Origin of the sequence: Campylobacter concisus (genome assembly GCF_003048445.1) — a bacterium.
Lineage (GTDB): Bacteria > Campylobacterota > Campylobacteria > Campylobacterales > Campylobacteraceae > Campylobacter_A > Campylobacter_A concisus_BF.
Genome location: NZ_PIQW01000002.1, coordinates 115,343 through 173,013, shown reverse-complemented (window position 1 = coordinate 173,013; position 57,671 = coordinate 115,343). Strand labels below are relative to the sequence as shown.

The window sequence follows — 57,671 nt, the reverse complement described above, 5'->3', positions numbered from 1 at the left end:
CCAGATGATAAACTCGCTTAGCACAACGCCTGTGATCGTGGCTGCAAGTAGGGCACAAAGTAGCAAGTAAAAGCTCTTTTTTGTCCAAACTATGGCGTTTGCTTCGTCTTTTTGCTTTAAAAGTCTAGTGATCTTTGGAAAGAGTGCCTGAGAGAGCGCGATCGCAAAGATGGCAAGTGGGAGCTGGAAAATTCTATTTGCATAAAAAAGATAGCTTATCGAACCACTTACCAAAAAGCTAGCCAGCCAAGTGTCCATAAATGCGCTTATTTGCATCGCACTTGAGCCAAGTAAGCCGTGATAAAAATTTATAAAAAAGCCTTTGCTTTGCGCTCTTTTGCCCTTAAAATATCCACTTAGACCGCCCCAGAAAATTTTATTTAAGGCGTTAAATTTCATAGCAACTAGATGTACCAAAACCTGCAAGATGCCGCCTGCAACGACGCCAAAGCTAAGATAAAGTGCGACCACACTCTCGCTCTTGCCACGAGCCAAAAGTAGCGAAGCGATCATGGCTAAATTTAGTAGTGCAGTAGAAAACGCAGTCGTTGCAAAGTGCCCTTTGTACTGAAGCAGCGCACCCATGAAGGTGACGATATAAACAAGGGCTAGATAGTAGAAATTTATACGCACAAGTGGCACTGCGTCTGTGATATTTTGCTCGCTCAAGCCGCTTGCGATGATCTTGATAAAGTATGGCGTAAATAAATTTACAAGAAGCGTCAAAACGCCTATAAAAAGTAGAAATTTGATGAAAATTTCAGCTTGAAAGATCGCTTTTTTCTTGTTATTTGCAAAATTTGGCAAAAATGCCTGTGTAAAAGCCCCCTCGCCAAAGATGCGGCGAAATAAATTTGGTATCTTAAATGCTATAAAAAAGAGGTCGCTAAATATGCCAGCACCAAGGATAGAAGCCGTTAAAAGATCTCTTATAAGCCCTAAAATCCTTGAAGTCATGATGCCAACTGAGTTTGAAAAAAAGCCTTTTATAAACATCGCCCACCTAGTAAATTTAAAAACGCAATAGTAACAAAAGATGCTTTAAAGCTTACATAACCCAAATTTAATAAAGTTTTAGAGATAATAAGAGCCAAAATTTTATGTGAAATGGATCAAATTTGAGCGAAAACGTGCAAGAAAACGAGAGATTTTTACCGCCAACGCAAATTCAAACTTCAACACCTTATCTATCGCTTAAAGAGCTAAGCAAACAATACAGCGTGCCGGTAGAATTTATAGACTTCAAGCTCTCAAATATCTTAACTTACTACAAAAATAAAGATAACGTCGAGCCAGTTTTTGTCCCTGAAGAAAATTTAAGCTTTTTTGATGACAACACATTTTATCTTGACGAGACGCTAGAGATCGAGCAGGTCTATGACGTGGAGTTTTTTGACGTGAGGCTAAATGCCACGCCAAAGCTACCAAAGATCGATATAGGCGTAAATTCAACCATCACAAAGGTCATCGCAAAGGTTAGAGCGAGCAAAGAGTGCGAATACGAGCAGCACTACGAAGACAAGCTTTATGAATACATCGCAAAGCAGCTGATGAAAGCTCAAATTTTAATAGGCATAAGGATCGGCAAGCTAAAAGAGGAGCTAAAGCAAATCGCCTCGATCATCCACGTAAAAGGCGAGCTTGACAAGGACTACACGCTAAATTTAACCCAAGGCATCAACCCTAAAAAAGCGATTGACGCAAAGATCATCTACTACTACAAAGATAAGCTTGATGGGTTAAAAGACGAAGATAAGGTTGATTACGCTGATAGGGGTTTTGTCTTTGGCGTAGCAAAAGATGAAGTGATAATGGAGGAGAAAAAGTCACACGAAGGCGCAAATGGACGCGACGTAAGAGGCAAGCTTATAGAGGTTGCAAAGCCAAAAGAAGAGAGCGAAAAAGAGATAAGCATAAGCGAAAATATCGAGCGCGTAGAAAATGACGAGAGCATAAAATATATCGCTAAAAAAGCAGGCTACGTGGTCGAGAAAAACGGCTCTTTTGATATAGAAGAGCGCATAGAGATAAATGAAGCAAATTTTAAAACGACTGGCTCGATCCAAGCAGGCACCGACACAAACGTCACATTAGTAGTTCGTGAGACTGACACGATAAAAGACGCTATCGGCACTGGTATTATCGTGGAGGCTGATGAGATCGAGGTAAAAGGAAATGTCGGCGCAAATGCGATGGTCAAGGCAAACGATGTAAATATCGGCGGTCAAACTCACCAAAAGGCTAAAATTTACGCCAAACACGCCAAAATTTCTATCCACATCGGCAAGGTTGAGGCTGAAAGTGTCGAGATAGATAGACTTGAAGGCGGCACTGTCATAGCAAAAAGAGTAAAAATTAATAGCGTAGTTGGCGGCTCGATAACGGCTCAAAATATCCAGATAGATACGCTTGGCTCAAACTGCACTATCACAGCCTCGCACCTAATCGACGTTAGATATCTAAGAGGCACTGATAATAAATTTATCATCGACGCTAGCAAGATGCCTGAAAGTGCGGAAGCTACGCAAGATCAGTTAAGCAAGATAGAAAGCACCAAGTCAGAGCTAGCTACGCTTCTAAAAAACATAGAGAGCAAGAAAAACGTCATAAATGAGAACAAAGACTCGATCTACACGATAAAAGCTAAGATCGAGGAGCTCTCAAAGGCCAAGGTGATACCGCCAGTTACATTTATGAAAAAGCTAAAAGAGTATCAAGGACTTGTTAATGAGTACAACACCTTGCTTAGGATATTTAAAGAGAAAAAAGAGCTTTTGGCTGATCTAAAAGATGAGCTTGAGATCATGCAAAATGGCATATTTTCAGCCAAAGTGATAAACAGAGGCAACTGGATCGAACTAAATGAGATAAGGTTTGTCATCGTCGATCCTCCGCAAAATGTTACCTACATCTCGAAGCAAAACGAGACCGCTCACGTCATCACACTAGATAAATTTGATAACGGCGGCGAGGTCGAATACAAGATCAAAAAGTCAAACAAACTTGAAGACTACGCGGATATAAATTTCATGGAACAAAAGGTTAAATGATGATAAAAGCAATCGAAGGCGTCGTTACTAAAAAAGAGCCTGCATTTGCCGTGCTTAAGACAAATAGCGGCGTAAGTTATGGGATTTTCATCTCACTTTTTTGCTCAGCAAAACTTAGCAAAGGCGAAAAAGTCGAGCTTGCCATAACGCAGATCATAAGAGAGGACGCAAATTTACTTTATGGCTTTTTAGACGCAAACGAGCAAAAGATGTTTGAGATGCTCATCAAGCTAAATGGCATAGGAGCTAGCACAGCGATGGCGGTTTGCTCTAGCCTTAGCTCGCAGGCATTTACAAATGCCATAATAAGCGGCGACGCAGACACCTTTAAAAGCGTGCCAGGCATCGGACCAAAGACGGCTAGGCGAATAATAGCCGAGCTAAGCGATACAAAACTAATAAGCGACGAGAGCGTGCCAAGCTACCAAAATGAGGCGCTTTTGGCACTTGAGGCACTTGGCTTTAAACGTGAGAAGATAGTGAAAATTTTGCCTGATTGCAAGAGTGAAAACACGAGCGATCTTATAAAAGAGGCACTTAAAAAACTAGGATAAGGATAAAAAAGATGAATTTAGGCGTGATATTTGGGGCAAAGAGTTTTGAGCATGAGATAAGCATAGTAAGTGCGATAGTTTTAAAAAACGTCCTAAAACAGGGGTTAAAATTTATATTTTGCGATGCAAACAGGGACTTTTACTTGATCGAGCAAAAAGATATGAGAGCAAATTTCTTTAGCTCTGGCAAATACAAAAACTCAAAGAAGCTATCTTTGGCAAAGGGTGGCTTTTACGCGCATTCGCTTTTTGGCGCAAACAAAGTTGAATGCGACGTCATTATAAATTTGATCCACGGCATGGACGGCGAAGATGGCAAGATAGCGGCACTTTTTGACTTTTACGGGGTCAAATATATAGGTCCAAGGCTTGAAGCAAGCGCGCTTAGCTACAACAAAGAGCTTACTAAATTTCTAGCGCAAAAGGCTGGTGTAAAGGCGCTTGACTATGAGATGCTAACTCGTCAAAGCGAGCCAAAATTTCACTATCCTATTATATTAAAGCCAGCAAGGCTAGGCAGCAGCATCGGCGTGAGCGTCGTGCATGATGATAGTGAGCTTGCCTACGCAAAAGACGTGGCGTTTGAATTTGACAAAGATGTTTTGGTAGAGCTCTTTATAAAAGGTGTCAAAGAGTATAACCTTGCAGGCTGCAAGATCGATGGAAAGATCAAATTTTCTATCGTCGAAGAGCCAAAAAAGAAAGAATTTTTAGACTACGAGCAAAAATATCTAAGTTTTTCAAATGAAAATAAGGTAAAAGAGGCGGAAATTTCTGAAGAGCTAAAGCAAAAGCTTAAATTTAACTTTTCTAAAATTTATGATTGTGGATTTGACGGAGCGATCATTAGATGCGACTTTTTCGTGATAGATGACGAGGTCTATCTAAACGAGATCAACCCAAACCCAGGCAGCCTTGCGAACTATCTATTTGAGGACTTTGAGAGCACGCTAAACGCCCTTGCAAACTCACTTCCAAAAGAGCGTGAGATAAAGATTGATTATAAATTTATAAACTCTATCACTTCGGTAAAAGGCAGCGGCAAGCTCTAGGCTATTTAGCGACATATAAAGTAGTTTGTGATATTTTACGTAAAATTTTACATAAAGAGCGACAATGGTAACTTTTACAAAAGATGAAATTTATACGGCAACCGAGGTGGTTAGAAACTTTAGCTCAGTGCTTTCACGCGTGGGAGCTAGCGAGCTAAAGCGCGCTGTCATCGTTAAAAACAATAAATTTGAAGCAGTCCTTTTAAATATGGAGGAGTACGAGCGCCTTTGCGAGGCTGTAAGCGTGCTTGAGAGCATTTACGCTACTAAAAAGAGAGAAAACGATGGCGAGTAGGGCAGTCAAATACGGCTCAGACGAGTACGAGATCAGCTACGAAGTTGTAAATCCAAAATGCAAAAAAGTAGTGCTTTTCTTGCACGGCTGGGGCGCAAACAAAGAGATAATGAAAAAGGCTTTTGGTGCATATCTAAATGACTTTTGCCACGTCTATATTGACATGCCAGGCTTTGGCAAAAGCTCCATTTTTAAGCCTTTAAGAACGAGCGACTACGCAAAAATCGTTGCAAATTTCTGTGACGAGCTACAAATAAAACCAGACATCATTGCAGGGCATAGCTTTGGCGGCAAGGTCGCAACGCTTCTAAAACCGCCATATCTAGTGCTTTTAAGCTCTGCTGGTATAGTCGTCAAAAAGCCATTTATCGTGCGAGCAAAGATAGCGATATTTAAAATTTTAAAGATATTTGGCTTTGGTAAATTTTACAAACTCTTTGCCACAAAAGATGTGAGCGGCATGAGCAGAGTGATGTATGAAACCCTAAAAAACGTCGTTGATGAGGATTTTACAAAGCATTTTGCCGATTTTGGGGGCAGGGCTTTTATATTTTGGGGAGAAAATGACAAGGCAACGCCTGTAACAAGCGGCGAGAGCATAGATAGACTTATCAAAAATAGCTCATTTTTCCCGCTTAGCGGCGATCACTTTTTCTTTTTGCTTCACGCTAAATTTATAAGCGACGAGATAGAAAAAGGGATAAATTTTGAGCCAAATGAAGCAAAAAATGTCGTGCTAGATGACGATGAGAGCGGGATCGAGGAGATAAGATGAGTATATTTTTAAACATAAGCACAGTTTTATTTATCTTTGCGCTTGCTTTTTATGTGATCACTTGCTTTCAGTGGTTTTCATATAGGCCTGAGCGCGTGCTATTTCACTTCACAAAGCCCGCTTGGCACGTATTTTTCTTTATAGTGCCTTTGGTGCTGTTTTACACGACTGGCAAGTGGTTTTTTATCTATTTTTACTTTGCGCTTTTGCCAGCTCTTTATCTTTGGCATAAAAAACTTGATAAAAAGCTAGTCTTTACTGGTAGGATCAAGCACTTTTTTGTGATCCTTACTTGTGCCATCATCTTAAACTACGCTTTAAATTTCATCATCCACAAAGCATTTTTGGCTCCGATGCCACTTTTTGTCTTGGTCGTGAGCCTATTTTTTAGTGAAATTTTAGAAAAGATCAAATTTCAAGGCTTTAAAAACAAGGCGCTTAAAAAACTGAGTGCAAACAAAGAGTTAAAGATCATCTTAATCACCGCAAGCTACGGCAAAACGAGTATCAAAAATTTTCTCTTTGAAATTTTAAAAGATAGCTTTGTCTGCTATAAAACGCCTCGTAGCGTAAATACAATGGCTGGTATCATCAAAGATATCAATGAAAACTTAAGCGAGCAAACGCAAATTTACATCGCAGAAGCAGGCGCTAGACTAAAGGGTGACATCCTAGAGATCACTAAATTTCTAAATCCGCAAATCGTCATCGTTGGCGAGATCGGCGCGCAACACATTGAGTACTTTAAAACGCTTGATAACATCCGCGCAACAAAGCTAGAGGCACTGCAAAGCGAGCGTTTGCAAAGGGCATTTTTGCATAGCTCGACAAAAAAAGAGGCAAGCGAAAATATAGAAATTTATGATGAGAGCCTAAAAGATATAAATGCAAATTTAGATGGAATTTCATTTACGCTTGATGGCAAAAACTACGCCTCGCCGCTACTTGGTAAATTTAACGCTACAAATTTAGCCGTTTGCATCAAGGTCGCAAGCTACCTAAAAATGAGCGATGAGGCGATAAAAGAGGCGCTATCTAAGATGAAAAACGTCGAGCACCGCCTAAGCAAGATCGAGGCTGGCGGCAAGCTGATAATCGATGATAGCTTCAATGGAAATTTCTCAGGCATGAGCGCAAGCTACGAGCTAGTAAGCACCTACTCTGGTAGAAAAGTGCTGCTAACGCCTGGTATCGTCGAGAGCGATGCGGAGCAAAATGCAAATTTGGCCAAGGTAATAAATGAAATTTTCGACCTCGTCATCATCACAAGCTCGCTAAACGCCCAAACTCTGCTAAAACACATCGTAAAGCCAAAGATCATCATCCTAAAGGACAAGAACAAAATGCAAGAAATTTTAGCCCAAAACACGCATGCTGGCGATCTTATACTATTTTCAAACGACGCACCGAGTTTTATATGAAAAAGATAGTTTTTTTAGCTCTAATCTTAAGCTTAGCCTCAGGCTTTGACATCGATGACTACGATAGGGGTAATGAGGCTAGAAATGCCGGAGACTACGCAACTGCGTATGAAATTTTTTACGATGGTTGCGAGCAAAAAGATGTGCTTTCGTGCGAGGCTTTGGGCGATATGTTTGTAAATGAAGAGATAAACGAGCAGATGGATAGTGATCTAAAAAAGCACTCAAATATCGAGCTTGGCGTGAGTTATTTTATGAAAAGCTGCGACCTTGGCTATCAAAATGCCTGCGATGACGTACTAAGCCTAAGGGACGATCTAAACATCACTCTGCCTTCTGGTGTCTACGAAAACGCCAAGGCTAGATATGATGAGCTTTTTGAAGAGTTTAAAGAGCAAGAAGCGAATAAAACTATCGAAGCCGAAGAGCCAGCTAAAAAGTAAATTTGAGCTTGTGAGATTAAATTTAAACTAATTTTTTCGTGGCATAGAAATTGATCTATTTGCAATAAATTTAATCGATAAATTTACTTAAATGCTAGAGCAAAGCTATTTTGCGTTGCGAACATCTACCGCAAATTTGGCTTTGCTCTAACGATTAGTCAAACAAGCATAAACACGAAAATTTTACTGCTTTCTTCATGATAAATTTCACTCGTCTATCGCCTTTGATATCTTTTCTAAATTTTGCTTTCTTACGCTCTTATCAGTGATAAAAAGATCGATGACCCACCAGATGATTATAATAATTTCAAAAATGTTGATAATCTTAGAATATGTTTTAGCCAAATCCATTAAATATAGCATTTCTTCAGGGGTTATCCATTCGTCCACAGAAATTATTACCTTAGAAAATAAGAAAATAAAAACTATATATAAAATAAAAAGAGCAAGCTTTGCTAGACCAAGGACAGTTTGTCCTATTATAAAGCGATTTACGCCAAGCACTCCAAAGACGAAGCTACCCATCCAAAAACAATCGTAGGTGATTTTAAGTTAAGCTGTGGGATTTTTGAAACCAGATCATTTATTTTTGTTTCATCAAAAGAGTTGAGCTTGTCTTCTAATGTTTTTAGCTGAGCATGATTTTTTGGCAGCTTATCTTGCAACATTGCTATAACAGAACTTGCGTTCATTTTCTCTCTTTTTTTGTAAATTTTACTCGCCAGCCAAGTCTTCAGCCACTTTTGCAGCAAGTTTTAGCTTATCACTATCAAAGTGCGTGTAAATTCGCGAGGTATTTAGGCTTGCATGCCCAAGAGCTTCTTGCACGAGCACTAGGTCTTTTTGCTTTTTATAAAGCATCGTTGCAAAGGTGTGGCGCAGCATATGAGCGCCGTTTTTCTCTTTTCTGATGCCTGCTTTAAATAAAATTTGCTCCACTATGCGGCTAACATAAGCCTGCGTGAGCCTCGTACCTTTTTTGTTTATAAAAAGATAGCCCTCTTTATTGATGTAGTTTATGGCGATTGCGTTTAGATGAGCTTCGATTAGGTGGCGCTTTATCATTACGATGCGGTATTTGTTGCCTTTACCACGAATTCTAATGATAAAAAGATTGCCATCTTCGGTGATATCTTTTCTCTTTAAATTTAGTGCCTCGCTCACACGAATGCCAGTAAATATAATGACCTTGATGATGAGCTTGTTGCGGTTTGAGTTTTGCTTAAAGTCGCTCTCATCGATCGCCTCAAGAAATTTTTTGACCTCCTCTTCGCCCATAAACTCAGGAAGCTTTTGCCCTTTGTTGCCACTAACGCCGCCCCAGTTTTTTAAATTTATATCAAAAACATGAGCCTTGCCGTCTTCTTCGTTTTGCTTGTCTAAAAAGGCAAAGAAATTTATCACTGAAATTCTGTAGTTTTTCTTGCTCGCATCACTTAGTCCGCCAGTGGTGCTGGCTAGAATTTCACTTAGTAGCTCTTCATCGATCTGTTTTAGACTGCTAAGCTCATAAAATTTCATCGTCTCATATATCTTTTTAAGTGGGTTAAAGTAGGTATTTATGCCAGTTAGCCCCGCATTTCTAGCGCTTTTTACCAGCCCATCAAGCTGCTCTATGTTTTTTATCTCGCGGCTTAGGGCAAAATTTACACTAGCAAGCGCTTTTGGGTCTCTTAGCTCCTTGTTTGAAAGCGAACTAAGTTTAAATTTGACATAGCGAGTTAGCCAAAATATAAATGAGTTTTCAAAACTATCTTTACAGTCAAGTGGAAATTTCATGCTTAAAGCGTTCTCTCTTTTATTACTCTGGCTGTCTCTATGGCGATCTCAAGCTCTTCGTTGGTTGGGATGATGAGCGTTTTTATCTTAGCGCCTTCTTCATCTATGCACCTCTCGCCTCTCACGTCAGAGAAATTTAGCTCGTGGTTTATGTGGATGCCAAGATGTTTTAGATCGTCGCAAATTTTTTGCCTTGTGTTTGGCGCATTTTCGCCGATACCGCCAGTAAATATGAGCGCATCAACGCGCCCCAAAATGGCGTAGTATGAGCCGATGTACTTTTTCACTCGGTAACAAAACATATCAAATGCAAGCTTTGCGCGCTCGTCGTTTTGCATCTTGGCTACGACCTCTCTCATGTCGCTTGAGCCACAAATTCCAAAAAGTCCGCTCTTTTTATTTAAGAAGTTATCGATCTCGTTCCACTTTAAAACGCCGATATTTAGTAGGTAGATGACTACGGCTGGGTCCATATCGCCGCTTCTTGTGCCCATTATGAGCCCTTCAAGCGGACTAAGACCCATCGAAGTGTCAATGCTTTTGCCATTTTGCACAGCACAAGCTGAGGCGCCGTTGCCTAGATGAAGCGAGATAGCGTTAAATTTATCAAACTCTATGCCAAGCATTTTTGCCGCTTGTTTGCAGACATATCTGTGCGATGTGCCGTGAAAGCCGTATTTTCTTATGTGATGAGCCTTGCAAACATCGTAGGGTAGGGCGTAGCGGTAGGTGTACTCTGGCATGCTTTGATGAAAAACCGTATCAAAAACGACCACGTGAGGCACGTTTTTACTCTCTTTCATCGCATTTTTGATGCCAGCAAGGTGCCCTGGGTTGTGAAGTGGGGCAAGTGGGCTTATCTCCTCGATCTTTTTGATGACACTCTCATCAACGATCATCGAGCTAAAAAAGCTCTCGCCACCATGAACTATCCTGTGTCCTATGCCGTCAAGCTCGCTTAGATCGTGCAGTGTATGTGAGGTGGTAAAGAGCTCGTTCATCGCCTCAAGTCCGTCGTGGTGGTCTTTTATGAAGCGTTTTATCTCATAAACTTCGCCATTTGCCTTTAGCACGGCTCTTGAGCTAGAGCTGCCGATTTGCTCGACTAGACCGCTAGCTAGGCTCGTTTTTGTCTGCATTTCAAAAAGTTGAAATTTTATCGAGCTGCTACCTGAGTTTAAAACTAAAATTCTCATATCACTCTCCTGCTTGTATCGCGCTTATTAAGATGGTATTTACCACGTCTTCAACGAGGCAGCCGCGGCTTAGGTCATTTACTGGTTTTTTTAGCCCTTGAAGTATCGGGCCTACTGCTAGGGCGTTTGCGCTTCGCTGAACTGCCTTGTAGCAGATGTTTCCGCAATTTAAATTTGGAAATATAAATACATTTGCCTGTCCTGCGACATCGGAATTTGGCATCTTTTTGCTAGCCACGCTTAGATCAACTGCCGCGTCAAACTGGATTGGCGCAGCTATTTTTAAATTCGCATCAAGCTCATGCGCCTTTTTGGCAGCCTCTTTTACAAACTCCACGTCAGCCCCGCTGCCACTATCGGCAGTTGAGTAGCTTAGCATGGCGATCTTTGGGCTAAGTCCAAAGGCACTTGCTGTTTGAGCGCTACTTAGCGTGATGCTAGCTAGCTCGTCCGCGCTTGGATTTGGCGTGACGGCGCAGTCTGCAAAGAGTAAAATTTCTTCTTCAAGTGCCATGAAAAATGCCCCGCTTACCACACTTACATTTGGCTTTGTTTTTATGATCTGAAGGGCTGGGCGGATAGTATCAGCCGTGCTCATCGTAGCGCCACTTACCAAAGCATCAGCTATGCCTTCATGTATTAGCATCGTGGCAAAGTAAATTTTATCTTTTGCAAGCGCGTTTGCCTTGGCTTCGTCCACACCTTTATGCTTTCTTAGCTCATAAATTTTCTTTGCAAATTCATCTGTTAGCTCATTTTGCGCTGGGTTTAGCACTTTGGCTTTGCTTAAATTTAGCCCCAAAGTGGCTGCTTTTTTTGAAATTTCGCTCTCAAGTCCAAGCAAGATGATATTTGCCGCACCTTTTTCTAGCACGATGTGAGCTGCTTTTAAAATTCTCTCATCATCACTTTCAGGCAAAACGACTGTTTTGTTTGCCACTTTGGCTCTTTTTAGAAGCAGGCTTTGAAATTTAAATGGCGTGATGATCTCGTGCTCGTAGTTTAAAATTTCATCAAATTTATTAGTTACTAGAAGCTTTGAGTTTAAATTTAGCGCCCTTAGCTCGTTTGCGTTTTCATCAAAAATTGGAGTGTTTAAATTTCTAGCTAGCTTTAAATTTAGCTCGTTCTTGCCAAAAACGATAAAACCCTCACAGCCAACGACTATGACGAAGTCGCTTTTAGCCTTTAGCTCTTCAAATTTATCTATAAATTTTAAAAAAAACTCCTTTTCATTTAAATTTATTAGATTTTTTTTGTCATTTTCGTCTGGAGTTATCTTAAAGATCTCAACTTTTTTGAATTTTGTAGCTATAATTTCCTGCAAATATGCTAGATTTTTGTCTGAAAAAATGTAACAACTTTTCATTTGTGACCTTTTTGGGAACTTAAATTGCTTAATCTTAGCACAAAGATACTTATTTTAAGGCATTTTATGAACTATAAAAAGATTTGGCTCGTCACATTTGCGGGCATTTTTTACACAGGTTGCACCCCAAGTGCAGATCCTCATATCAATATGAAACCTCCAGTTTATGTCGAGCAACTCCCTTCAAAAGATAGTGGCAGCGGTCAAAGCAACGCCGGTAGCCTCTTTGGCAAGGGCGAAAATCCGCTATTTTCAGATAGAAAGGCGATGAATGTAAATGACATCGTGACCATCGTCATCTCAGAAAATGCAAGTCAAATTTCAAGCGGTAGCAAAAGCACCAATAAAGATAGCACCATTTCGCTTGGCGGTGGCGTTTTCACAGCTGGAGCTGCGCCGCTTTCAACCGTGGCTGATAATCTAAACAAATACGGTGACATCGGCTTTAAAGCAGGTGGCGGCAATAAATTTACAGGAAGTGGCACTAGCAACAGAAGCGAGAAATTTACCGCAACCATCTCAGCTAGGATCATCAAGATTCTAAATAACGGCAACTACTTCATCGAAGGCAGCCGCGAGCTACTTATAAACGGTGAAAAACAGATCATGCAAGTAAGTGGCGTCATCAGACCTTACGACATCTCGCAAAACAACGAAATCGACTCAAAATACATAGCTGACGCCAAAATTTTGTATAAAACCGAGGGCGAGCTAGACAAATCAACCAAAAAACCTTGGGGCACAAGACTTATGGAGGCTATCTGGCCATTTTAATGCAAATTTAAAAGCCTAAATTTAACCCGTTTAGGCTTTTAAAAATTTATATTTCAAAGCCCTTTATTCTTAAATATACTAAATTATATTTTTTAAAAATTATTAAAAATTTAATTGATATTTACTTTCAGAAAAATAGATTTTTTGCCATATTATTTCTCAAAATGGGATAAATTTTCACTAAATATTATTTTTTAGCATATTTTAAGATTATTGATAAGAAGGCGTTTAAAATTTTAATCTTTAAAATTTATTTAAATATAATTATTAATAGAATAAAATAATATTTGTCTTTTTTAAAAAAGATAAGATACAAAATAAACAAATTTCAAATGAAGGAGCTTATATGAATAATGACTTGCGTCAAAAGATAAATAGACGCTTAAGCGAACTTAGTGCATTGCCTAAGATGAAAAATGACACTAGTATTGCGCAGCTTTTAAAAGATAAGGGCTTTACTAGGCGTGATTTTATGAAGTGGGCTGGTGCGATGACAGCTTTTATGGCATTGCCAAGTGCGATGACACCGATGGTTGCTCGTGCTGCTGAGCTAAGTGATAGGCTCCCTGTGATATGGCTTCACATGGCTGAGTGTACTGGCTGTAGCGAGGGCTTGCTAAGAACTGACGCTCCAAGCATAGATAGCCTTATATTTGACTACATAAGCCTTGAATACCACGAAACTATCATGGCAGCTGCTGGCTGGCAGGCTGAAGAAAATTTAGAGCATGCGATAGAAAAATATAAAGGCAGATACATCTTGCTAGTTGAAGGTGGCGTCCCAACGGGAGCTACTGAGCACTTTTTAACAGTCGGACCTCACGGCACAAGCGGCAAAACTCACGCTGTAAATGCCTCTGCTAACGCGGCTGCTATCTTTGCTATTGGCACCTGTTCTAGCTTTGGCGGTATCCAAGCAGCTAAGCCAAATCCAACAAATTCAGTCGGTCTTTCAAAGGTGACTGATAAGCCCGTCATAAATGTGCCAGGCTGCCCTCCAAGCGAGAAAAATATCGTTGGCAACGTGCTTCACTACTTGCTATTTGGCACCTTGCCTGCACTTGATGTTTATAACAGACCAAAATGGGCTTATGGCTTAAGAATTCACGATCTTTGCGAGAGACGCGGACACTTTGACGCAGGCGAATTTGTCCAAAGCTTTGGTGACGAGGGCGCAAAAAATGGCTACTGCTTATATAAAGTAGGCTGTAAAGGTCCATATACATTTAATAACTGCTCACGCGAGAGATTTAATCAGCACACATCATGGCCAGTTCAAGCAGGTCACGGCTGTATAGGCTGCTCAGAGCCAGACTTCTGGGATACGATGGGGCCATTTGAAGAGCCGATGGCTGATAGGCTATTTGACACTGTTTTGGGGCTTGGCGCTGATAATGTAAGTGATAAAATAGGTATTGGAATTTTAGCACTTGCTGGTATTGGCATAGCGGCTCACGCTGCACTAGCTTGTATGAGTAAAGATAAAGAATAAGGCAAAAAAATGAGTGAAAAAAGAATAGTAATAGACCCTATAACACGTATCGAAGGGCATTTAAGAATAGAAGTCGTAGTCGATGAAAACAACGTTGTCAAAGAGGCTTACTCTGGCTCAACTCTTTGGAGGGGCTTAGAGCAGATAGTAAAAAATAGAGACCCAAGAGATGCTGGCTTTTTCATGCAAAGAATTTGCGGTGTTTGCACATACTCGCACTACCGAGCAGGCATAGTCGCAGTTGAGGACGCCCTTGGTATTAAACCCCCATTAAATGCTGAGCTAACTAGAACGCTTATGAATGCAGCTTTATATCTTCACGATCACATCGTGCACTTTTATCAGCTTCACGGCATGGACTGGGCAGATGTCGTCTCTGCACTAAGCGCAGACGTGCATAAGGCTAGTGAGGAGGCGTTTAAATACACTGATTTGCCATTTGCCACGGGAGCTGACAAGCTAAAAGAGGTAAAAGAGAGGGTTGAAGCCTTTGTTAAAAAGGGCAACCTTGGACCATTTGCCAACGCATACTGGGGACATAGCACATATAAATTTACTCCAGAGCAAAATTTAATCGTCCTCTCTCACTATCTTGAGTGCCTTAGAATCCAAAGAACAGCAGCTCAGATGATGGCTATCTTTGGCGCGAAAAACCCACACCCACAAAGCCTAACAGTTGGCGGCGTGACCTGCGTGATGGACCTTATGGATCCAGCTAGAATGGGCGAATATATGAGTAAATTTGCTGAGATAAAAGAATTTGTAGATAGAGCTTACTATCCAGATATTTTGATGGCGGCTAAGGCTTATGCAAACGAGCCAAGCGTTCTAAACGACGTTGGCGTATCAAATTTATTCTGCTACGATGAGTTTTTGATCGGCAAAAATGACCATCTATTTAAAGGTGGCATCATCTTAAATGGTGATATTAGCAAGGTTTATGATATCGACGAAAACAAAATTACAGAAGAGGCGACAAGATCTTGGTATAAAAATGACAAAGCGCTTCATCCATATGACGGTGAAACTGAGGCAAACTACACTGGCCTTGTTGATGGCGAGAGCATAGACGGCGAGGGCAAGCTAGCTCACAGCAAGCTTTTTGACACAAAGGGCAAATATAGCTGGATCAAAGCACCAAGATATGATGGCATGCCTATGCAAGTAGGACCGATCGCAAGCATCGTCATAAACTACGCTAAAGGCAATGAGAGAGTTAAAAAGGTAGTCGATGAGTTTTTGGCAAAGAGTGGCTTGCCACTAAGTGCAGTCTTTTCAACTCTAGGTAGAACCGCTGCTCGTATGCTTGAAGCAAAAGTGGTCGCAGAGCACACTATGGACGCATTTAACGCCTTGATCGAAAATTTAAAGACAGATCAAGAGACCTGCGCAAAATATGTCATAGATAATAGCAAAGAGTATAAAGGCCACTTCAAAGGCAACGCTCCAAGAGGTGCGCTAAGCCACTGGTGCCGCATAAAAGATGGCGTCATCTCAAACTGGCAAGCGGTCGTGCCAAGCACTTGGAACGCCTCTCCAAAAGACGCCAAAGGTCAAATGGGCAGCTACGAGGCGTGCTTAGTTGGTATGAAGATCGCTGATCTTTCAAAACCACTTGAGATAATACGAAAAATTCACTCTTACGACCCTTGCATCGCGTGTGCCGTGCATGTTATGGACACGAAGGGAAATGATTTGAGTACTTATAAGATAAATCCAAATTTGTAAGGAAAAAAGATGTCACATAAAAATCCTGACAGGATCAGCGAATATGAATTCTCCATCGGCGTTAGGCTGACACACTGGATTAGATTTATAGCTATCACGCTTTTGGTTGTGAGCGGCTACTACATCTCTTATGTCTTTATGAGCCCAGAGATCACGAGCGAGCCTACAAATTTCATGCAAGCAAAGTGGCGTTTGGCGCACCAGGTCGCTGGCTTTGTGCTAATAGCGGTATTTATCTTTAAATTCTATCTATTCGTCTTTGATAAACACAGCAAAAAAGAGTGGATGAGCGTGCTTGACTTTTTAAGTCCAAAAGTTTGGATAGCGCAGATCAAGTATTATATCTTTATGGGGCCACACCCGCATTTAAGGGGCGTTTATAACCCATTGCAGTTTGCCTCATACTTTTTCTTTTACGTCATCTTGGCACTGATTTGCCTAACTGGCCTAGTGCTTTACGCTCACGTTTATCACAATGGGCTTGGCGGAGCGATCTACGAGCCAGCAAGATACTTTGAAGAGCTTATGGGCGGGCTAGCAAATGTTAGAACGATACATAGAATTTGCATGTGGATCATCATGATATTTGTGCCTATTCACGTTTATATGGCGATATTTAACGCCGTTAAAGGTAAAAATGGAGCGATGGACGCCATCGTTAGTGGCTATAAATTTGTAAAAGAACACTGATGAGAGTGCTGGTTCTTGGCATTGGCAACGTGATGTTTGCTGATGAGGGCATAGGTGTTCATTTTGTAAATTTGATGGCTAAAAACTATAAATTTACAAGTTCTAAAAACGAGCTTACTCTAATGGACGGGGGCACTTTAGCCCTCGCTCTAACTCACATAATAAGCGAATTTGACTATCTTATCGTCGTTGATTGCATTAGCGCAAATGGCGCAAGCGTGGGCGATGTCTATTTTTTCGACTTTCTAAACGTACCAAATTTTATCAGCTGGGACGGCTCGGCTCACGAGATCGAGATGCTTCAAACACTTCATCTAATGGAACTTGCAGGCGACAGGCCGACAACCAAAATCTTAGGCATCGTGCCTAGCCGCATAGAATCATCAAATTTTAGCCTCTCAGATGAAGTGATAAAAGCTTCTAATATCCTAGAAAAAACGCTGCTTGATTACTTAAAAGAGCTTGATTTTAAGTGCGAAAAGGTGGCAAATTTCACCCTAAACGACACCCTCGATGACTACGCCAAAAAGGGTTTAAAATGATACTTGCTTTTAAATTTTACTGCTTTAAAGACCCAGCCTTTTTGGCACCATTTTTACGCTCATTGGCTAAAGATCTTTTGCACTCTATAAGCTGCAAAGATGATCAAATTTGCCTAAAAGTAAGTGGCTTTGCCAAGGAGCTTAGCGCCCTAGCGGACAGAGCTAGCGTCATCTTGCCTTATAGCCTTTTTATAAAACATAGCGAGGTCGATGTGGCAGATGAGCTTGACGTGACAGGTGAAATTAAAAAGATAAAATTTGGCACGCTTAGCCCATCTCAAGCAGCGGCATTTTTGGCTAATGGCAAGGCTATTTTAAATGAAAGTGGCACGCTTGCTTTGAGTAAATTTGATGGTGAGATAACGCTTAATAATTTTAATGAAAAGCTAAAAACCTGCCTAAATTTATTAAAAAATGGTAAGAGCGTTTGTGTAGAGCAAGATGAAAATTTATATGAAATTTCTCTTGGGGTAAATTTTGATGCAAATTTCTTGATGCCTGTAAATTTAAAGCAGCTACCTAAAATTTTTATAGCTGGTGATAGGGCGCAGATCGCGCTTGCTAGCTTTGAAAAGCCACTTTTGGCACTAAAAACGACAGCTATTTATAGGCAAAACCACGAGGGCGCACCGCTATTTTTTGACGTGATGGCACCAAATGACCTTTTTCTTTACGCCCTTTGCGAGCAGCTAAATAAAGATGGCTTTAGCTTTTTAAGCGTTTCTGTAAAGGAGCAAAAAAGCGCCCTTTCAAGGCTTGCTTTGCTTGAAAATAGCGCACTTTTAAGCCCATTTTTTTATACAAAAGATGAGAAATTTGAGCTTAACTATTTTGGCGAGGTGGCTTTGGGGCTTAAATTTAGCAAATTTAGCGATGATGAAATTTTCCTGCTTTTAAAATCAAGCAAAACGCAGCTTCTCTTTTTGCCTAAATTTAGTAGCTTTGAAGAAATTTATGAGCTTATAAGGGCTGAGGAGGGTGGCGAAAGGCTACTTGAAAACTTCAGTAAAGAGCGCGCCCTGCCGAGTGGTAAATTTAGCTCAAACGCTAGCTTTTTCTCACTATTTTGTATAGCTGGACGCTTGCTTGGCACAAGCAGTGACTTTAAAAAAGCAGGGGAGAATTTGCTTCTTATGGCAGCTGATTTTAGCGGTCAAAAAGGCGTTAGGATCGATTATAAAATGAAAGATGACTTTGGTTTAGACGGGGTTAAGTTTGTAAAAAGTATTATTTCATTTATCCTTGCTGGCGCTGGAGAGAAGAATATTAGCTTTGGCTGCACCGAGTCTTTGGCGCATTTTTTGAGCGATTTTAGCTATGAAAAACGAGATAAATTTAACATTAAAAATGTTACTTTAAGCGGGGATTTATTTTACAATAAGGCAGTTAGCAACTTGATAAAAAAGCACCTAAACCCAAATATAAAAACAAATTTTGACCCCGGATTTGGCATTGAGATCAAGCTTTAGATATGAGATCAAGGGCTTAGTTCAAGGCGTTGGTTTTAGACCTTTTGTCTATACTTTGGCGCATAAATTTGCCCTCGTTGGCGAAATTTACAATGATGATGAGGGGGTGAAACTAAATTTTAGTGGCGATGAGGCTAGTTTTTTGGCTTTTGAAAAAGAGCTTTATGAGAAGCTACCAGCCCTTGCTAGGATCGATGAGTTACATAAATTTAAGATAGATAAAATTTATGAAAAACTTGAGATCATCGCCTCAAAATCAGCCACCAAACAAGCTCCTATCTTGCCTGATTTTGCCCTTTGTGATGACTGCTTGCGCGAGTTTTATGACCCCGCAAACCCACGCTACAAATATCCATTTATAAACTGCACCAACTGCGGACCGAGATTTTCGATCATCAAAGCATTACCCTACGACAGGGTAAATACGACGATGAATGAGTTTAAAATGTGCGAGTTTTGTGGGGGCGAATATAAAGATCCGCTTAATCGCCGCTACCACGCAGAGCCGATCTCTTGCCCAAACTGCGGGCCAAAGCTATATCTAAAAGATAAATTTGGTAAAGTCTTGGCTAGCAAAAACGAAGCGGCAAAAGAGGCGGCTAAGCTCATAAACGAGGGCAAAATTTTAGCCATTAAAGGGCTTGGTGGCTTTCATCTAGCCTGCGACGCGACAAATGAAGCAGCAGTTTGTGAGCTAAGAGCTAGAAAACATCGCCCAAGCAAGCCATTTGCGCTTATGAGTAAAAATTTACAAAACGCTAGAGAGATAGCGCAAATTTCAGAGGCTGAGGCAAAGCTTCTTACTTCAAATTTAAAGCCAATCGTCTTGCTTGAGGCAAAAAATGGCTCAAATATCGCAAAAAGTGTCGCTCCAAATTTAAACAAGCTTGGTGTCATGCTTGCATTTAGCGGCATACATCTTTTGCTATTTGACCACTTAGAACACGACATTATCGCAACTAGCGCAAACATCTCAGGCGAGGTTGTGATAAAGGACGAGAGCGAGCTAAGAGAAAAACTAGGCGACGTCATAGACTTTTATCTTGATCACGACCGAGAAATTTACTCGCCAAGTGACGATAGTATCGCATTTTGCGTTGGTGATGAGATAATTTTTACAAGGACAAGTCGCGGGCTAAATCCAAATTTCATCCATACAAATTTTAAGCAAAAAGGGACATTTTTAGCCCTTGGAGCGGAGCTAAAAAGCTCATTTTGTATCTACAAAGACGGACTTTTGATGATCAGCCCATATATCGGCGATCTAAAAAACGTGGCGACTTTTGATAGATTTAAGGATATTTTTACGCTTTTTGAAACGACTTATGATCTAAAAATAGACAAGGTCATAGCCGATCTTCATCCAAATTTTTTAAATACAAAATGGGCAAAAGAGCAGGGCTTTGAGCTAGTTCATCTGCAGCATCACTACGCGCATTTGCTAAGTGTGATCTTTGAAAATGATCTGCCAGACAAAGAGTATCTTGGCTTTTGTTTTGACGGCACTGGATACGGAGAAGACGGCAAAATTTGGGGTGGCGAGGTTTTTAGGCTAGATAAAAATAGCTACAAAAGAGTTTATCACTTTGATGAATTTAGCTTATTTGGCGGCGAAAATAGCATAAAAAATATCTACCTCATCGCTTATTCTATTATTTTGAAGTATGAGCTTGAGGACGAGGGGCATAAATTTTTAGTAAATTTTGATGAAAAGGTGCTTAGAAATTTCAAGATGATGGAGCAAAAGGGGCCAAATTTAGTAAAAACTAGCTCTGTTGGTAGGATATTTGACGCATTTGGTGCGATAATATGTGGCATTTTTCACTCAAGCTACGAGGGCGAAAGTGGCATGAGACTTGAGGCGCTTTATGATAAAAATTTAGATGCGTGTTACAAATTTAGTCTAAATGACGGAGTTATCGGCTTTGAAGATGCCTTTAAAAGTGCGCTAAAAGATGAGCCAAGAGTGGCTGCAACGGCATTTATAAATGGCATGGCTGATATTATTTTTAAAATTTCTAAAAGTGAGAAAAAAGAGATTTTGCTAAGTGGTGGAGTTTTTCAAAATAAGACTTTGCTTGAGCTTATTTACAAAAAATTTACTAAATCAAATTTGAAATTTTATATCAATAAGAAATTCTGCAGTAACGATTCTAACGTAAATTTAGGGCAAATTTATTATTATTTATCCACATTTTCTAATAAGTGATGTATAATTATTTTAAACGGTAATCAAACGAGAAAGGAGCAAAAAATGGATAGTGTTATACGTTTTAGTGTTTCTTTGCCTAGTCAATTACTAGACGAACTAGATAGAAAAGTTAGCGAACAAGGCTACGCTTCTAGGAGTGAATTTACAAGGGATTTGATCCGTGAAAAGATCGTAAGCGACAGCTGGAAGGACGCTAACGAGGAGTTGATTGGGGTTTTGACGCTCATTTATGTGCATCATCACAACGATTTGGTGAATAAAAAAATGGATATCGAGCATGACTCTGATGTGAAGATCATCTGCACAAATCACGTCCATGTCGATCACCACAACTGCTTAGAAACAATCTCTATAAGGGGCGAAGCGGAGAAGATAGAGCGCTTTGCTGATAGGATTGCTGGCTTAAAGGGTGTTAAGTTTTCTAAACTTACAAAGGCCGCTGTGCCTAAATTTTAAGCTAAAAGCTTTTTTGGCTCTTAAATTTAGATTTTTTTAAAAAAGCTAGCAGCGCTTTCTTGGCTGCAGAGCTTGTCTTATTTTGTCTTTTTGGTAGTTTTTAGCAGTTTTTGTGATCCATTTTTGCAAATTGTTATTGGGTTTTGCTATTTCTTGCGTGCCTGATATCTTTTTTGTGGCGAAAGTTTGATGACCGTTTGTTTTTTACTTGGGCTTTGGCTAAAGCTAAATTTGCAAAAGCCCGCCCAAGTTTTTTGGCTTTTTAAATTTCTCCCTTTTTGCTTTATTTTTGTTCTAGCATTTTTGGCGCTTGTATGCTATCATTAGCCACAAAAAAATGTCATTTAAAGAGAATGAAAGATGAATTTTTACAATAGAAATTTTCTAGCCAAAGAGCTAGATCGCTGGCAAAAAGAGGATGTGGTCGATAAGGCCACCGCTTTAAAGATAGCAAATTTATATGATATAGATATAAACGCTCATAGCGAAAAGACTAGCTTTATCTTAAAGTTGGTTGCCTATCTCTTTTTCGCGCTGGCATTTTTTACCCTTGTTGGAGCTTACTGGGAGGAGATACCAAGGATGGGGCGCCTTGTCATCATCTTTGGCGTGCTTGCTCTTTTAAATTTTGGCGGAGTTTATTATCTTAAAAAAGGCAAAGATAAGCTTGGCACAGCCACACTCTTTTTGGGAAATTTCTGCTACGGAGCAGCCATAGCGCTTATCGCTCAAATTTATAACATCAGTGACGAGCCAAGCGGCGGAGTTTTGCTCTGGAGCGTTGGAGCTATGGCTCTCTCTTTTGCTAGCAAAAAGGGTCTGCTAGTGGCTCAAAGCCTTGTTTTTGCGACGATCTGGTTTGTTTTAAAGGGCATGGGCGGCGAGTTTGCTTATGAATTTATTGTATTTATAGCCCTTGGCGCCTACATGCTTTATAAAAGTGACTCGGCATTTCTTGCGATTGTGCTTTTAGCGGATATATTTTTCTACATCGTTTCGCTTTGCGCTAGGATCAGTGGGTTTAACGAATTTTATGGCTATGATCTTATGTTTAAAGCGCCGATGACTGCTACTTTGTCGCTCTCATACGCGCTTTTACTTGTCGCGCTCTTTAGCCCGTTAGCTGGCTTTAGAGATAGGCTAGCGCACCTTGTAAAAGGCTTTGGCAAGTATCTTGGCATCATTATCTTGATCGTTTGCCTGATAGCTTATGCAAATGGCGACATCTACGAGCTAGAAGAAGATAAATTTTGGTTTGCAAAAGCATTTTTTTATAGCAGTTTTGGCAAGGTTTTTGCCGTATTTAGCATCGCTAGCATTGCGCTATTTTTAAAAGAGAAAAACAAAAGCGGCTTGCTTCTTGGCCTGATACTCTTTGCGTTGCCATTTGTCTTTAGCTTAGGCGTGGGATATGCAAATATCTTCTTCTCGCTAGCAAACATCATCGTTGCAGCCGTGCTTATCAAAAATGGCGAGCTAACGCTTGGACTATGCATGATATTCTTAGTTGCGGTGGTTAGATACTTTGAGCTAATAGGCGATTATTTGGGGGCTACGGCGCTATTTATTGTCTTTGCCTTCGTCGTGCTCGTAGTTGCAGCTAAAAAAGGAGGCAAAAAATGAAGATAAGATCACTAATACTAGCCATAATCTTTCAAATTTTACTAATAATTGCGATGCTTGCATACGCGCTCATGCCACTTTATCTTGGAAAAGAGGTAAAAGTGAGGGTTAATCTCTACGATCCAAGGGATCTCTTTCGCGGAAACTACGTGAGCTTGAGCTATGATTTTTCAAATTTACAGCAGTCTAAATTTGATGAAAAAACTGGCGTTGAGATATATATATATGATAGAAATATCTCAAAAAATGATGAAATTTACGCCATTTTAAAGCAAGATGCTAATGCTACTTACGCTTTTGATAAATTTAGCTTTACTAAGCCAAAAGACGCTCTTTTCTTAGCTGGCAAATTTGATGGATATTTATTTGTAAAATATGGCATCGAAGAGTTTTACATGCCAACTAAAAAGGCAAAGCAGACTGAGCGAGAGATGATGGATCAAGACGTGGATGCTGTTGCTGTTTTGATGGTGATGGATGATGGCAGAGCAAGGCTAAAAGATATCATCATCACACCAAATGGTAAAAAAAGAAGTAATGATGAAAATTTTGATAAAAATGGCTACACAGATGATAACGAGAGCTTTGAAGAGCCAGTTCGCTTGCAAGATCAAAGGTAAATTTAAAGGATGATTAAAAAACGGGTTAATTTATCTCATTTGCATAAAATGCCCTTAAATTTTAATTTTATTTTTAAAATTAAGCGTTAAAATCTCTGAAAATTAATAAAAAAGGATAATAAAATGTGTAAAGATTGCGGTTGTTCAATGGGAAATCACGCCCACACTCACACTCACGCTGATGGCACTACTCACTCACACCCACACACTCACGATGGGCATACAGACCACGCTCATGACACACACGAGCATAGCCACGAGGCTCACGCACACCCTGTGCTAAACGAGAGCAAAACCATAGACGTGATAGAGAAAATTCTATCTGAAAACGACAAAGAGGCCGCTCATAATAGAGCGCATCTTGATGAGAAAAAGATACTTTGTGTAAATTTGATGAGTAGTCCAGGTGCTGGCAAGACCACGCTTTTAGAGGCTACGATAAAGGCTGGCAAATTTAAAATAGGCGTAGTTGAGGGCGATCTTGAAACCAATCAAGATGCCGACCGCATAGTAAAAGCTGGCGCAAAAGCTCATCAGATAAGCACAGGTCAGACTTGTCACTTGGACGCATTTATGGTGCATGAGGGGCTTCACCACCTGCCACTAAATGAGCTTGATCTAGTCTTTATAGAAAATGTTGGAAATTTAGTTTGCCCTGCTAGCTACGACGTTGGCTCGCACTTTAACGCTGTGCTTCTTTCAGTGCCAGAGGGTGATGATAAGGTTAGCAAATATCCAGTGATGTTTAGGGCTGCTGACGTGCTTTTAATCACAAAAGCTTCGCTTGCGCCGCACTTTGACTTTGACATCGAGCGAGTGAAAAACGACGCTAGAAAGCTAAATCCAAAGGTTGATATCTTTGTAGTAGATAGCAAAACAGGCGAGGGCATCGATAAATGGATAAGTTATTTGGAATTTAAAAAAGAGCTAAGATAATGTGCCTTTCGATCCCTTCAAAAGTAATAGAAATAGATGAAAACAACGTTGCTACCGTCGAGACTCTGGGCGTTACTAGAAAGGTAAGCCTAGATCTCATCTCTGAAGAGGTAAAAGTTGGCGAATACGTGCTAATCCACGTTGGATACGCCATGCAAAAGATCGATACGCAGTTTGCGCTTGAGAGCTTAGAGGTCTATCAAAAGATCGCTGAGGATATGGACGCGGGGAAAATTTGATGGATCTTATCAATGATTTTCGCGATAAAAATTTAATCCTAGCCCTTTCAAAACTGATACAAAAAGAGAGCGTAAAACCGCTAAATATCATGGAAATTTGCGGCGGCCACACGCATAGCATTATGAAATTTGCATTGCCAAGCTTAGTTGGAGAGCATATAAATTTCGTCCACGGCCCAGGCTGTCCAGTATGCGTGATGCCAAAGAGCCGCATAGACGAGGCCTGTAAGCTAGCTAGCATGGATAATGTGATCTTTTGCACGCTAGCTGACATGCTAAGGGTGCCTGGCTCAAAGACAAGCTTGCAAAAGCTTCGCGGCGAGGGACACGACATAAGGGCGCTTTACACGCCACTTGATGCGCTAAATATCGCTAAACTAAATCCAGACAAAAAGGTCATATTTTTTGCGATCGGCTTTGAGACGACGACGCCGATGAGCGCAAATTTGGTTGAAAAAGTGGTGCAAGAGGGCATTAAAAATTTATACTTTCATATAAATCACGTGACCGTCCCAGCCCCAGTTAGGGCTATAATGAGCGATGAAAACGTGAGGATAGACGCATTTTTGGGACCAAGTCACGTAAGCGTCATCACGGGTAGCAAAATTTACAAAGAGCTAGCGAGCGAATTTAAAAGGCCGATCGCCATTAGCGGTTTTGAGCCGCTTGATATCATGGCAAGTGTGCTAAATTTAGTCCGTCAGCAAAACGCAGGCACTTATGAAGTCTATAACGAGTACGCAAGGGCTGTCAAAGAAGAGGGCAACCTCAAGGCAAAAGAGCTCATAGCTAAGTATTTTGAGCCGTGCGACTTTGTCTGGAGAGGGCTTGGCGAGATAGCACAAAGTGGCATGAAGCTAAAAGATGAGTTTGCCTACCTTGACGCTAGAGTGCAGTTTGACTGCAGTGTAGAGAGTGCTGGCGAGAGCAAGGCTTGCATTTGCGGGCAAATTTTAAGAGGGCTAGCAAAGCCGACTGATTGTAAAGTCTTTGGCAAGGTTTGCAACCCGCAAAACCCGCTAGGATCGTGCATGGTCTCAAGTGAGGGTGCTTGTGCAGCATATTTTAAATACGCAAGAGTTGGTTAAGGAATTTAATGAAAAAGATAATGCTAAGCCACGGCGGCGGCGGCGAGGAGATGAACTCGCTTATAAACGAGACGATATTTAAAATTTTTGATAATGAAATTTTAAGGCAGAGCAACGACTCAGCGATATTAAATTTAAACGGCAAGATCGCGTTTAGCTCTGATAGCTTTGTGGTAACCCCCATTTTTTTTAATGGCGGAGATATCGGCAAGATCGCAGCTTGCGGCACGATAAACGACCTTGCGATGGTTGGAGCAAGCGCAAAATACCTAAGTTGCTCGCTCATCATCGAAGAGGGGCTTAGTATAGAGGAGCTCGAGCGTGTGCTTGGCTCGCTTGCAAAAACTTGCAAAGATAGCGGCGTAAGCGTGGTTTGTGGCGATACAAAGGTTGTACCAAAGGGCAAATGCGATAAAATTTTCATAAACACAGCAGGCATCGGCGAGATAGTTTGCGAGGGTGTGGAGCTTAAAAATTTAAAAGCAGGGGCAAAAATTCTCATCTCTGGAGATGTTGGCAGACACGGAGGCGTGGTGCTTGCTGCAAGAGAGGAATTTGAGCTTGGACTTGATCTAAAAAGCGATTGCAAGAGCCTAAAAGAGGTTGTCTTAAAGCTATTTAGCGCTGGCATAAAGCCACAAACTATGCGTGATGCGACTAGAGGCGGACTAAGTGCGGTGCTAAATGAGTGGGCTAAATTTAGCAAATTTGACATCTTAGTCTTTGAAGAAAATATCAAGGTCGCAGATGAAGTGATGGGCGTTTGTGAGCTGTTTGGATTTGAGCCTTATGAGCTTGCAAATGAGGGCACTTTTGTGATGGCTGTCGATGAGAGCCAGGCTGAAGAGGCACTTAAAATTTTAAGAGAATTTGATAAAAACGCGATGATAATAGGCGAAGTTTTAGAAGCCAAAAACGAGCGTGTCATCATCGAAAACGCCTATAAATCAAGAAGATTTCTCGAGCCGCCAAAGGGCGAGCTACTACCAAGGATCTGCTAATGCATGAGCTTAGTATCGTTCAAAATTTAGTTAGCCTTTGCGAGAAAAATGCCGCCAAAGAAAACGCAAAAGAGATAAGCAAGATCGAGATAAAAGTTGGCCGCTTAAGCGGAGTGGAGCCACACTATCTGGAGAGTGCATTTGATGTTTATAAGGCTGGCACGATCTGCGAAAACGCCGAGCTTGTGATAAATTTACAAGGCATTGTGATCGAGTGTTTGGACTGCGGATTTGGCGGGGAGCTTAGTGAAAATGACTTTACCTGTCCAAAGTGCAAAAGCCAAAATTTAAAGGTGACTGACGGCGAAGATATGTATCTGATGCGCCTTGAGATGAAGTAAATTTTTACATATTTTTATATGTAAAATTTTATGTTTTTTATTAAAATATTTTAATAGTGGTAGTAGTAAAAAATAGCTACCAAAACCTTGATCTCTAGCTTTTGATATCTTTACGCACTTTACGAGCCTGGGATAATATAAATAATCAAAAATGAGCGCCACTCTTGGCTTTAGAAGCAGCCAATAATTTTTTTCTATAATTTTCGTGCGTTACAGATTTAAACTACTCAAATATCAAAAACGGAGCTTGTAGAACGTTTCTTATTATCTTCAGCGGCGAGAGTAGGGTATCTCGCAATATTTGCGTCGAGTACTCGGGCTTTTCAGTCGTGCCGCGTATGGCGATGACGGTTGAGAGCGAGCGGTCTTTGCCAAGGATGATTTGGTTGATAAGTGGGATCTTGTCGATGATGCCGCTTGCGTCTTTTAGTATCTTTAGCTCAAGATCGATGTTTATCTTTTTGCTCTTTAGATCGATAGTGCCGCGTCCGCCGATATCTGCGCTCGTGCCTATCATCTCAATCGCTAAAAACTCGATCACGTCGCCCTTTCTAGTAAGTAAAATTTTGCCGTTTTTAACGGTAAAACCCTTGTCGTTGAAATCAGGCGTTTTAAAGCTAAGAAGCGATGGCACCGAGTTTAGAAAGCTTAGTAGCCTTTGATAAAAGATGTAGTCTTTTAGATACGTGCCAAAAAATCTCACCTCAGCCTTGAAATTTTTAGAGTTTTCTCCAAGCATTTTTAGGCGAAATTTACCGCCCTCAAAGCTCTTTATGCCAAAAAGGTCGTTGATAAATTCGCCGCTTATATCAGTTGCGTCTAAATTTATGCTTTTCTCATCGCTAAAATATCCAACTCTGCCTTGCTTTGCTAGTCCGTTTAGAGAGGTGCTTTTGCCTTTTTTCTCGGCGCTAAAGCTGGTAAATGGCAAGGTTTTGTTTAGATCTTGCAAGATGATGTCGCCATTTTTTGCAAAGAGCTCAAGTGGCGTGCTTTGCGTTTGGTTGCTGCTCTCATTGTCGTCAAGAACGACTAAATTTAAATCCTGCGTATTTACACCAATGCCTTTTTCTTTTATCTCAAGAGCTAGCTTTTTACTAGCGCTATTTACCTTTACTACGCCGTTTTGAACTAAGATATTAACGTCGTCACTATCATATTTTGAGCCATTTTTATCCAAAAATGGCATGTCAAATTTAAGCCCCTTTGCCAAAATTTCAAGATTAACAAAGTCCTTGCTTTTTATGCTCACATCATCAAAACCAAGCACGCCATTTTGCTTTAAAACTGGGGAGTTTTGCATGATAAATTCGCTATTTTTTGTAGCTATCACGCTCTCATCGCCAAAGCTTAAATTTAGTCCAAAAGGCTCAATGCTAAGCGTGGTCTTATCTGGCTTGCTAAAGTCAAGAAGCGCGGTAAATGGCTCATTTTTAAAGGCTAAAATTTCATCATTTTTTTCTTTTAGATCAAAGCTCTCTATGACGCCTTTTATCTCGCCAGTACTTTTTTGTAAATTTATATCTGCTTTCGCATTTGCTCTGAAAAAATCAAGCCCAAAGCCGCTTGCATCGATGTTTAGCACAGAAGTATTTACGAGCTTTACAAGGGCACTTTTAGCATTAAATTTACTCCCAGCGATATCTAAAACAGCGTCACTTATCTTAAAATCGCCATTTGCGATGACGCTTTTTTCATCAAAATTTTCTAAGCTCTTCTCATCAAGCTTTATCAAAATTTTTAGGCTAGCGTCCATTTTTCCGCTTAGCTGCTTAACTGGTACGTTGATCTTATAAGCTCTTAATATCTCATTTATCGCCTCATCGTAAATGGAATTTGTCTTTATAAAAAGCTCTAAATTTGCACTTTTTTCATCAAAGATGTTGTTTATCGCGACGTTTGAGCCATCAAGCTTTTTGCCTTTATAAACTGGAGCTGTAAGGTCAAATTTAAGCTTTGAGTTATTAAGCGTGATGTTTGCCTCAGCGACATTTACGGCTGGCAAGCCTTTATCAAATTTAACAAGTAAATTTTTGGCATTTGCAGTCGCGTTTAGCTCGTTTAAGAAAAGATCATTCTTTTTAAGATCGGCCTTGCCATTTATCTCATTTAGGTGATAGTCATCAGCCACGATGTAGCCATATATCCAGTTTTTAACCTCGCTGTTTAGATGTATGCGGCTATCAAGCTCAGCGATGAAGTCCTTGATGCTACCAGCATTTACGTCATAGGCTTTGTAGGTTAAAAGCGTATCTTTTAAGGCAAAGCTAAGCTTGCCATTTAGCTCGTGCGAGGTGAAATTTCCATCAAATTTATAATCATCCTTGTCAAAATTTGCACTGCCTTCGCCGCTAATGCTTACGTTAAAATCTTTAAGGCTTAAATTTCTTACTATGAAGCGATCGACACCATTTTGTTGCTCGTTTTGAAATTTGATATCGATGTTTAGATAAGGGCTATCGACGAAAAATATATCATCTAAAAATAAAATTTTGATCTTAAAATCATCGCCGATTTGCACGCTCTCAAGCGAAATTTCTTGAAAAAATGTGTCAAGATAATCCACACCCTGGCTAAGGTTTAAAAGCTGCTTGTCGCTGGCTTTTTGCTCTGCGTTTTGTTTAAATTTAGGTAGCTTGATCTGCTTTGCTCTTACAATTATTTTTTTATCTAACTTTATATATAATTGCTCCAATTTTACGCCGTAAAACTCGAAATCGTTAATTTTTATGCCGTATTTTAAAAGCAAAAGAATCGAAAGAATCAAAATGATAAAAAATTTTATAAAAAAGCCGTATCTGGATATTTTCTTTGATATCGTACTCATCGTTGTCCTAAGCGTATTTGTTTATTTGGCACGCCCCATAAACACGAGCAAGGTCGTCTTTGTGCCAAAGGGAAGTGTGGGCGAGATTATATCTTATTTAGCTAATCGCAACTTTAACCTAAGTGCGATCGACAAGTACGCCATGCGCTTTATCGGCTCGCCTCAGTCAGGCTGGATCGAGATAGGCAAAGATAAAATTTCAAGGGTTGATTTTTTAAAAAAACTTGCCAAAGCAAAGGCTGCGATGACCGAGATCACGCTAATACCTGGCGAGACTACGATCGTTTTTTTAAACCAGATCGCTGCTCAGCTAGGACTTGACGCAGCTAAACTAAATAGCGAGTATAACGCCCTTGCGCCAGTGAGCGATGGCTTTTTAATGCCAAATACCTATAAAATTCCAATAGGCATCAGCGAAAGACATCTAGCCTATTACCTTGTAAATTCATCTAAAAAGGCGCAAAGCGAGATCAGCAGGAAAATTTTTGGCGAGTACAACGAGAAAAAGTGGTTTAAAATTCTAACCATCGCCTCTATCATCCAAAAAGAGGCCGCTAACGACGCTGAGATGCCTCTTGTCGCTTCAGTCATCTACAACCGCCTAGATAAGGGCATGAGACTACAGATGGATGGCACGCTAAACTATGGAATTTATTCGCACGATGTGATCACAGCTGAGCGCATAAGAAGCGATATGAGCGAGTTTAACACCTATCTAAACGACGGCATCCCGCCAAGCCCAGTCTGCTCGGTCTCGATAAGTGCGATAAAAGCTGCTATAAACCCTGCAAAGAGCGATTATTTATACTTTGTGCTTGATAAAAAGGCGAAAAAGCACATTTTTTCAAAAACCTTAAGCGAGCACAATCAAAATATCGCAAAATAGGGCTAAAATACAACTAGCTTTAATAAAAAACGTGATAAATTTCAAAAAATCAAAAGGGCTAAAATGAGTGACATTATCTGGACTAAAACCGACGAAGCACCGCTTTTTGCAAGCTACTCTCTCTTTCCTATCGTTAAGAGCTTTTTATCCCGCGCTGGCATTAGCATAACAAGGGCTGATATCAGCTTGGCAGGGCGAATTTTATCTCTTTTTAGTAAAGAGCTTGGGCTAAACAAGGCCGATGAGCTAGGGCTTTTGGGTGAGCTAACCGCGCACAAAGAGGCAAATATCATAAAACTGCCAAACATCTCAGCCACGCTCGTTCAGCTAAAAGCAGCCACCCATGAGCTTAGAAGCAAGGGCTTAAACGTGCCATTTTATCCAGACGAGATCATCACAGACTACGACGAAGAGGTCGCTAAAAAATACCAAAAAGTGCTAGGAAGCGCGGTAAATCCAGTGCTTAGACAAGGAAACTCAGATAGAAGAGTCTTGCCACCGGTTAAAGAATTTGCCAAAAAGCACCCACATAGCAACGGCAGCTGGGACAAGGCAAATAAAACTAAAATTTGCTACATGCAAAAGGGCGATTTTTATGAAAATGAGCGCTCAATCATCGCTAGCAAAGATGAGAAATTTTATATAAATTTTATTAGCAGCGACGGCAAGAAAGAGCTTTTAAAAGAGCTTGCCATACAAAGTGGCGAGGTTGTAGACGCGGCATATCTAAGCGTAGATGAGCTAGATAAATTTTATGAAAGCTGCTTTGAGACGGCGCTAAAAGAGAATTTGACTCTTAGCCTTCATCTAAAATGCACGATGATGAAGGTTAGTGACCCAGTCATCTTTGCACACGCGATAAAGAGCTACTTTAAAGAGGTTTTCGAGCTGTTTGATGAAGAGTTTAAAACTCACGGCGTTGAGGCAAAAAACGGCTTAAAAGATATGTTTTCTAAAATTTCAACTCTTAAAAATAAAGATGAAATTTTGGCTAAATTTGATGAAATTTTAAGCAAAAAAGCAAAAATTTGGGCATTAAATGAAAATGCCAGCAACTTTGACGTGCCAAATGACGTTATCATCGACGCCTCAGTGCCAGCGCTCATTAGAAACTCTGGCAAGGTAAAAGATAGAAATGGCGAGCTAAATTTCTCACTTTGCATGATCCCAGATAGGACTTACGCTAGGGTTTATGAGGCCTGCGTGGCGGACTTTAAGGAGCATGGCACGCTTGATGTGAGCAAGATCGGCAGCGTGGCAAACGTGGGCCTAATGGCTAAAAAGGCCGAGGAGTATGGCAGCCACGATAAGACCTTCATCGCAAAAGAGGACGGAGAATTTGTAGTTTTTGATGAGGCGGGCAAGAGCGTCTTTAAATTTAGCGTCAAAAGTGGCGACATTTTTAGGATGACGCAGGCTAAAGAAGATGCGATAAATGCGTGGTTTGAGCTTGCTTTAAAAAGAGGCGAAATTTCAAAAGATGAGCTTATATTTTGGCTAGATAGTAGCCGGGCGCATGATAGAAATTTGATAGCTAAATTTGAAAAATTTAGAGATAAATTTACTAGTGCTGGCGTGAAATTTGAAATTTTAAACTACGAGCAAGCAACTAAAAAATCGCTTGAAGCAATAAGAGCTGGCAAAGACGTCATAGGCGTAACCGGCAACGTTTTAAGAGACTATCTAACCGACCTTTTCCCGATATTTGAGCTAGGTGGAAGCTCAAAAATGCTCTCAGTCGTGCCATTGCTTGCTGGTGGGGCGATGTTTGAGACAGGAGCTGGCGGAACGGCTCCGACACTTGTAAAAGAGCTAAAAGAGAGAAATCATCTGCTTTGGGATAGTTTGGGCGAGTTTTTAGCACTTAGTGCTTCGCTTGAACATCTAGCGTTTTTTAGGCAAAAAAAAGAGGCAAAAGATCTAAGCGAGGCGCTAAATAGAGCAGTTGCTAGCTACCTAGACGAAAACAAAACGCCAAATGCCACTCTTGATACTAGAGAGTCGCACTTTTATCTGGCACTATTTTGGGCGAGAGAGATGGCAAAAAGTGGCGGAATTTTAAGCGCGATATTCGCAAATTTAGCAGACGAGCTAGAAAAAAATGAAGGTGAAATTTTAAAGCAGATCAGAGAAAATGATGGTGCAAGCGCGGAATTTGGCGGATACTACCTGCCAGACGAAGCAAAGGCAAATGAGGTCATGAGACCAAGTGAAATTTTAAATAAAATAATAGGATAAAAGATGAAAATAAGTGTAGTTGGGGCTGGAAATGTCGGTGCTAGCATAGCTTATGCGCTTTGCATGAGAGAGCTTTGCGATGAGATCGCGCTTGTGGATATATTTGGCGATGTGGCGCGCGCAAAGGCGATCGACCTAGCTCAGTCAAGCTGCGTCTTTAACGCAAAAACTAGCGTTTGTGGTGGTGATGATTTTGTGCTTATTGAGGGCAGTGACATCGTCATAGTCACTGCTGGAAGCCCTAGAAAAGAGGGTCAAACTAGAGAAGATCTGCTACTTAAAAATGCCGTAGTCGTAAAACAAACTGCGCAAAAGATAGCTGAATTTGCCAAAAACGCAGTGATAATAGTAGTCACAAATCCACTTGACGTGATGGTCTGGACGGCACATAAATTTAGCGGTTTTAGCAAAAACAAAGTGATCGGCATGGCTGGCGAGCTAGACAGCGCAAGGTGCAGATATGAGCTAGCGCTTTTAAAAGATAAGGACGCTAGTAAGCTAAGAGCAAAGATCGTCGGTGCTCACAATGACGATATGATCGTATCAGCCAGCAATATCAGCGAAAATTTAAATGAAAATGAGCTAAAAGTGCTCAAAAAAGAGACGAGCACTGGCGGAGCAAAGATCGTTAAACTGCTTGGCACTTCGGCTTACTACGCACCAGCGGCTGCAGCTGTGAAGATGTGCGAGATGATCGTTGGTAAGAGCGATGAGATAATAAGCGCTAGCGTGCTAATCGATGATGAACTAAGCTGCGGCAGGATAGTAAGACTCGGACGTGATGGCTTAAAAGAAATTTTAGAGCTAAATTTAGACGAAGACGAGCAAGAGCAACTAAACAAAAGTGAAGCTGAAATTAGAAAAAATATCAAATTTTTAAAAGAAAACTTAGAGTAGGAAGATATATGATCGTAAAAGAAAATGTCCCAGTTTGGGTCGATGAGAGCAGGTGTAAGGCCTGTGATGTCTGCGTGAGCTACTGTCCAGCAGGCGTGCTAGGTATGAGGCTCGAGCCAAAGGCGGTGCTTGGCAAGATGATAGAAGTGGTCTATGCCGACTCATGCATAGGATGCCGTGACTGTGAGCTTCATTGTCCTGATTTTGCCATTTATGTGGCTGATAAAGGCTTTAAATTTGCAAAGCTAACACCTGAGAGCAAAGAGCGAGCTGCAGCCGTAAAGGCAAATAAATTTGCAAAACTTGGAGAGAGCGCATGAGAGAGGTAGTATCAACTGGTAATGCCCTAGTAGCAAGGGCTGCAGTCGAGTGCGGCTGTAACTTCTTTGGCGGATATCCTATCACTCCAAGCAGCGAGATCGCCCACGAGCTAAGCGTGCTTTTGCCAAAACATGGCGGCACATTTATACAAATGGAGGATGAGATAGCTGGGATTTCAGTAGCTCTTGGTGCAAGTGCGAGCGGTGCTAAGGCGATGACTGCAAGCTCTGGTCCTGGAATTTCACTAAAGGCTGAGCAAATAGGCCTTGGCTTTATCGCTGAGATACCGCTCGTCATCGTAAATGTCATGCGCGGTGGCCCATCAACTGGTCTGCCTACCCGCGTCGCACAAGGCGATATCTTGCAGGCTAAAAACCCAACTCACGGCGATGTAAATATGATAGTGCTAGCGCCTAGTAGCCTAGAGGAGTGCTATACGCAGACGGTTCGCGCATTTAATCTCGCAGCTAGGTTTATGACGCCAGTTATGCTGCTACTTGATGAGACGATAGGACACATGCAAGCAAGGGTTAGTTTGCCAGAAATCAGCGAGCTAGAAATTTATAAAAGAAGAGAATTTAGTGGCGAGCCAAAAGAGTATAAACCCTACGAGGCGGCACCAGACGCGCCAGCCACGCTAAATCCTTTCTTTAAAGGCTATCACTACCATATAACTGGGCTCCATCACGGCGCTACTGGCTTTCCAACAGAAGATGGCAAGATCGTTGAATACTCTATGAATAGGCTGTTTAACAAGATAAATTTACACACTGATGAGTGCGAGAAATTTGAAGAATTTATGCTAAATGATGCTGAAATTTGTATCATCGCCTTTGGCAGCGTGGCTCTCTCAGCCAAGCAAGCGATATTAAATTTACGTGAAAAAGGGCTAAAAGTAGGGCTATTTAAGCCACTCACACTTTTCCCAGCTCCGGCCAAAAAGCTAAAAGAGATATCAGATAAATTTAAGAAAATTTTAGTCTGCGAGCTAAATTTAGGTCAATATAGCGGCGAAATTTCAAAGATCATCTTAAGAGATGACTTTGCAAAACTGCTAAAAGCAAACGGCAGACCGATAAGCCCAAGCGAGATCGAGGCGAAGATAGGAGAAATTTATGGCTTTTAATTATGATAAATATTTACGAACAGATAAAATGCCTACTCTTTGGTGCTGGGGCTGTGGCGACGGCGTCATACTAAAGGCGCTCATCCGCGCTATCGACACCATGGGCTGGGATATGAACGACGTTTGCGTGGTCTCAGGCATAGGCTGCTCTGGCCGCTTTAGCGGATATCTTGACTGCAACACCATCCACACGACTCACGGCAGAGCCGTAGCTTATGCCACTGGCGTAAAGATGGCAAACCCAGACAAGCACGTAATCGTAGTAACTGGCGATGGCGACGGACTAGCAATCGGAGGCAATCACACGATACATGGATGCCGCCGAAATATCGGGCTAAATCACATCTTAATCAACAACTTCATCTACGCATTAACCAACTCGCAAACCAGCCCAACCACGCCAAAGGGCATGTGGACGGTCACAGCGCAGTATGGCAACATCGATCCTAGCTTTGACGCCTGTAAGCTCGCAACTGCCGCAGGTGCTAGCTTTGTCGCGCGCGGAAGCGTCATCGAGCCAGAGAAGCTTACAAAGCTCTTTGTGGAGGGCTTTAGCCACGATGGATACAACTTTTTTGATGTATTTTCAAACTGCCACATAAATTTAGGTCGCAAAAACAAAATGGGCGAGGCGGTGAAAAATTTAGAGTGGATAAAGGGCCGCACAACTAGCAAGGTCAAATTTGACATGCTAAGTGACGAAGAGAAAAAGGGCGTTTTCCCACTTGGCGTGCTGCATAAAGATGAAGAAAAGATAGAATACACCAAGGCTTACGACAAGGTAAGAAGTGCTGCTATGAGCAATGAAGCGATAAATTTTGAGGAGCTAGCATGAAGTCACAACTAAGATTTGTCGGCGTTGGCGGACAAGGCGTCATACTAGCTGGCGAGATCCTCTCAGCTGCCAAGATAAAAGCAGGCGGATACGGTGTCAAGGCCTCTACCTACACATCTCAGGTGCGTGGCGGTCCAACGAAGGTCGATATCATACTTGATGAGAAAGAAATTTTATACCCTTATGCAAACGAGGGCGAGATAGACTTTATGCTTGCCACTGCACAGATAAGCTACAACGCCTTTAAAAGCGGCGTGAAAGAGGGCGGTGCGATCGTTGTCGAGCCAAATTTGGTAAAAGTGAGCGATGAGGATAAAAAGCGCTGGAAAATTTATGAAATCCCTATCATCTCTATCGCAAAAGACGAGGTTGGTAACGTCATCACACAAAGCGTCGTAGCCCTTGGCGTGGCTGTGGCGATGAGTAGGTGCATGGATGAAAATTTAGTGCGCGAAGAGATGCTAGCAAGCGTGCCAGCTAAGGTCAAAGAGGCAAACGCCAAAGCTTACGAGCTAGGCCTAAAATACGCAAAAGAGCTTTTAAAATAGAAAATTTGGCTAAATTTAAATTTAGCCAAAACCTCCCAAAATGGATCAGATAAAACTAGAAAATTTCCGCAAAGAATATGGCTTTGAGATGCCGATCGTTAGGAGCTTGCCGGCTGGTGAGTGCATAAAGATAAGAGAAAATTTACTTCATAAATTTAGCCTAGATGATATAGATGAGTTTTTTAAGATGGATAAATTTAGCAGGCTTGATGGCTTTAATGCAGACGAAGCAAATTTTGATATAAAAGCCGTTTTTAGCAAGCTTAACATCGCCACGCCAAATGAAATTTGCATAAATTTTAATAAATTTGAGAACATTGATATTTTGCATTTTGATGACCTTTCTAAATTTTTTAGCGATGTCTGGTATCCGTCACTTGATGACATTGAGATATTTGATATAAATTTAAGCTTCATTTTCTCAGTCAGACACTATGGGGCTATCTATTATTTTACTCTCTAGCTATCAAAAATTTACAAATTTATATGATTTTTGATAATCATACGATTTTTATCCCATTTAAATTTATTAGTTTTAATTATTTATTTAATTTTAAGTAATATCCTCAAAGATGCGTAAAATTGGCTATTTTATAACATCTTATCTATTTTTATTAATATATTGCGAGATAATATTATTTTTATCTTTATCAAAATAATAAATTTATAAGTAGTTGCCACAAATACGATAAAATGGTTATTTTATAAATGATTTTAGCTATCAAATCTCACTATATAACCTAAAATAAATCTTTATGTTTCTTTTAAGTAAATTTTATGTAAAGTTTCATTATTAATTTTTTTATTAATATAGTTGTTTTAAAAAATATTAAGAAATGAACTGGCGGTGCGTCTTAACGCTAATAAACTTATTAAAATAGGAAGTTATCAATGAGTGAAAAATTTACCAGAAGAGAATTTCTACAAAGCGCCTGTATCAGCGTAGGTGCGCTAGCTACAACAGCTGGTGCGACCAATGTTTTTGCTGGCGAGTTGCCAAAGGGCAATGAAAATGGCTTGCCATCTGTTGATGTGCTAATAATCGGCTCTGGCGGTGCTGGACTTCGTGCAGCAACAGCCGTTCGCAAGCAATATCCAAACTCAACCGTCGTTGTCGCTACAAAGATGATGCCATCACGTAACGCGACCTGTATGGCAGAGGGTGGCATAAACGGTGTTACTGACTTTAGCAACGGCGACAGCTTCAAGCTTCACGCGTATGACACCGTAAAAGGTGCAGCCTATCTTGCTGATCAAGATGCAGTTGTGAAATTTTGCGAGGCAGCAGGCGCAGTCATCCACGAGCTAGACTACAACGGCATGCTCTTTTCTCGTAAAGATAATGGCGATGTAGCATTTCGTTTCATGGGTGGCGCTAGCAAAAAACGCTGTAACTATGCAGCTGATAAAACCGGCCATGTTTTGATGCACGCCTGTCTTGACGACGCTATCACAGCTGGCGTTAAATTTCTAATGGATCATGAGCTACTTGAGATCGGTCTTGAGGACGGCAAAGTTGAAGGCGTCGTTCTTCGCAACATCCAAGATGGTCAAATTTACCCAGTTCTTTGCAAATCTCTAGTCATCGCAACTGGCGGATACACTAGAATTTTCTATAACCGCACATCAGTTCCATTTATAGCAACAGGCGATGGCATAGCTGCTGCGCTTAAAGTAGGTCTTGGTTTTGAAGACCCTGAGATGCTTCAGTTTCACCCAACTGGCGTTCAAAATGGCGGCACGCTAATCACAGAAGCAGCTCGCGGCGAGGGTGGTTACTTGCTAAACAACAAGGGCGAGCGCTTTATGAAAAACTATCACGAAAAGATGGAGCTAGCTCCTCGTGACGTCGTCGCTCGTGCTATTGAGACAGAAATTCGCGAGGGTAGAGGCTTTGGCGAGGGTATGAGCGCTTATGTACTTTGCGATGTTCGTCACCTTGGCAAAGATACTATCATGAAAAAGCTTCCAAAAATTCGCCACACTGCTATGCTTTTCCAAGACATCGACCTTATCGAGCAACCAGTGCCTATCCGCCCAACAGCTCACTACTCAATGGGTGGTATAGAGGTAGCTAAATTTGATGATATGAGTACAAAAATCCCTGGAATTTACGTAGGTGGTGAGGCTTCATGCGCATCTATCCACGGTGCAAACCGCCTTGGTGGTAACAGCCTAACTGACGCAGTTGTAACTGGCGATCTAGCTGGCAAAGGTGCTGGCGCTTACGCTCAAAATGCAAAATTTGCAAGCGGCAAAAAGACTTCTGAGCTAGCAAAAATGTGGCAAGATAAATTTAAAGCCATAGCAACAGGCGAGGGCGGCGTAAATGATATGTATGCACTTCGCGAAGAGCTTGGTAAAAACAACTGGGATCTAATGGGTATCTTTAGAACTGGTGCAAAACTAGATGAGCTTTCTAAAAACCTAGAAGCTATCCAAGCAAAATATGACACCCTTAAAGTGCCAAATCAAAACCCAGTCATGAACACAGCATTTACTGACTATGTCGAGCTTGGCAACCTTATACTTCTTTCTCGTGCAGCATGCCTTGCAGCGCAAAATCGTCTTGAGAGCCGTGGCGCTCACACAAGAGAGGACTATCCAAAAAGAGATGATGTAAATTTCTTAAAACACAGCATAGTCACACTAAAAGACGGCAAGCTTGAACTTAGCTACAAAGACGTTGTGACAGGCATATTTTCACTTGACGGCAAGAAGCCAGAGTAAGGAGCTAGGATGAAAATTATTATCGACCGCTTTGACGGAACTAAAAAATATGAATCAACTTATGAGCTAACAAATGAAGAGATCAAAGGCAAAACTCTTTTAACAGTGCTTTTTGACATCAAACAAAAAAAGGATGCGACGTTAAATTTCACAGCATCTTGCCGTTCAGCGATATGCGGTGCGTGCGCTGTTAGAGTAAATGGTCACTCATATCTAGCTTGCGATACAAAGATGAACGAGCTTTTGGCTGAGTATGACAACCCAGATACTGTTAGAATTTCACCACTTGGAAATTTCAAGGTTATCTCTGATCTTATGGTGGATTGGGAGCCAAGTATCGAAAATTTACGTAAGATCAAACCAAGCATCACTGCTAAGCCAGAATTTAGCGCTGCAAAAGGCTGTAAGCAAAGCCAAAAAGAGTACGACAAAGTCGCACTTGAATGGGACTGCATACTTTGCGGTGCATGCGCTAGCGAGTGTAATAAACTTGAAGCAGACGCGAGTGATTATATGCAGCCATTTGTATTTGTTCATGCTTATAGAGCTGCCTTTGACTCACGTAGCAAAGATCCTATGCCACACCTAAAACCAGCTATCGATAATGGCCTTTGGATGTGTGTAAAATGCCAAGAGTGTGCTGATCGCTGTCCAAAAGGCATAAGCGCATGCGCTGACATAACTGATCTTCGCATCATGGCTATACAAAAAGGCTTTAATGAGGGCATGGGACCAGATCACGCTGAGGCGTTCTTAACTGATCTAGTTGATGGCTCAGGCAGGCTAAATGAGGTTAGACTTGCACTTCGTTCAGAAGGCGTTATCAAAAATATGGGCAAACTAGACATCGCTGCAAATTTAATGCTTGCTGGCAAGATGAATCCGCTTCATGTATTTGGCGAAGAAGACATAGAAGGTCATGACGATCTAGTAAAAATGATAAATGCGGCTCGCAAAGCTGCTAGTAAGGAGTAATTATGCAAAATGAATTCGCTTTTTTCCCAGGATGCGTACTCACTCAAGCAGCTAAAGAGGCTAAGATGTCGCTTGAGGCCATCGCTCCAGTGCTTGGCTGGAAGCTTCACGAGATAAAGGGCTGGAGCTGCTGTGGTGCTCAACAAGCACAAGACGTAGATCCTATGGCTGCACTTGTAGCAAATGCTAGAAATATAGCGCTTGCAGAGCAGATGAATATGCCGATGCTTACGACATGCTCAACTTGTATGCTAACTCTAACAAGAGCTAAAAGCACACTTGATAAGGGCGCAAAAGATCGTATCAATACATTTTTAGCTGAAGGTAATATGAAATATAACGGCTCAACAGAGATCACAAGCCTTCTTTGGGAGCTTTACCAAAATGTTGATACGCTAAGAGCAAAGGTCGTTAAGCCACTTAGCGGACTAAAAGTAGCGCTATTTTACGGCTGCCACAGCCTAAGACCTGAAAAAGATCTACACAACAGAGAAAGCTCAGTCAATCCAAAGAGCTTTGAAACTGTTGTAAGCGCACTTGGTGCTACTATCGTGCCATTTGAGAAAAGACTTGACTGCTGCGGCTTCCACGCTAGCTATCCAGCTGGAAAATCAGTAAGAAAAATGTCAAGCCAGATCGTAAATAACGCTGATCAAAATGGCGCAGACGTAGTTGTAACTCCGTGCCCACTTTGTCAAATGCAACTTGACATCTATCAAGAGAGATACCAAGATGAGAACCACTCAGATGTTAGAAAACCTATCATCCACCTTTCTCAGCTTGTAGGTCTTGCACTTGGCCTATCTGTGGAAGAGCTAGGACTTGATCTAAACATCATCGACGCTAGCAAGATAGCGTAAATTTTATCCCACGTCTTTTGGCGTGGGAAATTTCAAACATAAATTTTTCAAAATAAATAAAAATTTGATAACAAAATAGTTTTAAAATTTACTTTGTGATATAGAAATTTTCTTACTGCTAAAATTTATTTAAATTTGCTCTTTTATATCATTGCAAAAATAGCGTAACATCAGGTGATCGCATTAAAATTTTATATAGGATAAAGAGCGGTAAAATGACAATTTTTTATATAAAATCACTTTATTTATTTTGTAATACTTTTGGCTATAATCGCGTGAAAATTTAAATGGATGTTTTAGTTTTAAATTTAAAGGATGAAAGATGCAAAGCGTTGGTGTCGTCGCAAAGATAAGTGGAAAAGTTTTTGTAAAACGAAACGGAAAGTTGATCTTGCTAAAGCAGGGCGACGAGATATTTTTGGGCGATGAGATCATCACGCAAAGCAGCAACGACACTATCGTTGTAAATTTCGACCACGCTGCACCTATCACGCTACTTGAACCACAAACTATCATCATCACAAAAGAGCTATCAAATGCAAAATTTGACGCCCAAGGCAATGAAGCACAAGTAGAAGAAGACAAGAGAAGGATTTTTGGCGAGAGCGAAGAGTCTAGTAGCAAAAGCAGCGACGAAAGCGCTCAAGGCTCTAGCCACCACTCTCATGGCTCAAGTCATGGTAGCGACGCAGCAAGCATAAATGGATCAAATTTTGACACGCAAGGGCACATCTCAAACGTAGTTTGGTTTGATGGCGGTACGCTAGAGCTACCAGCTATTATCTCAAGCGAGCCAGCAATGCCAGTTAGTTTCTATTAGCGGAGCAGCGCCAGTGGTGGCTGAACAAAAAGAGAGCGCTCCAGCTATACCAGCGCCAAGTATCGCACTTTTAAAAGATCTTGATGGCGATGGTTATATCAATATCGCAGAAGCAGGCGGCGATCCTAATCACACAAGCATGGCTGTTGCTTTTAACAACGACTTCAAACCAGGCGACAAAGTAACGCTAGAAGTTGTAAATAACGGCGTAAAAACCACGCTTTCTTACAAGGTAGATCCTGCAGGTACAAGCGTGATAAATGAAAACAATCCAAGCGAAATTTTGCCTATCACGCCAAATGCAACAAATCCAGAACAAAAAGAATTTATCATCCCAAGCGTTGCTATCACGCCAAATGCCCCGTTTAATGTAAGCTCTAGCATCACACTAGCAAATGGTGCTAGCTCAGCTCCAGCAAAGGCAGCCGCAAGTGTTGATACCGTTACGCCAGCTCTTAGCTTTACAAAGGTGGTTTTAGGCAAAGACCTAAACGGCGACGGCGTGATAGACGCTAGCGAAAATGGCTTTAATCCAGCCAGTAGTACGCCAAGCGACGATGCGAAGATCATTTTATCACCAAACATGAAAATAGGCGACAAGATAAAGCTCACCACCACCGATCCTGACGGCACTTTGCATGAAAAGACGCTTATTAAAACATCTAGTGGCACGCTTGTAGATAAAGATAGTGGCGAGAGCTATCCACTCACAAGTGAAAGCGGCGGAAATGTCGGCTTTAATGTGGCAAGTGCTGTTAAAATTTCATCATCAACGCCAACAAATGTAAATATCCAAATGATAAGTAAATCAGGCAACCCAGGTGCGACAGATACAGTAACTATCGCAAATAATAACGATCCGATCGCCGTTTTTACCCTTGATGAGAACAAAGACGGCATTATAAATGCAGCCGAACTAGCTAAAAGTGGTGGCACGGCGTCGCTTATAGATATCTACGTGCCAAACAACGCCGCAGTTGGCGACAAGATCCGCATAAAGGTCGATGACCCAGCTAGCACACCAACAAGTGTCACAAAGACCTATACTATCGCACCTGACGGACTTACTGCCACGCTTGATGGAGGTAGTGAGACTATCTCTATCCAAAATGGTAAGATCACAGTTACTGACCCTACAAGCTCAACTGATCCAAGCAGGAAAAAGCTAAGTACGACGATAATTGACGGCACAACTGGAGCTTTAAAAGCTTCAAGTGTGAGTGAAATTTCAAGCGATACAGTCGCACCTGTTAGGTCTCCGCACGTGCAGTTTGCAAAAGATAGCGATAAAGACGGCGTGCTAACTAGTAAAGAGAGTGGCTTTAGCCCTGATGGTGCGAAAACCTCTATAAAGATGAAAATTCCAAACGACGCAAGAGATGGCGATAAATTTGAGATAGATATCGCAGAAAGCGACGGCAAAACAGATAAGATAACCATTAAAATTTCTCAAAACGCATCCGGCGCATATAGTGCCACAAGAGATGATGGCGTAGCTATTAGTGTAAATAATGGCACCATAGAGACCACGACAAAACTTTATGGCGTTACGACAAATTTCACGACTACATTTACCGATAAAGCAGGCAACAAAGCAGACCCAGTCACAGACGAGATCACCGTAGACAACAGTATAAAGGTGCAGTTTGCAAGGGATAATGACGGAGACGGGCTAATAGATAGCATCACCACACCTTCTGGCTCACCATCAACCCAAAGCGACCTTGATATCTACGTGCCTAGCAACGCAAAACCAGGAAGCAATGTAAGCGTCACTATCTCAACTCCGACCATACCAGCTGTAACTACAACTGTCAAATACACAATAAGCGACGACGGACTAACCGCCTTGCCAAGTGACGGCTCAGTGCCACTTCCTATCGTGGATGGTAAATTTAGCATACCAAATGTCCCTATCTCGGTCGATCACTCTACGCCTGTTAGAGCCACTATCACGACACCAAACGAGGTCACCACGACAGATGGTGTTCGCGGCAGACTCTTTGACTTTGGAATTTTAAGCTACATAGATGACGTCAAGCTTGCCACGCAGATAGATGGCGGAGCTATAAATATCGCTAAATACCTTAGGGTAGAGGACTACGAGAAGGTTATCCAGAAAAACAACTTTGACGATGAGACCAAAACTATAAAAGAGTACAACATCTCACTTACTAATGACGAACAACCAAACATTGTATTTGGCGTGGACCGCGACCCTGGCACAAAGCTTCGTTTGGCGCTTGAGGATGATCATGGCAATGCCAAAATTTTACCAAGTGGGCAAACATATATAGATCTAACAGTCGGCGCAGATAAGCGTGTAAATATGGACTTTGAGGCCCTTGGTATAAAGCTAGATGAGAGATACTCAAACATAAGAGCGACCGTTTTAAAGAGTGATGGCACAAAGGATGATGATCTGATAGTTCACGTAGATCTAGACGCCACCCCTGATGCGATCGGCACTCCAACGGCAACTTCACATGTAACTAGTGTAGATATCTCAGGCAGTGTTGGCACCGATACGAGCGGTAATAACACTCTAAATAAAAACACTATAAACAAAGTAGATCTTTATGATCTGCTAAATTCCGTCCATAAAAGCTCTACTCTTGATGATACGCACAGCTACTCTGAAAATTTTGCCCTGCTAGCAAACAGCACTGGAGCAAATTTCATGATAAAAAATGCCGACACCGCAGGAAATGTCTCTGTTAGCACAGTAACTTTTATCGGCAATAGCGGCCTTGATGCTGATATGTGGTTTTATAACTACGTAGATCCATCGTGGAGGGCTAGAGTTGGTGGCGATTCTGGTGTTTACTCGCAGCGAGGGGGCAAATCCATCTATAAAGACTATATCAAAATTTACTCTCCAAGTGCCTCTACTACATATGACGTTGTGCAGTTTGCCTCTGGGACGCACTATAAGACCCTGTCTGATCAGGGCAATATGCATGCAGAAGATCTAGCAAGAGTGGGTAGATATGGCAGTGATGCCTTGTATGACGCATCTAATCCATACGCACCAAAGAAATTTAGAAACGGTGTAGATGCAACTGCTGGCACAGGAGAAAATATAAGCTTTGCAAATGGCACATTAAAAGGCAAGCCTGGCAACTACACGCTTGGAGAGTCAAACCCTGTTGGCTCTGACCTTGTCATGAAAATGGATGGTTGGATATATGTAAATGCTCCTGGAACATACTCGGTAAGAGCAGCAGACCTACATAACTATGTAGAGCTAACTATAAATGGCAATACACAAAAATTTGGAAGTGCAACAACATTTATAAATCCATCCACAGAGGTATCATATGGCAAAAATGGTCAATGGTGGAGTAGAGATTTTACATTTAATAAGGCTGGCTTTTATAAATTTGATATGGAGTATATGGACGGAACTGGCGAGATGAATTTATCTTTATACATAATGCAAAAAAATAGTGCGCCAGCTAGTGGACCTTATCCGATAGACACTTTAGTAGGATCAGAGCATAGCGGTACTCGCCTCTTTAGCAACAACTATGTTGAAGCACTCATTCAAAATGATTTTATAAAAAAGATAGGAGCTACAAATTCTTACGAGATAAATACAAGCAAATATAGCGAGGCAAATTTTGGAGACCCAATCTATCTAAAACAAGAAGGCGACGTAAAAGGCGGTAACCTAGATGATGCTTTTGTTTATAGTAAGGGCAGGGCGATAGACGGCAAAGGCGGAGTAGATACGCTTATAGTAGTTGATGATGTGGATTTTTCAAATTTAGACAATGTTAAAAAGATAAATAACTTTGAAAAAGTGCAACTTGGTAGTGCAGATCAGGCTGTTTCTATAAAATTTAGCCCAAATGGCATCTTTGACATCGTAGATAGTAGAAATACAAGAGATGCGAGCAACAGTGCGGCCAGCGAGAGTGTAAATACCGTGCTAAAGGTTATAGGCGACAGCAAAGATTTAGTACAGCTTACGCATGATTTTGTAAAAGCCACAAAAGCAGATATCACCACGCTAAATAATAAACATAGCGTTGTTGGCGATACTTATAACAAAGTAGATGTCACAAGCGATGGTGACGCGGTAAATCAAGTCTATAAAGCGACCTTTAATCGCCAAGAAGTTATCAATGGTAACACAATAAATTCAAAGCACACCGTTTTTGTCGAGATCCAAGATGGCGTACAAGTTGATCTGTTGTAAAACTCATATTGGTTCTCGCAAGAGGAGCAAGAATAGTCTATAAATTTAATTTTATGTAGTTTTATATGTAAAATAATATATAAAATTTTATGCAATAAAGCTAAATTTGCTCGTTTTTGCTCTCTACTATCTTTTTTATAAGCTCTATATCGCCGCTCATTGCTAGGCTCATGAAGCAAATGCCATTTGCGCCAGCTTTTATGGCTTCTTTGTAGTTTTGGTTGTCTAGTCCGCCAAGTGCGTAAATTTCTTTGTCTAAGCTTTTTAGCTCGCTTATAAAATTTACTCCTTTTGGCTCTAAATTTGGCTTGCAAGAGGTGGCAAATATATGAGAAGCAACGAGCACGTCAGCGATAGAGGCTGAAATTTTAGCCTGCTCTAGGTCGTGAGCTGGGGCGTAAATTTTGGCTATTTTTCTAAATTCATCTAAAAAAACGCCGTGATTTTTAAAAAAATCAAGCTGCGCTGAAGTGAGCCAAAAGTCGCTCTTTAGCTTGCAAGCTACGTCAAAAAATTGATTAATGATAAATTTCTTGCGGTAGTTTTCACAAATTTGAGCCACAACCCTAGCAAGATCGTAGAATTGAGCTTCGCTTAGCCCCTTTGCACGAAGCAAAATTTCATCCACGCCAGCTTTGCAAAGTAGCTGAATTCTCTTTAAAAAGTCATAGCCCTCATAGCTTTCAAAGTCGGCCACACAGAGAATTTTAAACATAGACATACTCGCTCATCAAGGGCTCTAGGCCGTTTGCTTTTATCATTGCTTTTATCTCATCCACGCTTCTGTCGTCGCTTATCTCAAACTGCTCGTCGCCTTTTTTCTCTTCGCCGTGAGCGCCGATGCTCACTTTTACGCCAGCGCTTATCTTATTTGCAGCGATCTTTACGGCGTTATCGCGAAATTTCGCCTTTTCTCTGGTTGAGATCGTTATGCTGGCTGTTGGCATGAAAATTCTATAAGCGCAGATCACTTGCAAAAGCTCGCGCTCGCCCACGTCACGCGGGTTGATGCGGTCGTTGTTAATGATAGGGCGAAGTCTTGGGCATGAAAATGCGATCTCGGCGTGCGGATATTTTTTTTGAACCAAGCTTGCGTGAAGTGCCGTCGCAAAGGCGTCAAGTCTAAAGTCATCTATGCCAAGAAGTGCGGCAAAGCCAACCCCTCTCATACCCCCAAGCAGCGCTCGCTCCTGCGCATTTAGGCGGTATGGGAAGATCCTTTTATTGCCGCCAAGGTGGATCTTCTCGTATTTTGTGGGGTTATAGGTCTCTTGAAAGACAGTCACGTAGTCTGCGCCACTTTTGTGAAGCAGGGCGTAGCCCTCAGAGTTTAGTGGGTAAATTTCAACCCCAACGACTTTAAAAAATTTCTTTGCTAAAGCGCAGGCGTTTGCGATGTAAGCGATACTCGAGTTAGTCTCGCTCTCGCCAGTTAGTATCAAAATTTCTTCTAAGCCACTCTTTGAAATTTCTCTTAGCTCCCTTGTGACCTCCTCGTCGCTTAGCTTTGCCCTTTTTATATTATTTTTAGCGTTAAAACCGCAATAAACGCAGAGATTATCGCAGTAGTTTGCTATGTAAAGCGGGGTAAAAAGCGTGATGTTTGAGCCAAAATTTGCTCTTGTCTTAGCCTGAGCTAGCTGGGCTATTTGCTCTAAAAATGGCGCTGCAGCAGGCGAGAGCAGGGCTTTTAAATTTTCAAGCGAGCAGTGCTTTGCATTAAGAGCTGCTTTTACGTCAGCTTCGCTGTAAATTTCAGGTTTGTAGCTCGCACGCTCTTTTAAAATCTCATCCATGATGTCGCTGCCAACATCCTGCATGTGAGGCAGTAGCTGCATGTGATTAGTTCTTGTAAATTTCATCAGTCTAAAAATCCAGTGAGCGGAGATGAGGCGTTTGCGCTTTTGCTCTTTGTGCCAAGGCCTGCTAGATAGGCGTTGCGACCAGCGATGATGGCCTCTTTGAAGGCTCTTGCCATGAGCGGGATATTTTTAGATGAGGCGATGGCTGTGTTTGCCATGATCGCAGCCGCTCCCATCTCCATCGCTTCGCACGCTTGTGAAGGCCTGCCAATGCCAGCATCAACTATGATCTGTGTGTCAAGCTCGTTTATCAAAATCTCAATGATATCTTTAAAAACTAGCCCTTGGTTTGAGCCAATGGGCGCAGCTAGAGGCATTATGCAGCTAGCTCCTGCACTTAGCATCGCTCTTGCGGCATTTAGATCTGGAAACATATAAGGCATTGGCACAAAGCCGTCATTTGCCAAGGCTTCGCACGCTTTTATCGTTTCAGCGTTGTCTGGAAAGAGAAATTTAGAGTCAGTTATAATCTCTATCTTTACAAGCTCGCCACATCCAAGCTCACGTGCGAGCTGGGCGATACGAACGGCCTCTTTGGCGTTTCTAGCGCCACTTGTGTTTGGCAAAAGCGTCACGCCTTTTGGGATAAAGTCAAGTATATTTCGCTCTTTGCTCTCGTTTATGCGCCTAAGAGCAAGGGTTAGAATTTGCGCTCCAGCCTCGTTTATGGCTGAGTCGATGAGCTCGTGCGAGTACTTGCCAGAGCCAAGGATAAAGCGGCTTTGAAACTCCTTGCCGCCAAGGATCAAGCTATCACTTTGCACTCACGCCTCCAAGCCCATAAGCAGTCTAATGGCTAAATTTGCCTCGTGGTTTGCGCAGATCGCAACGCGCGGCGCCATGAGTCCTTGACCGATCTTCGCCTCGTTTGTGAGGTCGCCGCAAAGATAGACATTTTTGGCAAATTTTATGGTTTTTATGAGATTTGAGCTAAAGTATCCAGCCATACCAGAGGCGCCGATGATCTTTTTATCTTTTAAGCTTGCACCAGCTTCGTTTAGTATCATCGCCTTGCCAGCGACGTTGTCAAAGGCTTCGCATAAAATTTCACACTCGCCAAAGACGCTAGCCACATTTTTTTCATCTAAAAATATATCGTGAGTTTCGACCTCGACAAAGGGATTGACGTCGTTTATCAGCTCTTTAAGCGCCTGCGTCTTTTGCATGCCGATGTGGCGGACGAAATACTGCTGGCGGTTTAAGTTGCTTGGCTCAACGACGTCAAAGTCGGCAAGTACTAGCTTTTTTACGCCAACTCTAGCAAGGCTTAGCGCGATATTTGAGCCAAGACCGCCAAGTCCAGCCACGCCGATCACGGCTTTACTTAGGGCTAAATTTAGCTCAGGGCTGTTTCGTGAGGCGATCATCGCGCGTAAAACTTCACGCTCAGGCATCACGCCACGCCTTATAAATACGACATTTGAGCCATCTTTTAGCTCGCTATCTTCTTTTATAGCAAAGCCATCAACGATAAAAATATCTGGCTTTGTCGCGTTAAATTTCTCTAAAAATTTATAAATTTCACTCTCTTTATCGCCAAGAGCAAGCTCTTTTAGCTCGCTAAGGCTCTTTACTGGCACCTTAAATTTTGCGCCGTTTAATACTATCTCTATCATTTTCTCCTCATCCACCGCCAACTAAAGTGACGATCTCATAAGCTTTACCCTCGCTCATAAAGCTCTCACGCCAAAGCTTTTTTGGCAAAATTTCTCCGTCTCGCTCAAGGGCTATAAACTTAAGCTCATAGCCATTTTGAGCTAAAAATTCATAAACATTTATATCGTTTTCAAGCTCGAAAATTTTGCCATTTACTCTAAATTTGATCATTAAATTTTGTAGCTTTTTACAAAATTTGCGATCCTTTCGATCGCTTTTTTTATGCTCTCGATGTCTGTCGCAAAAGAAATTCTAAAGTATCCCTCCATACCAAAGCCCACACCTGGCACGGTCGCTACGTTCGCCTCTTCAAGCATTTTTTTGCAAAATCTAAGTGAGTCACTATCTACTTCTTTGCATTTTACAAATAGATAAAACGCGCCATCAGGCTTAACTACGCTTAGCCCAGCGATAGCGTTTATCATTTCAACTGCCACGTCGCGTCTTCTCTCATACTCTTTTCTCATATTTTCGATGTCTTCGTCAGTTTCGCCAAGAAGTGACGGGATAGCGCCTATTTGCACGATCGAGCTGATGTTGCTTGTGCTTTGGCTTTGAAGCTTTTTGATGCCAGCAATTAGCCAGTCCATCGAGCTTGCTATATAGCCAAATCTCCAGCCAGGCATCGCTCCACACTTGCTTAGGCCATTTATCGTGACCGTTCTTTTAAAAAGATCATCGCTTACGGAGGCTACGGCGTGAAATTTCTTGCCGTAGATCACTTTTTCATAAATTTCATCGCTTGTGATGATGATATCAGTGCCTTTTAAAACCTCGCCAAATGCCGCAATCTCCTCTTTTGTATAGACAGCTCCAGTTGGATTTGTCGGGTGATTTAGCGAAAAGACCTTTGTTTTTGGCGTGATCGCTTTTTTTAGCTGCTCGGCTGTGACTTTGAAATTTGTGCTCTCGTCCGCCTCGATAAAGACAGGAACGCCGCCACAAAATTTAACGATCTCAGGGTAGCTAACCCAGTATGGAGATGGGATGATGACTTCGTCGCCTGGGTTGATAAGCGCTTGAAATACATTAAAAAGTGAGTGCTTTGCGCCGATGTTTGTGACGATTTGGCTTGCTTTATAGTCAAGTTTGTTATCTCTTTTTAGCTTTGCTCTAATGGCCTCTATCACCTCAGGCAGGCCCGGCACTGGCGTGTATTTGCCGCTTTTGCTATCGTTATCAAGTGCGTTTTTTACAGTTTCTCTTATCTTTTTTGGAGTCATAAAGTCAGGCTCGCCAGCTGAAAGCGAGATCACGTCGATGCCAGCAGCCTTCATCTCTTTGGCCTTTGTGCTGATCGCGATTGTGATTGATTCGCTTAATGTTTGCATTCTGTTTGCTAGTTGCATTTTCGTCCTTTTTAGTTGATTGTCTTTAAGTAGCTATTATCATTTAAAAATAGATAAAGTTCGCCCAAAATTTGCTTCTTTTGTGTTTCGTTTATCAGAGTTGATTTCTCTAGGCGCTCATTTAGAGTGTCTTGGATCTCGTAGATATCGTAGTCCATGTCCTCCATGATATCAAGGATCGACTGGCTCTCTAGTAAATTTGTAATCTTGTAGCCATCACTCGTTATCTCCACGGTAGCTTCTGTCGGGTGAGTAAAGAGGTTGTGCTTCATGCCGATCACCTCTTGATATGCGCCAACTAGGAAAAATCCCAAGAAATAATCCTCCTTCTCCACATCCACGTCGTGCAAAAGTAGCGGGTTTTTCTCGTCATCATAGCTGATCTCGCCGTCGCTATCGCAAGTGATATCCCAGATCGAAGCTGGCAGAGTAGGGCGCTCATCGAGCCTGTCAAGTGGCATGATAGGGAAATTTTGTTTTAGTCCCCAAAAGTCTGGCAAGCTTTGAAAGATCGAGAAATTTAGCAGGTATCTCTCTTGAACCTCTTTTTGAATTTTGGTTAGATCGCTTGAGTTGCTCTTGTTGCCAAGCATCACGACAGCCTTTTTACTAATGAGCCTTAAAAGCACCTCTGCGTTTGATCTATCTTGCAGATCGACATAGCCTAGATCAAAAAGCGTGAGGATGCTTTCTGTGTGGTGGATGGCGTCGTGTAGGTATTCTAGGGCGTTTGAAGGCTTGATTGACTTGTAAAGATCAACTAGCTCGGTTATCAAATTTGGATTATTTTTCTTTAAATTTAGCTTCTCTTCGGTGTATTCTTGAGAAAATAGCTCAAGCACAGGAGCGACTAAAAGTGCGTGAGAAGCGGCGATGTAGCGACCTGACTCTATGAAAATATCTGGCTCGATCTCCTTTTTTTGCTCGCTTATGGTTTTAAGCATATAAACAACGTCGTTTGCGTATTCGTTTAGCGTGTAGTTTCTGCTGCTCTCTTCTTTAAACTGCGAGTACTCGATCGCAAGGCCTCCACCTAAATTTATCGCTTTTAAATTTGAGGCGCCCATTTTTCTAAGCTCAGCGTAGATGTTACCAGCCTCGATGAGTGCCTTTTTGAGCGGATGGATCTCGCTTATTTGAGAGCCGATGTGAAAGTGTATCATTGTGAAGTTTTCAAGTAAATTTGCCTTTTTTAGCATCTTTACAGCTTCTATTAGCTCGGTTGATGTTAGTCCAAATTTAGAGTGTATGCCTCCACTTTTTGCCCAGAGTCCTGAGCCTGTCGAGTGCAGTCTTACCCTAAGTCCGATCTTTGGCTTTGGTTTAAAGCGCTCTTTTGCGATGGCGATTATCGCTTCAAGCTCGTTTAAGCCCTCGATCGTTAGCGTGATATTATGCCCCATTTCAGCGGCTATAAAGCCTATGTTTATCATCTCTTTATCTTTAAAGCCATTTACCGTTATAGGCGCTTTGTCGTTGTTGTAAGCCATAGTTAAAAGTAGCTCAGCCTTGCTACCAGCCTCAAGGCCGTAGTTGTAGGGCTTACCAAGGCGTACTAAATTTTTTACAAAGCCAGGATATTGATTGACCTTAAGCGGGAAAACGGCGTTAAAGCTGCCTTTGTAGGCAAACTCTTTCTTTGCCTTTGCAAAGCTTGCGTGGATCTGCTCGATCTGCTTTTGAATTAGATGCGGAAAACGAAGTAGTAGTGGCCCTCTGTAGCCATCGTCTCTTATCTCTTTTACGATGTCGATGATCGCTGGCTTGCTAGCTTCGTTTATGCAGACTTTGCCATCTTCTATCACAAAATTTGAATTGCCCCAAATGCTAAGTCCAAAATCATTCATCCCAGCTCCTTTTCAAGCTCATCTAAATTTATCGTTTTTTCTTCTTTGGTCTCTAAATTTTTATACCAAATTTTATTCTCTTTCATCTCATTTTCGCCCACACAAAGGAAAATTTTTGCATTTTTATTGTCGGCATTTTGCAGATGTTTTTGAAGTTTTTTAGCTTCATAAGAAATTTCAACCTGATATTTTTTGCGAAGTTTTGAGCCAAGATTATAGATAAAATCAACATTCGCCGCATCAAGTGCGCAAAGATAAACTCCCTCTCGCTCATCCCCAGCTTCACCTAAAATTTCCATTATCCTCTCAACGCCCATCGCAAAGCCAACGCCATAACTTTCTCTACCGCCAAGATATTCAACCAGCCTATCGTATCTGCCTCCACCTGCTACTGCACTTTGTGAGCCGATCTCATTGCTGATAAACTCAAACGCCGTCTTGCAGTAGTAGTCCAGCCCACGAACAAGCTTAGTGTCTATCTCAAATTTAACACCATTTGCCGTTAAAATTTCTTGCAGTTTTGCAAAATCAGCCTGCGCTTCGTCGCTTAAGCTATCAGTGATAACTGGAGCGTTTTTATAAATTTCTTGGCAGCTCTCTATCTTGCAGTCAAGCACGCGGATAGGGTTTAAAAGCTTGCGTCTTTTGCAGTCTTCGCAAATTTTTTCACTGTTTTCATCTAAAAATTTGACAAGCTTTACTTTGTAAGACTTCATCGAGCTCTCGTCACCAAGTGAGTTGATCTTTAGGGTTGTTTTTATATTTAGTCTGTTAAAAATTTCGCTCACCATCAAGATAATGCTCGCATCCTCATAGACGCTGCCCTCGCCAAAGCACTCACAGCCAAACTGGTGAAACTCTCTTAAACGGCCTTTTTGTGGGCGCTCGTAGCGAAACATCGAGCCGTGATAAAAGCAGCGTTTTGTCACGTTTGCCCTGTCAAGTTTTGCCTCGATAAACGCTCTAACTACGCCAGCTGTGCCCTCAGGACGCAAGCAAACATCGTTGCCGCCTTTGTCTTCAAACTGATACATCTCTTTGCCCACGATGTCGCTACTCTCGCCGACACTTCTTTTAAAAAGCGCCGTCTCCTCGAGGTGTGGTGTCAAAATTTGCTCATATCCGTAGTTTTTTGCGACTTCCTCGCAGGTTTTTATTATCTGTGCGTAAAGTTTTGCGCGAGCTGGAAGCATATCTTTCATGCCACGAAGTGCCGTTATCATCGCATTATCCTTTTTATTTTTTTGTGATTTTACTTAAAATTTATAAAATTTTCTATCTCTTTTGAAATTAGCTCTATGCTTTTAGATGCGTCTATAAAAAGCGTTTCAAAGCCATTTTTGATGAGAATTTGCTTCATCAGGCTTTGCACTTTTAAAAGATACTCTAGCCCACGAGCCTCGATCTTATCGCTTGTGCCTCTATCTTTTAGACGAGAGCTTATTAGCTCATGGCTTGCTTCAAAAAAGATGATCTTATCTGCAAATTTATCATTTAGTGCAAATTTATTAAGCTCTAAAAGCACGTTTTCATCTAAGCTTTCATCATTTGCCAAAGCGTAGGCGATGCCCGAGATAAAGCCTCTGTCACTTAAAATGAGCTTACCCAAATTTGGAGCGACAAGCTTTTCAAAATGCTCAGCTCTGTCAGCCAAAAAAAGTAAAATTTCAGCCCTTTTGCCTATTTTTATGCTCGAATTTAGTAAAATTTCACGTAAATTTACACCAAGCTGCGTGCCGCCTGGCTCTTTTGTGACGATGGCATCACTAAATTTAGAAGCTAAAATTTCTATCTGCGTGCTCTTGCCAACGCCGTCAATGCCTTCAAACAAAACATACATTTTACGCCTTTAAATTTTTAAGAATTTTTGCTGGCACTAGGTTGCTCACGTCGCCGTCGTGGCGCAAGACTGAGCGGACGATCGAGCTTGAGATGAAGGCATTATTTAAGCTTGGCATAAGATAAACCGTCTCAAATTCGTCCCAAAGTGCAGCGTTTGCGTAGCCTATTTGTAGCTCATACTCAAAGTCACTAACCGCGCGAAGCCCCCTGATGACGGTGTTTATGCCATGCGACTTAGCAAAATCAACCAGCAAGTTATCAAAGCCAAGAACGCTTACATTTTTTAGCTCACAAACCGCCTCTTTTGCCATCTCTATGCGCTTTTCGTGTGCGAACATCGGCTGCTTGCTATCACTTTTTGCGACTGCGACGATTACCTTGTCAAAAATTTTCGTAGCTCTTATGATAACGTCTAAATGGCCGTTTGTTATGGGATCAAAGGTCCCTGGATAGATGCAAGATTTTTTCAAATTTGCCACCTTTTGTAAAGATTATTTTCGATTTTTAAGGCATCAAGCCACTTGCCGATGATGAAATTCTCCATATCAAGAAGGCTCTTTATGCCTGCGTAGTAGCCTAAAACTGGCGGTGCGATGGTAGCTCCAAGAGATGAGAGCAGCTGCATCTGAGAGAGCGCGATCGCAGAAAACGGCATCTCTCTAACGCCTAAAACTAAGGTTTGTCTCTCTTTTAGCGCAACGCTTGCAGCCCTTGTGATGAGCGTGTCACTTATGCCGTTTGCGACCTTTGCCAAAGTATTAGTAGAGCAGGGCGCTATGATCATAGCATCCGTGCCAAATGAGCCAGAGGCTGGACCAGCACTAAGATCTTGATCATCATAAATTTTCACGCCAAGCTCATCTAAATTTAGCTTCAAATTTTCTTCAGCTTCTAAAACTTTCATAGCATTTTTACTAACTATGACATGCGCCTCACAACTATCTTTGGCGGCATTTACTAGCTTTAGAAAAAGCCCAGCCCCGCTTGCTCCAGTGGCTGCAAAAACTACCTTTTTCATCTGATAACTGCCTCGTCTTTGCCTGAAACTGTGGCCTGTAAAATTTTATTTTCTCTTGTTCTTATCTTTATCATATCGCCTAAATTTCCATCTTCAAGCGCCTTTACCTCGGCGATTATCTTGACGCCACCTTCGCTTAAAACTGCATTTAGCATTTGACCTTTTTTGACTAAACTTATGGCATTAAACTGACGTTTGGTTAAAATTTCACCGCTTCTTATCTGCACTTTTGTGACAAGAGTTGAGGCGCTAAGTCCAAAGAGTGCGTCACGAGGCCATTTGCTAAACTCGATCATCGTTGGTTGGTAGTCAAGCAAGCTTAAAATGTGGTTTGTATTCATTGAATTTATAGCGATAAAAACTGGCATTTTGGCGTTAAAGCTAAATTTAAAATAAAGGCTTTTTAAGCTTAGATCAACGTCCTCAAATGAGGCTCTAAAAACGCCTTTTTGGCTATTTTGATCGTTTAAAAATATATTTTTAAAAACTAAGTCTTTGAAATTTGCAGGGAGTTTGTTTTGCGGACTGATGCTAAGATCGCTCACGCTGATGCCTGGGTACTCGTTGCTGATCTCTCTTAGAAATTGCATCTGAATTTCATCCATGATAGAGCAGTTTTTCACAAAAGCAACGCTGCCGCCGCTTTTGTCATTATATGTTTTAAAATTTGCTGTTAGAATTTCATAGAGTTTTTTACTATCTATCTTGGCAGCTCTTTTGCCCTCTAAGTTTAAAATTTCATTGTCTTCGCCTTCAAAACCAAAAGTGCTAAGTGAAATTTGATCATTTACGACGCAATACATCGGATAGATGCTGACTTCATTTGCAAAAAGTTTTGTGGAAAATAAAAAAATGAGTATAAAAAAGATGGAGCGGGAAACGAGATTCGAACTCGCGACCCCAACCTTGGCAAGGTTGTGCTCTACCCCTGAGCTATTCCCGCAATCAAAATGAAGTCCGCATTTTATCAGATTGTTTTTCATTTGTCAAGGATTATGGAAGTTTTATGAGCGAAATTTCACTATTTTGTAAAATTTCACCTTGATCAGGACTAGTTATCAGCACAAAATCACTCTTTAATATATGATTTATCATGCCTGAGCCATATTTTCCGCCGTCAGTTGCTATAAATTTGCCATCAATTACATTGCCAAAAACCGCATTTGCTCTGCCTGATTTTACCTTCAAATTTTCACTATTTATAGCTTTTTGCGTCACAAAACACTCGCTTTTTAGAAGTGGCAAAACAAGCATCATCGTACAAAGATAAGCAGCCATAGGGTTGCCAGGCAAGATAAAAACAAGCCTGCCATCTTTTTCATAAGCCTTACAAGGTCTGCCAGGTCTTATGTCAAGGTGCGAGTAAATTTCATCGTATCCAAGCTCGCTTAGGGCTATCTTCATAAAGTCAGCCTCACCAGCGCTTGCTCCACCAGAGCAGATAACGATGTCGTAGTTTGCAGCGTTTAAAAACGCCTGTTTTACAGCATTTAGCTCATCTTTTATGATGCCAAGATATGAGCTTTTTTGACCGATTGAGCTTAAAAGTGCAGTGATGCCAAGTGCGTTTGCATTGTAAATTTCATCCTCGCTAGCTCTTTGCCAAGGCTCGATGATCTCATTTCCGCTTGAGTAAATTCCAACACTAGGCTGCTTTTTCACATCTATAAAGCTTATGCCCTGAG

Annotated in this window: 55 protein-coding genes and 1 tRNA gene (2 of these 56 running past the window's edge); 35 read left to right on the top strand and 21 right to left on the bottom strand. The window is 41.4% G+C overall.

The features are described from left to right. A protein-coding gene (murJ, locus tag CVT14_RS02070; RefSeq protein ID WP_107849582.1) for a murein biosynthesis integral membrane protein MurJ crosses the window boundary here: on the bottom strand, positions 1-996 show its 5' portion. Its footprint begins 405 nt before the window's first position; only the first 996 of its 1,401 coding nucleotides appear in the window; the start codon lies at positions 994-996; its stop codon lies off the left edge, out of view. 122 nt (positions 997-1,118) lie between these two features. On the opposite strand from murJ, the gene CVT14_RS02065 reads away from it, so the two are divergent. From CVT14_RS02065 to CVT14_RS02035, 7 genes are all read left to right on the top strand, one after another. Further along, complete coding sequence (locus CVT14_RS02065; protein ID WP_103650709.1) at positions 1,119-3,050, top strand: flagellar assembly protein A; 1,932 nt, start codon at positions 1,119-1,121, stop codon at positions 3,048-3,050. After that, a complete protein-coding gene (gene ruvA, locus CVT14_RS02060) occupies positions 3,050-3,604 on the top strand; it encodes a Holliday junction branch migration protein RuvA (RefSeq protein ID WP_012001830.1) in 555 nt (184 codons plus the stop codon). The genes CVT14_RS02065 and ruvA overlap by 1 nt, the downstream gene beginning before the upstream one ends. Before the next feature lie 11 nt (positions 3,605-3,615). Then, entirely contained in the window at positions 3,616-4,656 is a 1,041-nt protein-coding gene (locus tag CVT14_RS02055; protein ID WP_107849581.1) for a D-alanine--D-alanine ligase, read from the top strand. Positions 4,657-4,720: 64 nt separating this feature from the next. Further along, positions 4,721-4,951: a type II toxin-antitoxin system Phd/YefM family antitoxin gene (locus CVT14_RS02050; protein WP_021089074.1), complete on the top strand. Its 231-nt coding sequence runs from the start codon at positions 4,721-4,723 to the stop codon at positions 4,949-4,951. Next, a complete protein-coding gene (locus CVT14_RS02045; protein ID WP_107849580.1) occupies positions 4,941-5,726 on the top strand; it encodes an alpha/beta fold hydrolase in 786 nt (261 codons plus the stop codon). Before CVT14_RS02050 ends, CVT14_RS02045 begins: the two co-directional genes overlap by 11 nt. Continuing rightward, complete coding sequence (locus tag CVT14_RS02040; protein ID WP_107849579.1) at positions 5,723-7,147, top strand: Mur ligase family protein; 1,425 nt, start codon at positions 5,723-5,725, stop codon at positions 7,145-7,147. Before CVT14_RS02045 ends, CVT14_RS02040 begins: the two co-directional genes overlap by 4 nt. Further along, on the top strand, positions 7,144-7,590 hold the full coding sequence (locus CVT14_RS02035; RefSeq protein WP_107849578.1) for a hypothetical protein: 447 nt from the start codon (positions 7,144-7,146) through the stop codon (positions 7,588-7,590). Before CVT14_RS02040 ends, CVT14_RS02035 begins: the two co-directional genes overlap by 4 nt. A 207-nt stretch (positions 7,591-7,797) precedes the next feature. On the opposite strand, the gene CVT14_RS10625 is transcribed toward CVT14_RS02035, so the two are convergent. From CVT14_RS10625 to pta, 5 genes are all read right to left on the bottom strand, one after another. Beyond that, positions 7,798-7,980 carry a hypothetical protein gene (locus CVT14_RS10625; RefSeq protein WP_159071737.1) on the bottom strand — a complete coding sequence of 61 codons (183 nt, stop codon included), beginning with the start codon at positions 7,978-7,980 and terminating at the stop codon, positions 7,798-7,800. 101 nt (positions 7,981-8,081) lie between these two features. Then, positions 8,082-8,282 carry a hypothetical protein gene (locus CVT14_RS02025; protein WP_107849576.1) on the bottom strand — a complete coding sequence of 67 codons (201 nt, stop codon included), beginning with the start codon at positions 8,280-8,282 and terminating at the stop codon, positions 8,082-8,084. A 22-nt stretch (positions 8,283-8,304) separates the two neighbouring features. Continuing rightward, on the bottom strand, positions 8,305-9,369 hold the full coding sequence (locus CVT14_RS02020) for a tyrosine-type recombinase/integrase (RefSeq protein WP_107849575.1): 1,065 nt from the start codon (positions 9,367-9,369) through the stop codon (positions 8,305-8,307). 2 nt (positions 9,370-9,371) lie between these two features. Next, positions 9,372-10,565 carry an acetate kinase gene (locus CVT14_RS02015; RefSeq protein WP_107849574.1) on the bottom strand — a complete coding sequence of 398 codons (1,194 nt, stop codon included), beginning with the start codon at positions 10,563-10,565 and terminating at the stop codon, positions 9,372-9,374. Position 10,566: 1 nt separating this feature from the next. Continuing rightward, positions 10,567-11,934 carry a phosphate acetyltransferase gene (pta, locus tag CVT14_RS02010; protein WP_107849573.1) on the bottom strand — a complete coding sequence of 456 codons (1,368 nt, stop codon included), beginning with the start codon at positions 11,932-11,934 and terminating at the stop codon, positions 10,567-10,569. A gap of 66 nt (positions 11,935-12,000) precedes the next feature. Between pta and flgH the strand changes: the two genes are divergently transcribed. The 15 genes from flgH to hypA all read left to right on the top strand — a co-directional run bounded on the left by flgH (position 12,001) and on the right by hypA (position 27,145). Beyond that, the gene (gene flgH / locus CVT14_RS02005; protein ID WP_002940928.1) at positions 12,001-12,708 is read left to right on the top strand and encodes a flagellar basal body L-ring protein FlgH; all 708 of its coding nucleotides are present in this window, start codon (positions 12,001-12,003) and stop codon (positions 12,706-12,708) included. Between the two features lie 346 nt (positions 12,709-13,054). Further along, the gene (locus CVT14_RS02000) at positions 13,055-14,200 is read left to right on the top strand and encodes a hydrogenase small subunit (protein ID WP_002940950.1); all 1,146 of its coding nucleotides are present in this window, start codon (positions 13,055-13,057) and stop codon (positions 14,198-14,200) included. A 9-nt stretch (positions 14,201-14,209) separates the two neighbouring features. Continuing rightward, entirely contained in the window at positions 14,210-15,928 is a 1,719-nt protein-coding gene (locus CVT14_RS01995; RefSeq protein WP_107849572.1) for a nickel-dependent hydrogenase large subunit, read from the top strand. A 9-nt stretch (positions 15,929-15,937) separates the two neighbouring features. After that, on the top strand, positions 15,938-16,618 hold the full coding sequence (gene cybH / locus CVT14_RS01990; RefSeq protein ID WP_021085813.1) for a Ni/Fe-hydrogenase, b-type cytochrome subunit: 681 nt from the start codon (positions 15,938-15,940) through the stop codon (positions 16,616-16,618). Next, a complete protein-coding gene (locus tag CVT14_RS01985; protein WP_107849571.1) occupies positions 16,618-17,160 on the top strand; it encodes a HyaD/HybD family hydrogenase maturation endopeptidase in 543 nt (180 codons plus the stop codon). The genes cybH and CVT14_RS01985 overlap by 1 nt, the downstream gene beginning before the upstream one ends. Beyond that, positions 17,157-18,629, top strand: coding sequence for a hypothetical protein (locus tag CVT14_RS01980; protein WP_107849570.1), 1,473 nt, complete (start codon positions 17,157-17,159; stop codon positions 18,627-18,629). The genes CVT14_RS01985 and CVT14_RS01980 overlap by 4 nt, the downstream gene beginning before the upstream one ends. After that, a complete protein-coding gene (hypF, locus tag CVT14_RS01975; RefSeq protein WP_107849569.1) occupies positions 18,613-20,838 on the top strand; it encodes a carbamoyltransferase HypF in 2,226 nt (741 codons plus the stop codon). Before CVT14_RS01980 ends, hypF begins: the two co-directional genes overlap by 17 nt. 45 nt (positions 20,839-20,883) lie before the next feature. Further along, complete coding sequence (gene nikR, locus CVT14_RS01970; RefSeq protein WP_107849568.1) at positions 20,884-21,297, top strand: nickel-responsive transcriptional regulator NikR; 414 nt, start codon at positions 20,884-20,886, stop codon at positions 21,295-21,297. A gap of 360 nt (positions 21,298-21,657) precedes the next feature. Beyond that, complete coding sequence (locus CVT14_RS01965) at positions 21,658-22,920, top strand: DUF2157 domain-containing protein (RefSeq protein WP_107849567.1); 1,263 nt, start codon at positions 21,658-21,660, stop codon at positions 22,918-22,920. Continuing rightward, entirely contained in the window at positions 22,917-23,540 is a 624-nt protein-coding gene (locus CVT14_RS01960; protein WP_107849566.1) for a GDYXXLXY domain-containing protein, read from the top strand. Before CVT14_RS01965 ends, CVT14_RS01960 begins: the two co-directional genes overlap by 4 nt. Positions 23,541-23,663: 123 nt before the next feature. Then, positions 23,664-24,476 (top strand): hydrogenase nickel incorporation protein HypB, encoded by an 813-nt coding sequence (hypB, locus tag CVT14_RS01955; RefSeq protein ID WP_107849565.1) that lies wholly within the window; start codon positions 23,664-23,666, stop codon positions 24,474-24,476. Continuing rightward, positions 24,476-24,715: a HypC/HybG/HupF family hydrogenase formation chaperone gene (locus tag CVT14_RS01950; RefSeq protein WP_009293878.1), complete on the top strand. Its 240-nt coding sequence runs from the start codon at positions 24,476-24,478 to the stop codon at positions 24,713-24,715. The genes hypB and CVT14_RS01950 overlap by 1 nt, the downstream gene beginning before the upstream one ends. Further along, positions 24,715-25,803 carry a hydrogenase formation protein HypD gene (hypD, locus tag CVT14_RS01945; RefSeq protein ID WP_107849564.1) on the top strand — a complete coding sequence of 363 codons (1,089 nt, stop codon included), beginning with the start codon at positions 24,715-24,717 and terminating at the stop codon, positions 25,801-25,803. Before CVT14_RS01950 ends, hypD begins: the two co-directional genes overlap by 1 nt. Before the next feature lie 8 nt (positions 25,804-25,811). Continuing rightward, on the top strand, positions 25,812-26,804 hold the full coding sequence (hypE, locus tag CVT14_RS01940) for a hydrogenase expression/formation protein HypE (RefSeq protein WP_021089166.1): 993 nt from the start codon (positions 25,812-25,814) through the stop codon (positions 26,802-26,804). Beyond that, the gene (hypA, locus tag CVT14_RS01935) at positions 26,804-27,145 is read left to right on the top strand and encodes a hydrogenase maturation nickel metallochaperone HypA (RefSeq protein WP_021089151.1); all 342 of its coding nucleotides are present in this window, start codon (positions 26,804-26,806) and stop codon (positions 27,143-27,145) included. The genes hypE and hypA overlap by 1 nt, the downstream gene beginning before the upstream one ends. Positions 27,146-27,368: 223 nt before the next feature. Here the strand turns inward: hypA and CVT14_RS01930 are convergent, their stop codons facing one another. Next, on the bottom strand, positions 27,369-29,840 hold the full coding sequence (locus CVT14_RS01930) for an AsmA-like C-terminal domain-containing protein (RefSeq protein ID WP_021089178.1): 2,472 nt from the start codon (positions 29,838-29,840) through the stop codon (positions 27,369-27,371). 73 nt (positions 29,841-29,913) lie between these two features. Between CVT14_RS01930 and mltG the strand changes: the two genes are divergently transcribed. The 13 genes from mltG to CVT14_RS01865 all read left to right on the top strand — a co-directional run bounded on the left by mltG (position 29,914) and on the right by CVT14_RS01865 (position 46,412). Then, entirely contained in the window at positions 29,914-30,858 is a 945-nt protein-coding gene (gene mltG / locus CVT14_RS01925) for an endolytic transglycosylase MltG (protein WP_021089091.1), read from the top strand. A gap of 63 nt (positions 30,859-30,921) precedes the next feature. After that, complete coding sequence (locus CVT14_RS01920; RefSeq protein WP_107849563.1) at positions 30,922-33,096, top strand: NADP-dependent isocitrate dehydrogenase; 2,175 nt, start codon at positions 30,922-30,924, stop codon at positions 33,094-33,096. Positions 33,097-33,099: 3 nt separating this feature from the next. Next, positions 33,100-33,993, top strand: coding sequence for a lactate/malate family dehydrogenase (locus CVT14_RS01915; RefSeq protein ID WP_107849562.1), 894 nt, complete (start codon positions 33,100-33,102; stop codon positions 33,991-33,993). An 8-nt stretch (positions 33,994-34,001) separates the two neighbouring features. Next, positions 34,002-34,313, top strand: a complete 312-nt coding sequence (locus CVT14_RS01910) for a 4Fe-4S dicluster domain-containing protein (RefSeq protein WP_009293870.1) — start codon at positions 34,002-34,004, stop codon at positions 34,311-34,313. Next, positions 34,310-35,440, top strand: coding sequence for a 2-oxoglutarate synthase subunit alpha (locus CVT14_RS01905; protein WP_107849561.1), 1,131 nt, complete (start codon positions 34,310-34,312; stop codon positions 35,438-35,440). The genes CVT14_RS01910 and CVT14_RS01905 overlap by 4 nt, the downstream gene beginning before the upstream one ends. Next, complete coding sequence (locus CVT14_RS01900) at positions 35,430-36,275, top strand: 2-oxoglutarate ferredoxin oxidoreductase subunit beta (RefSeq protein WP_107849560.1); 846 nt, start codon at positions 35,430-35,432, stop codon at positions 36,273-36,275. The genes CVT14_RS01905 and CVT14_RS01900 overlap by 11 nt, the downstream gene beginning before the upstream one ends. Then, positions 36,272-36,823, top strand: a complete 552-nt coding sequence (locus CVT14_RS01895) for a 2-oxoacid:acceptor oxidoreductase family protein (protein ID WP_021087611.1) — start codon at positions 36,272-36,274, stop codon at positions 36,821-36,823. Before CVT14_RS01900 ends, CVT14_RS01895 begins: the two co-directional genes overlap by 4 nt. Positions 36,824-36,863: 40 nt before the next feature. Beyond that, positions 36,864-37,286: a heat-shock protein gene (locus CVT14_RS01890; protein ID WP_107849559.1), complete on the top strand. Its 423-nt coding sequence runs from the start codon at positions 36,864-36,866 to the stop codon at positions 37,284-37,286. 428 nt (positions 37,287-37,714) lie between these two features. Further along, positions 37,715-39,553 (top strand): 8-methylmenaquinol:fumarate reductase flavoprotein subunit, encoded by a 1,839-nt coding sequence (sdhA, locus tag CVT14_RS01885; RefSeq protein ID WP_107849558.1) that lies wholly within the window; start codon positions 37,715-37,717, stop codon positions 39,551-39,553. 9 nt (positions 39,554-39,562) lie between these two features. Next, positions 39,563-40,528, top strand: a complete 966-nt coding sequence (sdhB, locus tag CVT14_RS01880) for an 8-methylmenaquinol:fumarate reductase iron-sulfur subunit (protein WP_107849557.1) — start codon at positions 39,563-39,565, stop codon at positions 40,526-40,528. A gap of 2 nt (positions 40,529-40,530) precedes the next feature. Further along, positions 40,531-41,388, top strand: a complete 858-nt coding sequence (sdhE, locus tag CVT14_RS01875; RefSeq protein WP_103574011.1) for an 8-methylmenaquinol:fumarate reductase membrane anchor subunit — start codon at positions 40,531-40,533, stop codon at positions 41,386-41,388. A gap of 322 nt (positions 41,389-41,710) precedes the next feature. Continuing rightward, complete coding sequence (locus CVT14_RS01870) at positions 41,711-42,208, top strand: hypothetical protein (RefSeq protein WP_107849556.1); 498 nt, start codon at positions 41,711-41,713, stop codon at positions 42,206-42,208. Between the two features lie 16 nt (positions 42,209-42,224). After that, positions 42,225-46,412 (top strand): hypothetical protein, encoded by a 4,188-nt coding sequence (locus CVT14_RS01865; protein ID WP_159071736.1) that lies wholly within the window; start codon positions 42,225-42,227, stop codon positions 46,410-46,412. 100 nt (positions 46,413-46,512) lie between these two features. Here the strand turns inward: CVT14_RS01865 and CVT14_RS01860 are convergent, their stop codons facing one another. From CVT14_RS01860 to CVT14_RS01795, 14 genes are all read right to left on the bottom strand, one after another. Continuing rightward, positions 46,513-47,127: a thiamine phosphate synthase gene (locus CVT14_RS01860; protein ID WP_021089078.1), complete on the bottom strand. Its 615-nt coding sequence runs from the start codon at positions 47,125-47,127 to the stop codon at positions 46,513-46,515. After that, positions 47,120-48,274: a 2-iminoacetate synthase ThiH gene (gene thiH, locus CVT14_RS01855; protein ID WP_107849554.1), complete on the bottom strand. Its 1,155-nt coding sequence runs from the start codon at positions 48,272-48,274 to the stop codon at positions 47,120-47,122. Before thiH ends, CVT14_RS01860 begins: the two co-directional genes overlap by 8 nt. Continuing rightward, entirely contained in the window at positions 48,274-49,038 is a 765-nt protein-coding gene (locus CVT14_RS01850; protein WP_107849553.1) for a thiazole synthase, read from the bottom strand. Before CVT14_RS01850 ends, thiH begins: the two co-directional genes overlap by 1 nt. Next, positions 49,039-49,890, bottom strand: coding sequence for a sulfur carrier protein ThiS adenylyltransferase ThiF (gene thiF / locus CVT14_RS01845; RefSeq protein ID WP_107849552.1), 852 nt, complete (start codon positions 49,888-49,890; stop codon positions 49,039-49,041). It lies immediately after the preceding gene. A gap of 7 nt (positions 49,891-49,897) precedes the next feature. After that, a complete protein-coding gene (gene thiS / locus CVT14_RS01840; protein ID WP_021089125.1) occupies positions 49,898-50,101 on the bottom strand; it encodes a sulfur carrier protein ThiS in 204 nt (67 codons plus the stop codon). Beyond that, entirely contained in the window at positions 50,101-51,279 is a 1,179-nt protein-coding gene (locus CVT14_RS01835; RefSeq protein ID WP_021089099.1) for a pyridoxal phosphate-dependent aminotransferase, read from the bottom strand. The genes thiS and CVT14_RS01835 overlap by 1 nt, the downstream gene beginning before the upstream one ends. Positions 51,280-51,290: 11 nt before the next feature. Next, positions 51,291-53,126, bottom strand: a complete 1,836-nt coding sequence (gene speA, locus CVT14_RS01830; RefSeq protein WP_009293792.1) for a biosynthetic arginine decarboxylase — start codon at positions 53,124-53,126, stop codon at positions 51,291-51,293. Further along, the gene (gene hisS / locus CVT14_RS01825; protein ID WP_107849551.1) at positions 53,123-54,349 is read right to left on the bottom strand and encodes a histidine--tRNA ligase; all 1,227 of its coding nucleotides are present in this window, start codon (positions 54,347-54,349) and stop codon (positions 53,123-53,125) included. Before hisS ends, speA begins: the two co-directional genes overlap by 4 nt. Before the next feature lie 29 nt (positions 54,350-54,378). Continuing rightward, positions 54,379-54,966, bottom strand: a complete 588-nt coding sequence (gene tmk, locus CVT14_RS01820) for a dTMP kinase (protein WP_107849550.1) — start codon at positions 54,964-54,966, stop codon at positions 54,379-54,381. 1 nt (position 54,967) lies between these two features. Next, complete coding sequence (gene coaD / locus CVT14_RS01815; protein ID WP_012001782.1) at positions 54,968-55,438, bottom strand: pantetheine-phosphate adenylyltransferase; 471 nt, start codon at positions 55,436-55,438, stop codon at positions 54,968-54,970. Next, the gene (locus CVT14_RS01810; RefSeq protein ID WP_107849549.1) at positions 55,435-55,986 is read right to left on the bottom strand and encodes a UbiX family flavin prenyltransferase; all 552 of its coding nucleotides are present in this window, start codon (positions 55,984-55,986) and stop codon (positions 55,435-55,437) included. The genes coaD and CVT14_RS01810 overlap by 4 nt, the downstream gene beginning before the upstream one ends. Continuing rightward, positions 55,983-56,789, bottom strand: a complete 807-nt coding sequence (flgA, locus tag CVT14_RS01805; RefSeq protein ID WP_021089076.1) for a flagellar basal body P-ring formation chaperone FlgA — start codon at positions 56,787-56,789, stop codon at positions 55,983-55,985. Before flgA ends, CVT14_RS01810 begins: the two co-directional genes overlap by 4 nt. A 65-nt stretch (positions 56,790-56,854) precedes the next feature. Beyond that, positions 56,855-56,929: transfer RNA gene (locus CVT14_RS01800), tRNA-Gly, on the bottom strand. Positions 56,930-56,979: 50 nt separating this feature from the next. After that, positions 56,980-57,671, bottom strand: the 3' portion of a protein-coding gene (locus tag CVT14_RS01795; RefSeq protein ID WP_107849548.1) for a molybdopterin molybdotransferase MoeA. 469 nt of this gene lie beyond the right edge of the window; only the last 692 of its 1,161 coding nucleotides appear in the window; its start codon lies off the right edge, out of view — the gene reads right to left on this strand; the stop codon is at positions 56,980-56,982.

Bases quoted from the DNA above. Each gene is read 5' to 3' on its own strand.
- ruvA (WP_012001830.1), top strand. From the start codon at position 3,050: ATGATAAAAGCAATCGAAGGCGTCGTTACTAAAAAAGAGCCTGCATTT.
- CVT14_RS02055 (WP_107849581.1), top strand. From the start codon at position 3,616: ATGAATTTAGGCGTGATATTTGGGGCAAAGAGTTTTGAGCATGAGATA.
- CVT14_RS02050 (WP_021089074.1), top strand. From the start codon at position 4,721: ATGGTAACTTTTACAAAAGATGAAATTTATACGGCAACCGAGGTGGTT.
- CVT14_RS02045 (WP_107849580.1), top strand. From the start codon at position 4,941: ATGGCGAGTAGGGCAGTCAAATACGGCTCAGACGAGTACGAGATCAGC.
- CVT14_RS02040 (WP_107849579.1), top strand. From the start codon at position 5,723: ATGAGTATATTTTTAAACATAAGCACAGTTTTATTTATCTTTGCGCTT.
- CVT14_RS02035 (WP_107849578.1), top strand. From the start codon at position 7,144: ATGAAAAAGATAGTTTTTTTAGCTCTAATCTTAAGCTTAGCCTCAGGC.
- CVT14_RS02025 (WP_107849576.1), bottom strand. From the start codon at position 8,282: ATGAACGCAAGTTCTGTTATAGCAATGTTGCAAGATAAGCTGCCAAAA.
- CVT14_RS02020 (WP_107849575.1), bottom strand. From the start codon at position 9,369: ATGAAATTTCCACTTGACTGTAAAGATAGTTTTGAAAACTCATTTATA.
- CVT14_RS02015 (WP_107849574.1), bottom strand. From the start codon at position 10,565: ATGAGAATTTTAGTTTTAAACTCAGGTAGCAGCTCGATAAAATTTCAA.
- pta (WP_107849573.1), bottom strand. From the start codon at position 11,934: ATGAAAAGTTGTTACATTTTTTCAGACAAAAATCTAGCATATTTGCAG.
- flgH (WP_002940928.1), top strand. From the start codon at position 12,001: ATGAACTATAAAAAGATTTGGCTCGTCACATTTGCGGGCATTTTTTAC.
- CVT14_RS02000 (WP_002940950.1), top strand. From the start codon at position 13,055: ATGAATAATGACTTGCGTCAAAAGATAAATAGACGCTTAAGCGAACTT.
- CVT14_RS01995 (WP_107849572.1), top strand. From the start codon at position 14,210: ATGAGTGAAAAAAGAATAGTAATAGACCCTATAACACGTATCGAAGGG.
- cybH (WP_021085813.1), top strand. From the start codon at position 15,938: ATGTCACATAAAAATCCTGACAGGATCAGCGAATATGAATTCTCCATC.
- CVT14_RS01985 (WP_107849571.1), top strand. From the start codon at position 16,618: ATGAGAGTGCTGGTTCTTGGCATTGGCAACGTGATGTTTGCTGATGAG.
- CVT14_RS01980 (WP_107849570.1), top strand. From the start codon at position 17,157: ATGATACTTGCTTTTAAATTTTACTGCTTTAAAGACCCAGCCTTTTTG.
- nikR (WP_107849568.1), top strand. From the start codon at position 20,884: ATGGATAGTGTTATACGTTTTAGTGTTTCTTTGCCTAGTCAATTACTA.
- CVT14_RS01965 (WP_107849567.1), top strand. From the start codon at position 21,658: ATGAATTTTTACAATAGAAATTTTCTAGCCAAAGAGCTAGATCGCTGG.
- CVT14_RS01960 (WP_107849566.1), top strand. From the start codon at position 22,917: ATGAAGATAAGATCACTAATACTAGCCATAATCTTTCAAATTTTACTA.
- hypB (WP_107849565.1), top strand. From the start codon at position 23,664: ATGTGTAAAGATTGCGGTTGTTCAATGGGAAATCACGCCCACACTCAC.
- CVT14_RS01950 (WP_009293878.1), top strand. From the start codon at position 24,476: ATGTGCCTTTCGATCCCTTCAAAAGTAATAGAAATAGATGAAAACAAC.
- hypD (WP_107849564.1), top strand. From the start codon at position 24,715: ATGGATCTTATCAATGATTTTCGCGATAAAAATTTAATCCTAGCCCTT.
- hypE (WP_021089166.1), top strand. From the start codon at position 25,812: ATGAAAAAGATAATGCTAAGCCACGGCGGCGGCGGCGAGGAGATGAAC.
- hypA (WP_021089151.1), top strand. From the start codon at position 26,804: ATGCATGAGCTTAGTATCGTTCAAAATTTAGTTAGCCTTTGCGAGAAA.
- mltG (WP_021089091.1), top strand. From the start codon at position 29,914: ATGATAAAAAATTTTATAAAAAAGCCGTATCTGGATATTTTCTTTGAT.
- CVT14_RS01920 (WP_107849563.1), top strand. From the start codon at position 30,922: ATGAGTGACATTATCTGGACTAAAACCGACGAAGCACCGCTTTTTGCA.
- CVT14_RS01915 (WP_107849562.1), top strand. From the start codon at position 33,100: ATGAAAATAAGTGTAGTTGGGGCTGGAAATGTCGGTGCTAGCATAGCT.
- CVT14_RS01910 (WP_009293870.1), top strand. From the start codon at position 34,002: ATGATCGTAAAAGAAAATGTCCCAGTTTGGGTCGATGAGAGCAGGTGT.
- CVT14_RS01905 (WP_107849561.1), top strand. From the start codon at position 34,310: ATGAGAGAGGTAGTATCAACTGGTAATGCCCTAGTAGCAAGGGCTGCA.
- CVT14_RS01900 (WP_107849560.1), top strand. From the start codon at position 35,430: ATGGCTTTTAATTATGATAAATATTTACGAACAGATAAAATGCCTACT.
- CVT14_RS01895 (WP_021087611.1), top strand. From the start codon at position 36,272: ATGAAGTCACAACTAAGATTTGTCGGCGTTGGCGGACAAGGCGTCATA.
- CVT14_RS01890 (WP_107849559.1), top strand. From the start codon at position 36,864: ATGGATCAGATAAAACTAGAAAATTTCCGCAAAGAATATGGCTTTGAG.
- sdhA (WP_107849558.1), top strand. From the start codon at position 37,715: ATGAGTGAAAAATTTACCAGAAGAGAATTTCTACAAAGCGCCTGTATC.
- sdhB (WP_107849557.1), top strand. From the start codon at position 39,563: ATGAAAATTATTATCGACCGCTTTGACGGAACTAAAAAATATGAATCA.
- sdhE (WP_103574011.1), top strand. From the start codon at position 40,531: ATGCAAAATGAATTCGCTTTTTTCCCAGGATGCGTACTCACTCAAGCA.
- CVT14_RS01870 (WP_107849556.1), top strand. From the start codon at position 41,711: ATGCAAAGCGTTGGTGTCGTCGCAAAGATAAGTGGAAAAGTTTTTGTA.
- CVT14_RS01860 (WP_021089078.1), bottom strand. From the start codon at position 47,127: ATGTTTAAAATTCTCTGTGTGGCCGACTTTGAAAGCTATGAGGGCTAT.
- thiH (WP_107849554.1), bottom strand. From the start codon at position 48,274: ATGAAATTTACAAGAACTAATCACATGCAGCTACTGCCTCACATGCAG.
- thiF (WP_107849552.1), bottom strand. From the start codon at position 49,890: ATGATAGAGATAGTATTAAACGGCGCAAAATTTAAGGTGCCAGTAAAG.
- thiS (WP_021089125.1), bottom strand. From the start codon at position 50,101: ATGATCAAATTTAGAGTAAATGGCAAAATTTTCGAGCTTGAAAACGAT.
- CVT14_RS01835 (WP_021089099.1), bottom strand. From the start codon at position 51,279: ATGCAACTAGCAAACAGAATGCAAACATTAAGCGAATCAATCACAATC.
- speA (WP_009293792.1), bottom strand. From the start codon at position 53,126: ATGAATGATTTTGGACTTAGCATTTGGGGCAATTCAAATTTTGTGATA.
- hisS (WP_107849551.1), bottom strand. From the start codon at position 54,349: ATGATAACGGCACTTCGTGGCATGAAAGATATGCTTCCAGCTCGCGCA.
- tmk (WP_107849550.1), bottom strand. From the start codon at position 54,966: ATGTATGTTTTGTTTGAAGGCATTGACGGCGTTGGCAAGAGCACGCAG.
- CVT14_RS01810 (WP_107849549.1), bottom strand. From the start codon at position 55,986: ATGAAAAAGGTAGTTTTTGCAGCCACTGGAGCAAGCGGGGCTGGGCTT.
- flgA (WP_021089076.1), bottom strand. From the start codon at position 56,789: ATGTATTGCGTCGTAAATGATCAAATTTCACTTAGCACTTTTGGTTTT.